Below are 56,304 nucleotides of genomic sequence, written 5' to 3' on the forward strand. Positions count from 1 at the left end.
ATGAATCGAGAAATAACTCAAAATATTCAATCTCAGATATTTTCTTTTTGTGAAATTCTACTCTATTTAGAATTGATTCTCTAGATCTTTTTTTTCTTTTAGCTTCTTTGAATAGATTCTGAGCCTCAATTATTTGCTTCTTTGTTGGAGATTTTAAAGTTAGAATATTATTAGCCTTCTTTTGCATGGCTATATATTCAGAGATGTTTTTAATTAGTAATCTCTGCGCTTCTAGTTTTCTTTTTTCATCATCTTTTGATTTTTGGAGATCATTTTTTAATTTTTCTCTAATAGAGTTTATTTGTCTATCTATAATTTTATTTGAATAATATATGCCAAGTCTAATACCAATTTGTGTATTCTCAACTGTTGAGTTGACTTTTCCCCAGACTACAAAATCAGTTGGACCATTGAAATTAATAGTGTAATTATTATTCTCAATATCTACTAACCACTTTTTCCATCTTTGATATATTGCTTCCCATGTTTTTAATTCAATACTTGTTACCGATTGATTTATTATTTTAATTGCTTCATCGTGATTATTGCTTGCAATTTGTAATGTTAGAGCTGGACTTATTCCTTGATAAGTATCTTTAAGGCAATTCTTGAATGTTGATGGAACCAGGCATATATTCTCTTTCCATTTTTGAAATGATTCAGAGAGGTTAGGAGGTAATCCTTTAAGAGGTGGAGGAGATTTGTAACTATCTCCAGTCCCCATTGGCCTTAGCCTTGAGTGATTTTTTTTTATTTTTTTCCCAAGAGTAACAACTTTGCTTGAGCTGTCTAAAAGTAAAATATTACTGTGTCTACCCATCAACTCGACTACAACTTCTTTCTCAATTTCTTTACCAGGTCTGCTAGAGAATTTAAACCTTACTATTCTTTCAAAACCAGTTTGTTCTATATTTACCAAAGCTAAATTAACTAATAAATGTTTTAGTTGTTTAGCTAATGTGCTTTTTTCACCATATCTTTTTGGAGGTGGTATTTGTACAATTCTTGGGGACTCAGCAAGCCAACTGATTTCAATCCATGTAAGTTTTTCAAGTGTTCTTAATCCTAATTGAAGCGTATTTGAATCAATTTGTTGTGCGTTCTCAAATCTACTTGGAACTATGTCTTGGTTAAGTTCAAAAACAACCGCTTTAAGGGTTGTTAAGTCCATTATTTGAATTGGAACTTTGTTCATTTATCATCCTTTTAACTTTATAAATAACGTAATCAACCTTCAGAAGGTAAATAGGATAGGATTTAATTATGTCATCTTTAGGAAATCTTACAGTTCTTACTGGCCCAAGTGGGGTGGGTAAAGGAACAATTGTTAGGAAAATCCTTGATAGCCATAGTGATGTATGGCTTTCTATTTCTGCCACTACTCGCAAACCAAGACAGGGAGAATTTGAGGGGGTGCATTATTTTTTCTTAGACAAGAAAAACTTTCAAGAAATAATTGATAGTGAAGGTTTTCTTGAGTGGGCTTCATTCTCTAATAATTTTTATGGAACTCCCAAAAAAATAGTTAAAGAAAAAATAGAAAAAGGAACAAATGTTCTTCTTGAAATTGAATTAGAAGGTGCTCGACAAATTCGAAAGTCTTTCCCTGAAGCATTGCAAATATTTTTAGCACCACCAAATTTATCTGAACTTGAAAAAAGAATTAGAGGGAGAGGAACTGAGACCGAAGAATCTATTAGAGATCGTTTGGCCATCGCAAAGAAGGAGCTTATTGCGAAAAAAGAGTTTGACGCTGTAATTATTAATGAAGATATAGAAAAAACCTTCAAGGAAATTGAAGGTTTAATGGGATTAAAAAATTAAATTTAATTAATAATTTATATTTTTAAAAGGACATCGGGTGGAAAAGTAGGTCTGGTACGAATCTATTAAATTCAACAATAATACTTGCTGTTATTGTGATCCAAATCGCTGCCACGACTGGGGCTGATCTAAACCATTTAGTACGAAATAATTGAAACATTAGTGAAAAAAATTAAGTGGTTTTAGGAATAAATAATTTATTTAGCCTCTTGGACCATTAAGAGTCACATTATTATCTTTTTCCCTGAGTTCTCCATTCTTCCCTTCTCTATTGGCTTGTAGAGGCCAAGCCGCTCCTCTTTTTAAACATTGCCAAGCCAAATCAGTATCAATTATGATTTCATATTCTGCAGCGTTCTTTTTGCCTCTAACAGCTCTTACATATTCCCTTCCAGACCAACCAATAATACCTGCAATATAGATAAACATTACTCCTGGAATTAGGAGATCTCCTTCGTGACCTCTGTTAATCCATGCACCCCAAGGTTCAATAGGAGGACCAATTATTAAATGAGGAAGCCCATCATCTCCACATAAGGCTTTGCTGTATCTTTCAAATCTTTTTATTGCCTGATCTGTGGAGGCTGTGCTCGCTCTCTCTTGGAAACGGGGATTATCAGCGCAAGATACCAAAGCAGAAGCAGTGAAATCTGTAGGGGCTCTATCAGCGTTTAGTGCTGGGCCTGGCCTTGCATTAGCAATTGGAGCTATTCCTAATAAAAGAAATGCTGAAAGTAAAATTGATAAAAGACGACTCATGAGTTCTGATTTTTATCTGTTTCCCTGTTTTAATGGGATTTCAATACTAAACTTAGTTGATGACTAGCTATAAATGTCAATAATTTTATCCCTCGAAACAAGTTGTGACGAGTCTGCAGCAGCTTTAGTTTCTGATGAAAAAGGAAAAATTGATTTGATAGGTCATGAAATAGCTTCGCAAATGCAAGAACATGCTAATTGGGGTGGAGTTGTTCCGGAAATTGCTTCAAGAAGACATTTGGAAAATCTTCCATTTTTAATTGAAAAAGTTTTTGCAAAATCAAAATTACAGATACAAGATATAGATGCAGTAGCAGCAACTGTTACTCCAGGATTAGCAGGTTCACTTTTGGTGGGATCAATTACGGCGAGAACTTTAGCAAATTTGCATCAAATTCCATTTTTGGGAATTCATCATTTGGAGGGACATCTATCATCAATATATTTGTCGAAAAATCATCCTAAACCTCCTTTCTTAGTCTTATTGGTCAGTGGAGGGCATACCGAATTGATAAAAGTAGATTTTCAACATAAGTATCAACGTCTTGGTAGAAGCCATGATGATGCAGCTGGAGAAGCTTTTGATAAGGTTGCAAGATTATTGGGACTTTCCTATCCGGGTGGTCCAGCAATACAAAAAATAGCTAAATCTGGAGATCCAAAAAAGTTCTTGTTCCCAAAAGGGAGAGTGTCTAACCCTGAAGGGGGTTTTTATCCATATGACTTTTCTTTTAGTGGGTTGAAAACGGCTGTATATAGACAGATAGAAAAAATCAATTCAGAAAATAAAAAATTACCAATAGAGGACATTGCTGCAAGTTTTGAAAACATAGTGGCGGAGGTCCTAGTAGAGAGGAGCCTTCGATGTGCTCTTGATCAAAGTCTAAATTCTCTTGTACTTGTAGGAGGAGTTGCGGCAAATCTCCGATTAAGGGAAATGATGCTTGCAAAAGCGTCTGAAAATTCTATTAATATTGCTCTTGCACCAATGGAATTTTGTACTGATAATGCTGCAATGATTGGTGCGGCAGCGTTGTTAAGGTTGTCATCTAATAATTATCAAAGTTCAATGGAACTAGGTGTCTCCGCTCGTTGGCCCTTAGAAAAATCTGATTTACTTTATGATTCTAATCCTCCTTTTTAATCAATATTTTTAAGCTTTTTAATTTTTTATTATGCCTGTAAACAATCGAAATGAAGCGAATAAATCAACTAGGCCGGCAAGCTCAAGTGAACTTAATTCATGGAAGAGAGGTTTCACTCCTCAAGCTGAGATATGGAACGGCAGAATGGCAATTGCAGGTTTAATTATTGTCTTAACTAGTCTTTTAGTATCAAATTTAATTTTTTCTGGCTAGTAAAAAGTATTGGTTTTATAATATTATTTAGATCTAATTTTTTGTTTGTCATTCTGCTTATTTAGTGAATGTAGGTCTTATCGTTGGATTTTGAAAAGAGAATTGTTAAGTGGTAAAAAGACGGTAATTTTTATTGGCTTGAATCCTTCAAAAGCTAATTCATCAATTAACGATAGGACTATGGTGAAGATAATTAATTTTTGTTCACGATGGAATTATAAAAATATCTATATAATAAATCTCTTTGGACTTATTTCTAAGGCTCCCATTTTACTATCAAAAAGCCATGATTCAATAGGGATAAATAATGATTTAATTACTTTGAAATCATTAGAATTTTGGCGAAAAGATAGTAATTGCGATTTGTGGTTAGGGTGGGGTGATAAAGGACAATTAAAAGGACGTGATCGTAAAGTTCTAAAATTAATTAAAAATTTTTCGAATTTAAAGCCAAATGAAAATAATTCTCTTCAACGTGTTTTATGTCTTGGCCTGACCAAAAAAGGGAACCCTCGTCACCCTCTCTATATGCCTAATCGATCTTTCTTAAGAAAATTTGATTTGTAATTTTTTATTGGTTTTGTAAGTTATTTTCTAAAGTAGAATGTATAAATTATATTTGGATTGAAAGGGTTGCTACTCTATAAGAATATGAAGGTAAAATCAGCTTATTAACTTATTTATTTTCTTAGGTAGATTTAATGATACTCGTTTATGTCTTCATTGCTAGTTATTTATGACTCCTGAGCGACTGGGCTTGCTCTGGGGTATCACAGTTTTTTCTGGAGCTGGAGCAAGGTTACTATCAGTGCTAACAGGACTTCCTGGGGTAGTTCTATTGTTGCTTTCTGGTTTATTGATTGGGAGATCAGGTCTTGGATTGGTTGAACCTTTAGATCTAGGTAAGGGGTTGGAGACAATAGTAGGGTTATTGGTAAGTCTTGTTTTATTTGATGGTGGTTTAAATCTTCGATTCCCTGGGGGAACAATCAAGTCAATAGTTCTAAGAATTTCTTCAATTAGATTAATTATCTCACTAGCAGCGGGCTTCTTTGCTGCTCATTGGTTTGCAGGACTTGGTTGGTCAGTAGCAGGTGTTTACAGCGCAATTGTTCTTGCTACTGGACCAACTGTTGTAACTCCATTAGTTCGACAAATTCGACTTGCATCACCATTAAGTGATGTTCTTGAAGCTGAAGGATTGATCCTAGAACCCATCGGAGCTGTGCTCGCACTTTTGCTGTTAGAACTTGTTGTAGGAGATTTGCATGGCTGGAGAGAGTTACTGCTTGGTTTACTTTCAAGGCTTGGGGGAGGAGTTTTAATTGGTTCAATAGCAGGCCTTTTGTTATCAGAAGGTTTGAAGCGCTTACGATCTGAACCTTATATAGGGATCAGATTGCAACTAACTCTTGGGGTTATTTTTTTACTATATGGGGTATGTGAATGGTTATTACCTGAATCAGGATTACCTGCATCTGTTGCCGCAGGATTTGTTGTTGGACAAAGACCATCTACGCAGGCGAATGAGCTTGATAAATTAATTAGAGAGCTCGCTCAGTTAGCTATAACCATGCTTTTCCCTCTACTAGCAGCAGATGTTTCATGGGGGGAATTAAGTCCTTTAGGGTGGGGAGGTATAACTTGTGTGCTTTTTTTGATGATCGTAGTGAGGCCAATAGCTGTATCGATAGCAACTTATGGATTACCTCTTGAAAATAAACAAAGATTGTTTCTTGGTTGGTTAGCTCCGCGCGGGATAGTAACAGCAGCAGTTGCCTCTTTATTTTCTATTAGATTAGAACAGGCAGGTGTTTTAGGGGCTGGAAAACTTCAAGGATTAGTTTTTTTAACAATATTAATGACAGTAGGCATACAAGGTTTAACAGCTCAACCTTTAGCAAAAATGTTGGGCTTGTTGGATGAAGATAAAGATCTAGATAAACCTACTAATTCGGGTTCTATCTTTACTGACTCTTGAAAGTAAAACCCAACTTTGAATTAAATCAGGTCCATTAAGAGTTCCGAAAAGCGCAGCTCTAAGACTTTTCATAACAATACCTTTTTTTACTTCGCAGGTTTTTGTCGCTTGATTTATTAAATCAAACGCTTCTTCTTTAGAAGAGAATACAGCCGTTGAATTTATCAATTTTTCAAGAATAAACTTTAAAATAACCACTGCTTGTTTTGTTTCCAACTGCTTTTTGCCATCATCACTTAATTCTGGCTCTTCAAAAAAAGGTTTAGCTTGATCAACTCCATCATTAATAAGAACCATGGATGGTCCTATTAAAGTTACAAGATGGATTCCCCATTCTTGACTTGGAAGTTGCCATCCATTTTCTTTAAATAAAGGATCTAAATTTTCCAATAGAGTTTCAGCCGACATTTCATGGATTACTTGAGAATTGAGCCAGTTCAATTTGTCCCAATCAAATTTTGCTGAAGCTTTATTAACCTTTTGGAAACTAAAGACATCTGCAATTTCTGAGATTTTGAATCTTTCATCAATCCCCTCTGGAGGAGACCAGCCAAGAAGAGTCATATAATTTGCCATCGCTTCTGCTGTATAACCCATTTTTTTGAATTCAGAAATTGAAGTAACCCCATCCCTTTTTGAAAGTTTTTTACCTTCAGAATTAAGAATTAGAGGTGTATGAGCAAAAACTGGAATATTCAGACCAAGAGCTTCGTAAAGAAGAATTTGCTTTGCTGTATTTGCAAGATGATCTTCTCCTCTTATTACATGAGAGATTTTCATTGCAGAATCATCTGCAACAACTACTAAGTTGTATAAGGGATCACCTATTGAATTTGCTGGTGCTCTTCTTGCAATGACCATATCCCCTCCTAAATCTTTACCACTCCAAGTCATTTCTCCTCTAATCAAGTCATTCCAAGAAATTAATTTTTGATCACTGATTTTGAATCTGATAACCGGTTCTCTTCCAACCTTTATAAATTCTGATTCTTGCTCTGGAGTTAGGTTTCTGTGCCTATTATCGTATTTTGGAGCTAAACCATTTCTCTTTTGAGTTTCTCTCATTTCATCTAATTCAGCTTCTGATGCATAACACTTATATGCAAATCCTTTATCGATAAGGCTTTTTATTAGTTTTTTATGTTCATTTACTCTTTTACTTTGAATTGTTGGGGATTCATCCCAGTGAATTCCTAGCCACTGCAGCCCATCATATATGTTTTTTATATACTCTTTTTTTGATCTTTCAAAATCAGTATCTTCAATTCTTAAGAGAAAAGTTCCACCTTGTTTTTTTGCAAAGAGCCAGTTAAATAAAGCAGTTCTCGCTGTTCCTAGATGAAGTGTTCCTGTTGGACTTGGTGCCAATCTTACCCTAACTGTCAAAGCTCTAATACGATTTAGATACGGGACCGACGGGATTCGAACCCGCAACTTCCGCCGTGACAGGGCGGTGCTCTAACCAGTTGAACTACGGTCCCAATTTTAGGCCTTCAAAAGGATTTTATCTTTCATTAGAAATCCTTTGCCTTTGCCCAATGAGTATCATCCTAAAAATGCCTTCTAGTCAACTAAGAATTAATATTGTTGACTTAAGAAAACTATCTTTATAAGGTTTTTTTCAATCTAATTCTCTAAGAAGAGAGATGCTCATGAAATAAAACAAAATAAGTAGATGACTTTTAAGGACGAAAACCAGCAGGCTCTATGAGCCTAACTTGATTTCCACGAGCTGTGAACTCGCGTCCTTGGTCGCTTTGCACTACTACACGGCCACCTGATTTCACACGAATAACTCGAGCTCTGACCCAGCCTAATGCGGCTGACTCAAGAACTTTTACGACATCGCCAGGTTGAAGATCCAACTCCATTCTTTAAAAAAGTAACTGCAGAAAGGGTTTTCGAACGCGCCGTGGAGGACTTGAACCCCCGACATCAGGTTTTGGAGACCTGCGTTCTACCAACTGAACTAACGGCGCATTTTATATACCCTTTAAGTCATTGTTGACCAATGACTTTTGATTGAGGAGGCCGAAACCTCAGCGGTCGAAGCGCTGCTTTACGCGTGTGGCTTTGCCCACTCGCTCACGCAGATAGAAAAGCTTCGCTCTTCTTACTTTACCTCGGCGTTCAACCTTAATGGATGCAACTTGTGGACTGTGAACCAGAAAGATTCTTTCAACTCCTATTCCTTGAAAAATTCTTCTTACTGTAATTGTCTGATGAATTCCTCCATGTCTCTTTGCTATTACAACACCCTCATAGGGTTGAACCCTCTCCTTATTACCCTCACTTATTCGGACACCAACACGAACTGTATCTCCCACGTAAATATCAGGGAGATCTTTACTTAGTTGTGCGTCTTCAAAAGTCTTTATTAATTCTGCAGGAGAGAACTTTTTAACTGGAATTTTCTTTCCTTTAGATTTTGTTTCAGAAGCAAGTTTTACCTCAGACACCTCTGAAGCATTTGATTCATCTTCAACTTTTACCTCCTCAGATGAGGGCTCTTTCGAATCAACGGACATCACCAATTGCTCTTAATTTGGCCGAGTCTTTATTGTAACCGCTGGTTTCTCAAATTAAAAATTTTTTATATTTCTGGATCTTGGCACCCCTGTTTGACCATGATTTTCTCATTTGGCTTTTATGCAGTCACTGATTGATCGTTTGAAAGAAAAATTAGCTTTCGCTAACTTTTTTTAATATAGAAATTTTATTAAAGAAAAGAATTTTTTTAATAAAACTGCCCCTCTTCATTTCATAGTTCAACTATTATTAATTTGTTAATGAAATGCAAATTTTGAGGTTTTTACTTTTTCTGAACAATGAAACTTTTTTCTGATCTTCTTTCTTCTGCAAACTCAAAAATCCCTATCAATAAAGGTCCAGTTATTAAACAAAGGAGAGGAGTGGAAATTAAGTCTTCCAGAGAGATAGAAATTATGCGTAAATCTAGTAAAATAGTTGCAACTGTATTGAGTGAGATTAGAGACTTAGTTAAACCTGGAATGTCTACTTTGGATCTAGATAATTATGCAGAAAAACGAATAAGAGATCATGATGCAACACCAAGTTTTAAAGGATATCATGGCTTCCCAGGTAGCATATGTTCAAGTATAAATAACGAGGTTGTTCATGGAATACCAAGTAAGACAAAAATTATTAATGATGGAGATTTACTCAAAGTAGATACGGGAGCTTTTTATAATGGTTATCACGGAGATAGTTGCATAACTATATGCGTAGGTAATACTTCAGATGAAGCAATTGAATTAAGTAAAGTAGCTAAAGAAGCTTTGATGCTTGGAATAAAACAAATTAAGCCAAAAAACCAACTTCTTGATATTGCAGGAGCGATAGAAGATTATGTTAAAGCTAACGGTTTTAGTATTGTCGAAGATTACACAGGACATGGAGTTGGAAGAAATCTTCATGAAGAACCTTCGGTATTTAATTTTAGAACTAATGATTTGCCAAATATTACTCTGAGAGAGGGTATGACAATTGCAGTTGAACCAATAATTAATTTTGGTTCAAAGCATTGCAAAACACTTCGTGATGGATGGACTGTAATTACAAAAGATGGTAATCTATCTGCTCAATGGGAGCATACTGTCTTAGTTACTGAAAATGGATTCGAGATCCTTACTGATAGAGGAGATTGATTTTTCTTTGAGGGTTAATTTGAGTAAATTCTTTTAATAAATCTTGAATATAATATTCTAATTGATTCAGTTAATGGCATTAATAAATAAGTAAAGGGATTAGGAGTTACTATGATTAAGTAAGCATCATTTTCTGCTTTTTGTACTATCTTTTCTGCTACGAATTCAGGACTTAGAATTCCTTGTGGATTTAGTTTAGATTTAAAAGGACCTAAGATTAGTTTTTTGATAATAAGAGAATTTCTTTTTTCTATTAACAAATTAATTTTTTTTAAACTTACAAGTTCACCTATCAGACGTTTTGTTATTTCATAGACTGGACTAAAAGCTATTTGAAACTCTGCCTCAGATGTATTTACCCATACTTCTTTTGGACTGTGCTTTTTTGCTTTATTAGATAGGGATATATTCTCAAAAACTTCTATTAATCTCCAATGACTAAGTGAATTTATTTCTATGGTTTTATTTATATTATTTGAATCAATCATTTGTTTTGGGTTAAATCCATGATTAAGTATCAAAATATCAACATTAGCAAGGGTGTTTAAAAGGAGTCCTTCTTTCCCACAGGACCAAAGAATCCAGTCATTTGGATTGCTTCCTGAAGAGTCACTATTATTTTTTCTTTCATGAGTTAAGCCAACTACATAAGCCCCTTTCTTTCTCAGTACTTCAATAAGTGACTTTCCAAGAGTTCCATTTGCACCAGTTATGGCAATTCTTAAACCTTTAAACCTTGAGTCAACTGACAAGTTTTTGTTCATTGAGTTGAATCCATTGTATTTCTTACAAATAGTTTGAAGTTACTTGAGAATATTTGTCTAATGAGAATTTTATACAGATTTAGTGTTGAGAACTTTTACAAAAAGCCTAAACTTATAAAGATATTAATTTCACATAGATCTTTAATTAATGAGCAAGACCTTTCTAATTGGATCATGTGAACCATTTAGCGGTAAGTCAGCGTTAGTTCTTGGCATGGCAAGAAATTTAATTGCTTCGAATCATTTGGTTAGATTTGGTAAACCATTAGCCACAAGCCTTGAATTAAATATCTCTGAAAGAGGAGACATTGAAAATATGATTGATGACGATGTCAGGTTTGTTGGAGAAACATTAAAATTATCAGATGAGAACTTAATACCTTCGCTTCAATTTTTGTCTGCCTCTACCGCTAGAAAGAGGATTCAAGATAACATCTTAGATCCTGGGATTAAATTTAACGATTTTAAGTTATCTCTTAATTCTTCTGGTGAGGCTATAAATATTCTCGAAGCAGCAGGTAGCTTGCACGAGGGACTCTTGTATGGATTAAGTCTTAGTCAACTTGCTAAAGGTTTAAATGCTAAAGTTTTACTAGCTCATTTTTGGCAAGATAGTAGAAGTGTTGAAGCTTTGTTGGAGGCTAAAAATCAATTAGGAGATCATCTAGGTGGTGTTGTCCTAAATGCTGTTAACCCTGATCAAATCAAAGATATAAAAGAAAATATAGTTCCATCACTTAAGTCACTAGGTTTAGATGTTTTTGGAGTAATGCCTAGGTCCCCTTTGTTGAGGAGTGTCACTGTTGAAGAATTGGTGAGACGTTTAAATGCTCGAGTTATTTGCTGCTCTGACAGGCTTGAGCTGATGGTCGAGACTTTGAGTATTGGCGCGATGAGTGTGAATTCTGCAATGGAATTTTTTCGAAGAAGACGTAATATGGCAGTAGTGACCGGAGCTGATCGAACAGATATCCAATTGGCGGCTTTGGAAGCCTCTACTCAATGCTTGATACTGACAGGTGCTGGCGAACCACTACCACAATTAATTAATAGATCAGAAGAATTAGATGTCCCATTGTTAAAAGTTGATAGGGATACACTCTCAACAGTTGAAGTTATTGAGCAAGCTTTTGGGCATGTTCGTCTTCATGAGACAGTTAAAGCTACTTATGCTTTTCGATTAGTACAAGAACATTGTGATCTTGATCGAATCTTTAAAACTTTAGGAATTTCTTCTTGAGTTCATTAATAGTGGCTACCTTTAAATTATCTGAATTAAGATGTCCTTGAGTCGATCACTCGATCTTCCTGCATTGGGACGAGTTGATACTCTCGCTCAGGAATTGGCCTTGTTGAAAAATGAGGGGAAGAGAAGAATTGCTTTTTTAGGGAGCAGGCATGTACCTGTTGTATCTATTCATATAGTCGAATTAATTGCTAGATCTTTGGCTCAAGAGGGACATTCGATAATTACTTCAGGTTCTCAGGGCGTAAATGCTGCAGTAATTAGAGCGGTTCTAGATGTTAATCCCTCTCTCTTAACTGTTTTGTTGCCTCAGTCACTAGATAGGCAAACCCCAGAGGTTAAGGATCTTCTTGGTAGCGTTTTACATTTAATAGAGAAAGAAGATAACAATGATTTACCTCTGCCAATGGCAAGTAGTCTCTGTAATCAAGAAATTATTAACAGATGTGATCAACTGATTTGTTTCGCATTTCATGATAGTGAAACATTATTGAGTAGTTGTCATAGTGCTGAAGATATGGGAAAAGTTGTGAGCCTGATGTTTTTTGATTAATTTTCAATCAAAGATAATTTTCTTCCTCTAGATTTTCTTAAACTTACGAAATATCTCATAATTATATTTATAAGCAATTTGGCTTTTTTTTTATAAGATAGTGGAAACAAAGAGAATTTTTTATGCCCTCTTCTTATTCTTTTGATGTGGTTTCAGAATTTGATCAGCAGGAATTAGTAAATGCTATTGATCAATTGAGGAGAGAAGTGGATCAAAGGTATGATCTGAAAGACTCAAAGACAAAAATAGATATTAAAGAAGATGAATTATCTATTGTCTCTCTAAGTGATATGACAATCGAATCTGTAAAAGATATTTTATTACAGAAAGCTACTAAAAGAAATCTATCACTAAAGATATTTGATTTTCAAAAAATTGAAACTATAGGAGGAAATATGGTAATGCAAATTGTTAAATTAAAGAAAGGATTGCCTCAAGAAATTTCAAAGAAATTAAGTAAGTTAGTTCGAGATAATTTAAAGAAGGTAACAGTATCAATTCAAGGCGATAGCTTGAGAATTACTGGTAAAAATAAAGATGATTTGCAATCTGCAATTAATCTAATTAAGAAGAATGAAGATGATTTGGAAATAGCTCTACAATTTCAAAATTATAGATAATAAATTAATAATAAAAACTTTAACACCAAGATTTTTTGTTATGGAGCAATTAATAGAAAGACTTGCAAAAAAAGCAGTTGTATTTTCGGGAAAGTCAAAAAAAGAATTAGAAAGATCATGTTGGATGATTGTTCATGAGCATAAGCATGGGGTGATGCCAACAGAATACGATATTAGGGATATTGATGAAGAACTGTATTTGGAGGTTTTAAAAACAGCTAGAGATTTGGCTTAAGCAAAGAAGAGAGATTCTTTTTATTTATTGAAAATGACAATCTGGCGTTTTAAAAATAAATTTATTATTTTTTCTATCTAACAATTTTCGCAATACTTGCTAAATCAACATAAAATCATATTTAGATAAACTTTTTTATGACAACTCCATTTCGTAATGTGACTCCGAATGGACCAGGTGGCACAACAACTCTTCTACTTGTCCTTTCTTTTACCGGTTTTTTACTTCTTACTCAAGCATTTTTCGTTGTTCCTGCTGGACAAGTTTCAGTTGTCACAACATTAGGAAAAGTAAGTGGTGGATCACGTAAACCTGGTTTGAATTTCAAAGTACCTTTTGTTCAAAATACTTATCCTTTTAATGTTCAAACTCAAGTTAGACCTGAGAAATTTGATTCCTTAACTAAAGATTTGCAAGTCATTTCTGCCACGGCTACTGTTAAATATGCTTTAAAGCCTAACGAGGCTGGAAGAGTCTTTAAAACTATCTCCTATAACGATAGAGAGATATATAACAGGATTATTCAACCATCATTACTTAAAGCGCTTAAGTCAGTTTTTTCCAAGTACGAGTTAGTAACAATAGCTAGTTCATGGAGCGATATTTCTGAGTTGGTTGAGCAAACAGTTGCTGATGAACTTAATAAGTTTGATTACGTTGATGTTCAATCACTCGATTTGACTGGCTTGACTATCGCTGATGAATATCGAGCCGCTATCGAACAAAAACAGATTGCTGAGCAGCAATTATTGAGAGCTCAAACTGAAGTTAAAATTGCAGAGCAAGAAGCTCTTAGATACGACACATTAAATAAAAGTCTTGATGATCAAGTTCTTTTTAAATTGTTTTTAGATAAATGGAATGGTGAGACACAAGTTGTTCCATCATTGCCAGGAAATAGTTCAGGAAATGTTCCTGTAATTGTTAGAGGAAAAAATTAATTAGCCTTAAAATTGACTTAAAAAAATCCAATTTATTCATTTAAATTGGATTTTTTTATGAGATTTCAGAGAAACTTTCCTGAAAAGCTTTTATTGTCGCATCAATATCATCTTCAGAATGTGCAAGGGATGTAAAACCCGCTTCGAATGCACTTGGCGCTAAATAAATCCCTTTTTGAAGCATGAGTCTATGCAATTTACTAAACCGATTTGTATCAGCAGATTTAGCTTCTTCAAAGTTTCTAACTGGTCCTTCACAGAGATAAAAACCAAACATTGCGCTAATGCTTTGACCACAAATTGCAATATTTGACTCTTTAGCAGCTTTAATGACTCCATCGACAAGCTTTTTTGTGAGAGCTTCTAACTTTTCATAGGTACCTTCTTGATTAAGTAGTTCAAGAGTTTTAATGCCGGCTGTCATGGCAAGAGGATTACCGCTTAATGTACCCGCTTGATACATAGGACCAGAAGGCGAAACCATTGACATGATTTCTTTGCGACCGCCATAGGCCCCGACTGGAAGTCCTCCACCAATTACCTTCCCCATAGTGGTTAAATCAGGAGTTACTCCAAAGCGCTCTTGGGCTCCTCCATAGCTGATTCGAAAACCAGTCATTACTTCATCAAACACTAAAAGAGCTCCGTTCTCCTTTGTTACCTCTCTCAACCCTTCTAAGAATCCTGGTTCAGGGGTGATGAAGCCTGCATTCCCAACGACAGGTTCAAGGATGACTCCAGAAATAGCATCTGGGTTTTCAGCAAAAAGCTCTTTTACAGCTTCAAGATCGTTATAAGGAGCAGTAAGCGTATTTGCGGTTGTACTTCTTGGAACACCTGGTGAGTCTGGTAGACCAAGTGTTGCTACTCCAGAGCCTGCTTTCACTAAGAACATATCTGCATGGCCGTGATAGCAACCCTCGAACTTGATAACTTTATCCCTGCCAGTAAAGGCTCTCATTAAACGAAGGACAGCCATACAAGCTTCTGTGCCGCTATTAACAAAGCGAACCATTTCAACGCTTGGTACGGCATCTATGACCATTTCAGCAAGCTTGTTCTCGAGCAAACAAGGTGCTCCAAAGCTAGTACCTTTTTCAAGTGTTTCTTGAAGAGCGGAAATCACCTCTGGATGTGCATGACCACAAATTGCAGGTCCCCAGCTGCCTACGTAGTCGATGTATCTGTTTCCATCAACATCCCAAGCATAGGGACCCTTAACTCGATCAAAAACGATTGGATCCCCTTCAACAGATTTGAAAGCTCTTACAGGTGAACTGACTCCACCAGGCATTAAATTTTTGGCAGAGCCAAAAATTTCTTCAGATCTTTTTGTGTTCAACGCGTCTGTCACGGCACCTCAGAAAATGAGCTCATAAACACAGTCAGCCATAATGGCCTAAAAGTGACTGATTCGTCTAAATTTTTGAATCTGTTCAGCATCTGGTTATTTTTTTTTAATCTTTAATTGGTCAATCTTGATAAATGAGTTTAATCCTAAAAACAAGTGGCAGATTGACTTTCTTGGAGACGATGCCCCTTGAAGTCAATGTTTTTTTGCTAATTGTAAATATTTGATTTGTTAATTCTGTGATGATTTGAAAATAGAAAAAAAACAAATTTTTTAAAAGAAAAATTCATTTTCAGCATCCGATGGAGGCCAGCTAATATCGACAACAACAGGCGCGTGATCACTGGGTTTCTCTCTGGATCTTGGCTCTTTATCGATCCAACAACTATTGGCGCAACTAAGGATATCTTCTGTTAAGTAAATATGATCTATTCGCCAACCCTTGTCTCTTTCCCAGGCTGAATGGCGATAATCCCACCAAGACCAATTTTTATCACCTGGCTCGAAAATTCTAAAAACATCTTCTAATTGATCTCCTAAAGCATCTCTAAGTAATTTTCTTTCTTTTGAAGAAGCCATAATTGATTCTTTGTAATTACTAGGTGTGTGAATATCTCTATCTTCAGGGGCAATATTAAAATCTCCCAATAAACATATAGGTGAGTAATTTGAATTCATTTTATTTAGATACGATTTTAGACACTCCATCCATTTCTCTTTATAAATAAACTTTTCTGAATTTATAGATGATCCATTTGGAACATAAACATTAATGATTCTAATATTATTAATTTCAGCACTTATAACCCTTTTCTGCTGACTTAATTTCGATAAATCTTCATAGTTCGATATTACTTGCTCAAATCCAATCTTTACATCATTGATTGGGAATTTACTTATTATTGCTACTCCATTATAAGATTTTTGCCCAGAGATTGAAACTTCATATCCAATCTCTGAAAAAACTTTTACTGGAAAATATTGATCCTCTGTTTTTGTCTCTTGTAAGCAAAGTATGTCAACATCGTTAGTGATGATCCATTCTTTGACATGATCTATTCTTGAACGAATAGAATTGACATTCCATGTTGCAATCTTCAAGTCTCTAAAAATTTCGCTTAAGTTATTATTATGTAAAATTAGACGAAAGTTTTGTTTTGATACCAACCCCACGTTTTATTACTGGTCAATTCTTGTTGGCTTTCGCTTTCTTAACCCCAATTTTTATTACGACTGGGCGAATTGTTTCTTTTTCGAGAATAATAAAAATTGCAGACCTGCAAGATTATTCAACAGATAAGAAAAGAGACATATACAGCACTTTTGATTCAGAGGATAAAAAAGATCAAGGGTTACCTATAGATCCATTTGAATTGATGAATCGTCTAAAGCAAGCTGGAGCTATGAATAATGCTACAACTCCATCCGATGCACTTGATGAGGCTCTCAATGCCTTTGAACAGTCAGATTATGAAAATGTCCCAATTAAATAAAATCTTCATAGTGTTTGTAAGATTTTGGTAAATTTAAGGTTGGGCAACTTTTGGCCCATTTATTAAATAGATGCAAAACCATCCGATCCCTTCGGTTACTGATCCAATGCAATACAGAGCAATTGGAATAGTTAGAGGTATTTATAAACCTCAAGATGATGAAAACTTTACGCGAGGAAATCTAATTGATTCAAAAGGTAATGAAATCGATTCAGTTATTTTAGGAAGAGTTATAACTTTGATTCGTAATCACGTTTCTCTAGAAAAACCTCACCTGTGGGTTGTTTACCCAAGATGCAGGAATAATCAAAATCTTCATTTGCAAATCACAGGTATATGGGAGCCCAGTACTTTGAAGAAAGATATTGTTGAGCAAGATGGATTTAATGAAAGTTCAAGTTTCAAAGTTGATTCTGATGATGTATTGGAAGGTGATGATTATTTCTCAATAAGAGGAGAATTGATTTTTACTAAACCAGAAGAGAAAGAGGTAGTTATAAAAATCCGTCAAAAACCAAGAAATCAACAAAAAAAAGCTATACCTTTTAAAGTTAGTCTTAAAGGTGAAATACCTATTGATAATCTAAAAAGTTTTATTAGTCTGGATGTTCGACGAGTGGATCATCAACTATTAGTTGAAAATTTTCAAATAATTGGTCCTATTCCTAAACAACCAAATAATAATAAAAGTAAGAAAAACCTAAAAAGATAAGATAATATTCTAATTCTAAAAAATTTATACTAATGTATTTTCTGCGTAACTTTATTAATAAATTAACTCATAAATGAAATCCATCTTTATTGATTGTAGTCTTGGAATATCTGGAGATATGCTGGCATCAGCATTATTTGACTTAGGTGTTCCACAATCTATTTTTCTTAGTAACTTAGTAAACCTAAATATAGATAAAAACTATAATCTAAACTTTGAGGAGAGAGATAGTGAAGGAATAAAAGGGGTTTTATGTACCAAAACGAAAAAACAATTTAAAGAATTACCTAGAAGTCTTGATGATATAAAAAAATTGATTTTGGATTCAATGTTGAATGATTATGTGAAAAAGAAATCTATTGATGTATTCGAAATTCTTGCTGAATCAGAAGCAATTGTTCATGGTAATACAACCTCAAATGTTCATTTTCATGAACTAGGTTCAATTGATTCGATAATTGATATTGTTAATGTATGCTCAGCTATTGATTTTTTAAAGCCAGAAAAGATTTATTTTTCAAATCCACCTGCAGGGATGGGAGTTGTTTCTACCTCTCATGGCCTTTTACCAGTTCCTGTCCCAACAGTTTTAGAGATAGCTAAGCAAAATGAAATTCCATTAATTTCGTTTGAAGATAACTATAGTGGCGAGTTAACAACACCCACTGGTATTGCATTGATAGCAACTTTTATAGATAAAAGTTATAAACCTGAAAATATAAATATTAAAAGAATTGGTATCGGCTTAGGTAGTAAAAATATTTCTCGACCTAATTTCCTGCGAGCCTTGCTAATAGATAAGAATCCTAATGATATAAAACATAATGATAATCTTGCGTATGAGTCTATTATTTCCCAGGAAGCGTGGATCGATGACTCTACACCAGAAGATATTGCACTTTTAATCGAAAGATTAAGATCCGCTGGAGCTATTGATGTTATTTGTCATTCGGTTGATATGAAGAAAAATAGAAAAGGTATATGTATAAAAGCTATCTTAAAACCTCAGAATGTAAGTTTATTAAGAGAAGTTTGGTTTAATTACAGTACAACACTTGGATTAAGAGAAAATGAGATTAATCGTTGGATACTTCCGAGACGAATAGGAAAGCAGAAAACTAAATTTGGGATGGTTAATTTTAAACAAGCAATCAGACCAAATGGTAAAATCTCAATAAAGATTGAACATAAAGACTTGACTCGAATTAGTCTGGAAACTGGTATTTCTATAGAAGAGATTCGTCAGAGAGTATTTAATGAATTATTAGAATCTTACAATTTAGATGATTATTTACTTTGATGCTTAATTTTAAAAGTAAAAAAATCCCTTTAATTTTTAGTATTTTTTCTAAAATTAATATTAAACTGTTGATAACGTTAATTTGTTTTGTTTTCCTTGGCATATCAATATACGGAAATTTTGAGGCTTTATCTAGTCAGCAAATTACTTGGAATGAAGTCTTATGGATATTAGCTGGGATTCTTATTAGTTTTTTAAGCATAATTATCAATGCATTTGCCTGGAAGCTGTTAATTAATAGTCTTGGTTGTAATAGTAATAAATTGAATATAATCAAAATATTTTTAAATACAAATATCTATAAATATTTACCAGGTGGAATATGGCATTTTGTATCCAGGTATAATAAATTGCGCTTAAAATTTTCAACTGAAAAATCAGTAGAGTCGATTTTATTAGAACCACTATTGATGCTTGTAGCTGCATTAATTTTTGTGCCTTTTGGAAGTTTTGACATATTTATTTGTACTGTTTGCTGGTCTTCAACGTTGGTTTTTTTATCTGGATTTAGAAAATTTATAATCACAAAGTTGAAGTTGATTAAGGCTAATATTTTTACTAATAATAATATAGTTAAAGTAAAAGAGTTACCTCAAAATAATGACTTAACCAATACAAAAATATTTTATCCATATAAACCATTAATTGTAGAGAGTATATTCATTTTGTTTCGCTATCTAGGCTTTTTATGTTGTATAAAAGCATTTACTATGGGATCACCAATTTCTCAGGGGGAGTTAATCTCTTCTTTCTCCTTAGCGTGGATGATTGGTCTTGTTGTACCTGCTGCTCCTGGCGGAATAGGTGTTTTTGAATCTGTAATCCTCTTTTGTCTTGGCTCTCAGTTTCCAGAGGGAAATTTATTGGCTTCATTACTTTTCTATCGCCTTGTTTCAACTATCTCTGATATATTTGCAGCTTTTGTTTACCCGGTTAAAGGATTATTTAAAGTTTAAATTCTGAGTTATTTGCTTCTATTATTTAAGTTTGGTATTAAGACAATTGAGGCTATTAGTCCTAGGCAAATTATTATCAATGAAGGTAATATAGACTCTGCGAACCTTTCATCTCCTGCGTACTGGAATATTCGTACTGAAAGTGTATCAAAATTAAATGGTCTTAATATAAAAGTTAATGGTAATTCTTTTATTGTGTCAACAAAGACAAGAAGTGAACCAACAAGTATAGGACCTTTAAGAAGTGGTAAATGTATTTTAAAAAGTACTTTTGGCCAGCTTTTACCAAGACTTACAGCAGAATTATCAATACTTGGTTTTATCCTTTCGAAGCCAGCATCAAGTCCACCTTTAGATACAGCTATGAATCGAATGGTGTAGCCCCATATAAGTAAACTCAAAACATTGATTTGCCAGAAACTTCCTTTGAATGAAATAAGAGCAATGGCTAAAACAGATCCAGGTATTGCATAACCAATACTAGATAAAAAGGTAAATGTATTTAATAATTTATTATTTTGCCATCTCTTTGAAGCTGATAATATTAAGGCTATAAATACCGTTATTAAGGAAACAAGTATAGCCAAACTAAAGCTTCTAATAGTTAATCCAATTAGATCAGTATTGAAGCCTTGATTTATTTGTTCAATATTTATTATTGCCCATGTAATTGGTATGCCTAAGGTGAAGATGGGAGGTGCCAAAGCTATTACTTTGGCAAGCAGTAGATATATACCTTTTAACTTCCATTTTGGTGAATCTCCAACACTGATTCCATCCGACCATCGTTTACTTCTTTCTCTTGATTGTCGTTCAATAGCAACTAATAGAAAAACTAAAATCAGGGCAAATAAAGCAAGAGTAATTGCACCTGAAGGCTCACCTTCTTCTACCCAGCTTTCCATAATTCCAGCTGAAATACTTGGAATATTTAAAAGTTGAACAGCGCCCAACTCATTTATGATTTCCATAGCCATTAAAGCTAATCCAGCAGTAATTGAAGGTATTGCAATCGGTAGAGATATTCTGAAAAAACTTTTCCAAGGTCCTACCCCAAGAGTTCTACATGCTTCTATTTGTTTTCTGCCAGCTTTTTCAAAATTTTCTGAACTTAGAAGAAATACATATGGGTAGGTCGTAAAAGCCATCACTATCACACCCCAAAACAAACCGGTAATTCTTATGACGTGAATACTGCCTAGGTCAATAAGTGTGGCTGCTAATAAATAAGCTGGTGTTGCAAAAGGAATTAGTTGACAAATTTTAAGGATTTTTATACCTCTAAAATGGCAATTAGCTAATATCCAACCGTTTGTGATTCCTAGAAATCCTCCTAGAGTCAGTGAAAAAAATAATAATAATAGTGTTCCTCCTATTTGATTTACATTATCTTTTGTTAGATAAAAAGTACCATTTTTAATACCGTACAGCCCCTCTCCAATAAGACTAAATAAAGGCCATAAGATAAAAAATGTTATTAAGATAACTAGGACTTTTAATATAAAGCGACTATTATTTAATTCGATTAGATTAGAAAGAAAAAAATTATTTCCTTTTCTTTTTTTATTTTTTTGGAGTGAATTTAACATTTATTAGTTGATGATTATAAGTGAATCTTTTTTGATTATTCATCAATACATGCACTTAGTTGTGAAAGTATTTCCTCTTTATCTAATTCTTTGCCAATTAAGACAAGCTGATTTTTTCTTTTTTCTCCCCATTCACTATCTTCAATAGACATTCTTTTGCCTGCCAGATGAAATACATGTCTTCTTTCGCTTTCACTAAACCATAGAATTCCCTTTGCTCTAAATACATTACTTTTTAATTGATTATCCAAGAAAAATTGGAATTTTCTAAGGGAGAATGGTTTTTTATTTTGAAAAGATATTGAAAGAAAATCTTCAATTTTATTATTTTCTTCTTTGGAGTGCTCATGTTCATGTTCATGCCCATGCCCATGCTCTGAGTTGCACTGAGCTATTAAATCTGTCTCAAACAGACCCACACTTAGTAATAGATTTAATGGAATATTACCTTTAATACTTTTTAAAATCCTAACATCATTTTTTATTTCTTTTAGCTTTTTGATAGTGTCTACTAAATCTTTATCAGGTACTAAATCGCATTTATTTAGAAGTAAAATATCACTATAGATTATCTGAGATCTGCCAATTGAACTTTCTAAGGCAACGTTATTAAAATTTTCAGCATCTATTAAAGTTATAATAGAGTCCAGTCTTGTCTTATCTCTTAATTCACTGCCTAGTAATGTCATTGCAACTGGGAGTGGATCAGCTAATCCTGTGGTCTCAATAATAATGTAATCTAGTTGCTTATTAACATAAATTAATTTTTCTATTGCTTCAACTAACTCTCCATTTATAGAGCAACAAATACATCCATTGCTAAGTTCTATCATTTCTTCATCAGTTTTAATTATTAACTCATTATCAATTCCTATTTCTCCGAATTCATTTACTAATACAGCTGTCTTGATACCTTTTTGATTGGCAAGTATATGATTTAATAAAGTAGTTTTTCCGGAACCTAAAAATCCTGAAATAATGGTAATGGGTATATTTTTTTTTGAAACTATATTTTCTTTTGCTTTGGATTCAATCTTTTTCATTTAAAACCTTAAGAATAATAATAAATTAGATACTTATTAATGTATCAATAGACTCAGCAAGTTTTGTATCATTAATTGTAATTCCTCCTTTATCATGAGTTGTTAATTCGATTATAACTTTGTTATATGTATTTTGCCAATTTGGATGATGATCCATTTTTTCAGCTAAAAGAGCGACCTTACTCATAAAGCCAAAAGCATCAATGAAATTATCAAATTTAAATTCTTTCTTTATCGTTTTTTTATCTATTATCCAAGAAGGGTTTTTTTCTATAAAAGAATCTAGTTGATTTTGCCCTATTAAGGAAACCATGAGTTTTTGATATTTAATATTAATTTAAATCAAAATTACCAATTGCATGCAATTGTAATGATCTTGATTTATTTGATGCTCTATGTTCCCAAATATAGATGGCTTGCCATAAGCCTATCTCTAATTTACCATCGACAACACTGAAGCTTAAATTATTTGAAGTAAGCATTGTTCTTATATGAGCAGGCATATCGTCTAAACCTTCTTCTGAATGAAGATATTCTATTTTTTTACGACTTCTGTCAATTGGATAAACTCCTTCCTCTGGGACAATAGCTTTCATGTATGTTGATAGATCTTTAAGAACATTAATATCAGCATTTTCATTTATAATTAAACTACAGCTTGTATGCTTTAGAAAAATAAGAAGTATTCCTTTTTTAAGCTTCTTATATTTTATCCAATCATTAATGTCTTTTGTTATATCAGTAAACCCTTGCCCCTTCGTCTCGAAATCTAAAGTTGATAGAATCTGTTCCATTTCTAATAAAATGTTTAGTCTGATTGTATTAAATACTAACAGCTTTGTTCCTTTCTTATTAATAAAAAGTATTTTGAATCTGATCTTATAAAAAAGACATAATATTTTTGATTTTTAAATCATGAACAATTTAATTAAGAACTTATGATTTAAATTATTTTAAATTGATCAAATACTTATCTCTTTTCATCAATTTGATATTAGGATTATAAAAATATCATATGGAATACTTTGTCAAAGTCTGCTTGGCAGCTTTTGGGTGATTACCTAAAAGATACGCAGTTGTTGGGATCTATACAAAGCACTCTCTACTGGGATCAAAATACATCGATGCCCATTGCTGGTTCAACTTGGCGAGGAGAGCAATTAAGTCTTTTAGCCAAGCAACTTCATGCAAGACAAAGTTCGGAACAGTTCGAAATTTTAATAAAAGAAGCTAAATCTGAACTTCAAAATTTAAAAGAAAAAGATTATTTTGAATCACAACTCATGACAGATAGGTTTAGAAATATTGAGTTGCTTGAGCAAGATTTCAATAGACAGAAAAGTTTGGATCCTCAATTGGTTGTTGAGCTTGCGACAGCAAAATCTGAAGGTTATATGTGTTGGCAGGAAGCCAGGAAAAATAATGATTTCAAAAGCTTTTCTCCAGCTCTTAAGAAATTAATCTCATTACGAACAGAACAATCCAATCAGCTCTGTGAAAAAAGAAGTTGCTGGGAGACACTTGCCCAGCCTTTTGAACCGAACTTAACCATTAATCGTGTTAGCGAACTATTTGAACCTTTAAAAAAAAGATTGCCAGAATTAATTCAGAAAGCAGAGACAATAACCAAGAAAAAGGGTAAAAAATGGGATTTAGCAATTAGCGATCAAGAAAAACTCTGTCAAATACTTTTAAATGATTGGTCTAGGGATCCTTCTAATACAGCTATAGCTAAGTCGCCCCATCCATTTTCTATAACTTTAGGCCCGGATGATTACCGAATTACGACTCGAATAGTTAAAGGTCAGCCACTTTCTTGCTTATTAGCTACTGCTCATGAGTGGGGGCATTCTCTTTATGAACAAGGCTTGCCTTCTGAAAGTCACCAATGGTTTGCATGGCCGTTAGGTCAAGCAACCTCTATGGCTGTTCATGAGAGTCAATCTCTATTTTGGGAAAACAGAGTTGCCAGGAGCCTTTCATTTGCAAAGTCTTTTTGGCATCATTTTGAGAATGCAGGTGCTCCAATTCACTCTGGTGATGATTTATGGATCAATCTAAATCCATTTACTCCAGGATTGAATCGAGTAGAGGCCGATGAGCTCAGTTATGGCTTGCACATAATGATTAGAACTGACTTGGAAATTGATCTTCTTGAGAGAGGACTTTCTGTAGAAGATCTGCCCAATGAATGGAATAAAAGGTATTTAAACCTTCTGGGTGTTTTGCCGGAAAATGATACTGAAGGATGCTTGCAAGATGTGCACTGGAGTGAGGGGATGTTCGGTTATTTTCCTTCTTATTTGCTTGGTCATCTTATTAGCGCTCAGTTAACAACAACTCTTGAAGAAGATTTAGGGAAAATTGAAAATATTATAGAATCTAAGGAAATCAGTAAAATATTGGGTTGGCTTCGCAAAAATGTTCATCATTATGGAAGAAGTTTAGATTCCGAGCAACTTGTTAAGAAGGTCTCTGGAACAAAATTATCACCAACTTATTTTCTTGAATACTTAGATAATAAACTTGAAAAGCTTTCTACAATCTCTAATTAAAATAGACATATATTGCCAAAAAAACTAAGTTGAGCATATCTCTTGTTGAAATTTTTCTAAATTATCTGCCATAACTCCATTTGCATTTACTGTGTTGATTTACCATGTAAGAACATAAAAAAATACCATGGCTAACCTTGACCAAGCACCTAGCAGAACAATGCCTAATCTGCTTCATATATTACCTGCGTTTGCCAATGAATCTGAACTTAGAGTCAATACAATCGTTGAGTTAAATTCAAATACTATAAATAAATACGAACTTATTACTGAAACAGGGCATCTAAAGCTTGATCGGGTTGGATATTCTTCTCTGTCCTATCCTTTCGCTTATGGGTGTCTTCCACGTACATGGGATGAAGACGGGGACCCATTAGATATCGAAATTATAAATGTTACAGAGCCTTTGGTCCCCGGTTCAATTGTTGAGGCAAGGATTATAGGAATAATGACTTTTGATGATGGAGGTGAAGTTGACGACAAAGTTATTGGCGTAATAGCTGATGACAAGAGGATGGATCATATACAAAGCTTTGAACAATTGGGTAAGCATTGGATTAATGAAACAACTTATTATTGGGAGCATTACAAGGATCTTAAAAAACCAGGAACTTGCACAGTAAATGGTTTCTTTGGTGTTGAAAAAGCAGTTCAGATTATTAAATCCTGTGAGGAGCGTTACTTATCTGAAATAGATCCTAATTTAATTAATTAACTTTAATGAATGATTTAGGCCCTTGCAGACTTGAATATCTCTTCTAATATTTCTCCTGCTCCACGGCCTTTTAATTCATTAGCTAAGTCTATTCCTATTTCTTCTGCTAGGCTTACCGATCCTTTTTTTATATCTTTAATTAATCTTTTACCATCTAAACTTGCGACCATTCCTTCAAGAATTAATTCATCGTTGTTAATTTCCGTTCTAACGCCTATTGGAACTTGACATCCTCCCTCAAGCTCTCTGAGGAAAGACCTTTCTGCTAAACATCTTTTAGATGTTGATTCGTGTTCAAGTGTTTTTAAAATATCTAATACCTCTCGTTGACCACTTACACATTCAATACCAAGAGCTCCCTGTCCCACAGCATGGAGTGAAATATCAGTTGGAATTAACTGATGTATCCGATTAGCAAAACCAAGTCTTTGCAATCCAGCAGCAGCCAAGATAAGACAGTCATATTCTCCTGAGTCAAGCTTTTCTAATCGTGTAATAACATTTCCCCTTACATCTTTGAAAACAAGATGTGGATAATGGTATCGCAATTGAGCAAGCCTTCTTAAGGAACTAGTCCCAACTACAGAACCTTCTGGCAGAGTCTCTAGTTTGTGAATTTTATTTTTCTCATTAACTACTAACGCGTCTGAAGGATCTTCCCTTTCTGTGATGCAGCCAAGAATTAATCCATCTGGAAGGTTAGTGGGTAAATCCTTAAGTGAGTGGACTGCAATTTCGGCATGACCAAGAAGCATTTGAGCTTCAAGCTCTTTAGTGAAAAGACCTTTATCTCCTATTTTTGCTAAAGCTACATCAAGTATTTTGTCACCCTGCGTAGCCATTGCTTCTATGGTGATAGCAAGATCAGGGTGTGCTTTTTGCAGTTCATCTCGTACCCAGTTCGTCTGAACCATGGCCAGCTGGCTTCGGCGAGAGGCGATGCGCAGTTGGTCTAGTGTCATTAGCAAATATTTTCTATTTCTTTACCTTAAGCAGTCAACCTTACCAAATTAAAATTCTTGGAAAATAATTTAATAAGGTTGATGTGAAATGAAATCTGTAATCTAAACAATTATTTGTATTTGCTTGAAAAGTAAAGGTTATCGTTTAATTGTTTTAATTTAACTTGATATATTCTTTAAGAACCCCGTTCCTGTTTGGATGACGGAGTTTTCTGAGAGCCTTAGCCTCTATTTGTCTAATCCTCTCTCTCGTTACATCAAAAATTTGTCCAATTTCTTCAAGGGTTTTCATTCTTCCATCATCTAAGCCATAACGAAGTCTTAAAACATCCCTCTCTCTGGGACTTAATGTAGCAAGAACACCCTCCAAATCTTCTCTTAATAGGGTTTTTGCCACATCTTGTTCAGGATTTTCTATGTCTGCTTCAATAAAGTCACCTAGTCTAGAATCTTCTTCTTTCCCAATAGGGGTCTCAAGAGAGATGGGGAGTTGAGCGCTTTTGGCGATGAATCTGAGTTTCTCAATCGTCATTTCCATACTTTCAGCAATTTCTTCCTCGGTTGGTTTCCTTCCAAATTCTTGACTTAAAACTTTAGTGGTTTTCTTGATTCGTGAAATTGTTTCATATAAATGCACAGGCAAACGAATTGTTCTGCTTTGATCTGCAATTGCTCTGGTAATAGCCTGTCTGATCCACCAGGTAGCGTAAGTTGAGAATTTATATCCTTTTTCATGATCAAATTTTTCAGCTGCACGAATGAGACCAAGACTTCCTTCTTGGATTAGATCTTGAAAAGATAGGCCTCTATTCATATATTTTTTGGCAATTGAAACTACTAACCGAAGATTCGATTGCACCATTTTTTCTTTTGCTCGCCTACCAAGCATCAATCGCCTGCGAAAGCGTGCTAATGGCATTTCTGCAAGAACTGCCCATTCTTTCACTGATGGGAAATGGCCATTCTCACTTTCAAATTGCGCAGCTTCTTCCTCTAATTGAAGAAGATCAGCTATCTTTCTGGCTAATTCAATTTCTTCATCTGGCCTAAGAAGCCTTATACGCCCAATTTCTTGGAGATAAACCCTAATCGAGTCTTCTGTGTAAACACCCTTTGGTCCTATTTTTATACTTGCTAAAGCTTTAGCAGCGGCTTCTTGAGCGCTCGATAGCACTGAGGCATTATCGTCTTCATCAAGATCGATATCTGTTTCAGTTACTTTATCTGCTTCAGCAATTAATTTATCCGCCTCTAGATCTAAATCAATTTTTAGATCATTTGAAGATTCTTGATGAAGAGTTTGGGTTTCTTTGGTCACGTTTAAATTGGCGGCTGTTTTTTTAATTTTTTTGGAATTATTCCTAGTTTCCTGATTAAGAGAAATATTTTTAGATGCCTTTTTTTCCTTTAACATGATTTCCCCAATGGTTTTGTGGTCTGTTGTAGAACTCAGGTCGTTACCCGAAAAAATGGTCGGAATCTCCTAGAGATAATGTTTCAGGAAAAACTATTTAATTTGTAAAAATTCAACAGAAACACTCTAATTTGAGATAGTCCTTAATCGTGATAAATCTTGCGAAAAATCACATGACATCAATATGGACTTGAAATTATGAAGGATGTTTTGTTGAAGAATGGAAATGTGTAAGCAAAGAAGTCAGGGGATTTCTCAGACCGGCCTATCTAAGAATTGGATTTTTCCTATTCTTGAAAAAGCTTCTAGTCTTCCCTCTGGGTGGAATTTTGCAAGTTCCACAACAGATGTAAATCTGTTCACAATCTAATGGTAGAAAAAATTTCTAAAGTCGGCAAGTATTAAAAAAGATATGAACCTTTTTATATTTGATATTTGGTTACATGTGGGTCGTGAAGGACGATGTTTTTCTTATCAAGATGGAAAAAATTTAGATATTGATTTGGGCGATGTTGTGACAGTGCGCCTGAAAGGGCAACTCATGCAAGGGTTGGTCGTTAACAAGATGAAAAAAAATATAACTAGTGCACACCAAAATTTAAATAATTTTTCGCTTAATAATGTAGAAACATTGGTTCAAAAAGCGGCTATCAAAAAAGAATGGAGAGAGTGGCTAGAAGAAATTGCGCTGGATTTATATGTAAGTGATTTTCAGATGCTTAAGACTGCGTTACCGCCTGGTTGGTTAGGAAGGTCGAAACTATCGAATAGACCTAAAAAACTCTGGTGGGTAAAATTGTCTAGTAATAATTATGAGGAAAAGATATCTTCTCGACAGATTGAGTTAAAGAAAAATCTTCTATCAAATGGAGGAGGAAAATGGCAAAAGGATTTGGAGTCCGAAGGATTTTCTTCTGTATTGATTAGAAACTTTGTCTCAACTGGTTGCGGAGAAAGAGAGAAACGTCTTTTCTTTTTTAACTCTTTTGATGATGAAGAATCTAATGATAAAAAGATTTTCAAGATCGAGAAACCTCAACCTTTAACGTTAGAGCAGAAAGTAGCAAAAGGAAAATATGAGTCTCTTTCAAGTGGATCAGCTCTATTGCTTTGGGGGATTACTGGGTCTGGTAAAACGGAGGTATACCTGCAAATTGCAGCGCATGAATTATCTGAAAGTAGACATTGTCTTATCCTTACACCCGAAATTGGGTTAGTACCACAATTAGTTGATCGCTTTAGAAAAAGATTTGGATTAAATGTTTTTGAATATCATAGTAATTGTTCTAATAAAGAGAAAATTGATACATGGAAGAGATCATTAGATACTAGAAAACCTAGTATTTTCATTGGTACTCGATCAGCTATTTTTCTACCATTATCCAACTTAGGATTGATAGTTCTTGATGAAGAACACGATAGCTCTTATAAACAGGAATCCCCTATGCCTTGCTATCATGCAAGAGATTTAGCAATTCATAGAGCAAAAAAAACAGGTGCTAAAGTAATACTTGGAACAGCAACTCCATCTTTAAATGTTTGGAAAAATATAAAACCCAAAGGAAATATAGTTGTTTCGAAATTAACCCAAAGGATTTCGAATCGTAAATTACCAATGGTTAGTGTTGTAGATATGCGAGAAGAGTTAGCTATTGGAAATCGAAGCTTAATTAGTAGATATCTAAAAAAACAACTTTTGAGTATAAAAGAGAGTGGTAATCAAGCTATCATTTTAGTTCCTAGACGTGGATATAGTAGTTTTTTAAGTTGTCGTAGTTGTGGAGAGGTCGTTCAATGTCCACATTGTGATGTTGCCCTAACTGTACATCGCTCCAAAGAGGGTAATCAATGGTTGCGTTGCCATTGGTGTGACTTTCGTTCGAAAATTAGTGATAAATGTGGAGAATGTGGTTCAAATGCTTTTAAACCGTTTGGAACTGGAACACAAAGAGTGATGGATCATTTAGAAAGAGAACTAGAGGGTATAAGTTTATTAAGGTTTGATCGAGATACAACTAGAGGCCGTGATGGCCATAGATTGTTACTAGAAAGATTTGCTGATGGTGACGCCGATATTTTAGTAGGTACTCAGATGCTCTCTAAGGGTATGGATTTACCAAAAGTAACTCTTGCCGTCGTTTTAGCAGCAGATGGTTTATTGCATCGTCCTGATTTAATGGCTACTGAAGAAACGCTTCAACTATTTATGCAATTAGCTGGTCGCGCAGGGCGAGGTGAGCAACCTGGAAAGGTTGTAGTGCAAACTTATTGTCCTGATCATCCAGTAATCCTTCATTTGATTGATGGGAGTTACGAAGAGTTTCTAAAAAAAGAAGAAAAGACCAGAAAAGAAGCATTAATGGTTCCTTATAGTCGAGCTTGCTTATTAAGATTCTCAGGAGAATCTTCAGAGTTGACATCTAAAGGAGCATTTCATGTCTCATCAAAGATAAGGAATGCTTGCAGTGCAAAAGGTTGGAAATTGGTCGGTCCAGCACCTTCATTAGTTGAGAAGGTTGCAGGTAAAAGTCGTTGGCAACTTCTTGTTTACGGACCTGAATCAAGTCAAATTCCAATTCCTTATGGACCTGAATTATGGAAAGGCTTACCAAAAGGAGTAAGTCTTTCTATTGATCCTGACCCACTGCAATTATGAGTAGATGTATTCTCGTTATGGTGGTAATTCAGGAAAACCGAAGCCCATTTGGAGACGCAATCTTTGGAGGGATAAGCTCAGCAAAGTCAGAGCAAATATCAGGATAATCCCAACTGAAATTTGGTTCCATTCCCAATTTGATATTTCCAGTTGATTAACCTTTCCAATTTCAAGAGGAAAGAAAGTTAAACCTTTTTTTAAAGTAGGTTCTAGAGGTTTGGTTTTTAAATTATTTTTATTGCCAATGTTATTAATGACTATGTTTAGTTTTAATCCAGGAATTTTTGGTATTTCTCTCAAATCAAAATAAATCTCATAATTTTGACTTGTACCAATTATCCAGTTTTTGTTATTTGTAATTATTTCAGGTTTGTTTATTTTGAATCCGCTAGCCTTTGATGCTGCTGAAGCTATTTGTTGTAGTAATTTATTTGCATCTTCAAAACGAATAGTTGGTGATTCAAAATGCTGCTTATCCTCCTGATTTTGAAGTCTTAAGATACTATGTTCTTTAATAAGATTGTTTTCAAATTCCATCTGCCATGGAATTGATTTACCAGAATTACTATCTATGTCAAGTGAAATCTTTAGTCGATCTGGACCTGTAACACTCAAGTTTGTTGATATATCAACGCAACCACTCAAAAGGAAGGTTAATAATAAAATAATTAATAATGTTATTATTGAAAATCCAAAGTCTAGACTTTTTGTGGGACCAGTTGGTGGATGATTAATTCTCTTCTTCTTTTTTTTCGTTGTTGCAAATGGTGATTTTAGAGATGTCTCCATCTCTAACTTCGGGATTTCCACAGACCAGTTTGACGGCCTTGGTAAATGTGGAGCTTCAAGTATTGATAGGAGCTGTTTAGCTTGTTGACGGATGCTCTCCTTTTTATTGTGGATTAATGTTTGACAAATATTGATTGCTTTTTGTTCATCACATTTCCCCATGTAGGCAGTAACAATAAGTAGTCTAAGTTGTCCTCCCATTTCAGTCTCTGCTGGAAAATCTAGAAGTAAAGGATCAATTGTTTTTATGCAAAATTTATAGTCACCTTTTTCAAGGGCCGCCTCAGCAGCTTTTATAGCTGAAGCTACATTCGACATTTAACCTCTACCCATAAGCATTGTTCCAATACCTGCATCAGTGAAAACTTCTAGAAGTAGTGCGTGAGGAGTTCTTCCGTCAATTATATGGGCAGCATTCACACCCTGGGCAAGCGAACGAATACAACATTCAACTTTTGGTTTCATACCTGCTTTAACTATCTCTTTATCAATTAATTCTCTAGCTTCCGATAGACGTATCTTTTCTATTAAGGAAGAAGGATCATTTTCATTCCTTAAAATACCAGGGGTATCTGTTAGAAGTATTAATTTTTCGGCACCTAGTGCTGCCGCAAGCTCCCCAGCAACAGTATCAGCATTGATATTGTGTGATCTGCCATCAGAAGAGTTGGCTATGCTGGAAATGACTGGGACGTAACCTTCTTCGAGGAGAGGGCTTAGAATCTTTATATTTACTTTTGCAACTTCTCCAACAAGACCATGACTTCCACCTCCAAGCGTTCTTGCCTCAATAAGTCCGCCATCTATTCCACATAGTCCAACGGCCAAACTTCCGTGATTGTTTATTCCACTTACAATCTGTTTATTTACTCTTCCAGCAAGAACCATTTCTACGACATCCATGGTCTCGGTATCAGTAATACGTAGCCCATCAAGGAAAACTGGCTTTATTCCTAATTTTTCTAACCATTGGTTTATTTCTGGGCCCCCACCATGAACGACTACTATTTGTACGCCAACAGATGAAAGAAGAGCTAAATCTCTAAATACTGCATTCTGAAGTATTTTATCTACCATAGCTGAACCACCATATTTGATTACAATTCTTTTATTTGCAAAACGCTGAATATAAGGAAGAGCCTCACTTAAGACTGAAACTCTTATTGAATCTTTGTCCTTAAAGGGTTTATTGGAATTTTTACTGTGGGAAAATTGTTGGTTCTCTTTATTCATTTTCTTGTGGTTTTTCTTCTTGTTTTTGCGGTAGTAGGATTAAATCTATTGCACCGGGTGTGGGACAAAATAATTCAGCGCACAAACCTTTAGCAAAGAATCTTCCTAAACGTTGTTTTTGAGCATTCCATCTTTCTAAAGACACAGCAGCCATTTCAAATCTCATTCGTATTCCATAATTACCCTCTTTAACCAACTCTTCTACTTCTATAAGTTGGGGAGGATTGTCTATGTCCCAAAGCTTTAATACTCTTAGAGATGATTCAAGTTGGCAAGATTGACCATAGCGCCATCTAGTGACATCTTTAACTAGTTTTCCTAGCTCCTCAGGAGCTTTATCTCTCTCTGAGGCAAACTTAGTTGCTGGAACTACTCTTAGGGCAGGCGGAACTTCTGTCGTTTTCAGGGATATACCTATTAGAAAAATTGGTACTCCATAGAAGAAAGTTGGAACACTGAGGTTTGTTGCATCAGTGAAATAGGCTGTTAGGCCTATTAGAGAAAGGGATGCTCCTCCGATAGTGATTAGGCTTGCAGGTGAAAGAAGTTTATTCATGAATGTAATTTTGGCTAAAATCGTGGGCAGATGGGTTTTTCAGGAGACAGTCTCATGGCCTCACACCAAAAACAATTTTCTGAGTTAACTGAACTTGTTGAAAAATTAAACAAAGATAGAGCTTGGATTCTTGAACAATTAGATAAAGGTAGCTGGCCTGAATTTAGACCTGATCTGGCGGCTTTGGAGAGAGAATTAGGTCAGCTTTTAACAAGGGCTACAGAGTACATTGAAGAAATTGGTTGATTTTTCAGAATGGAATGTCATCTGTATCAGGAACCAATGGTGAGCTGTCCCATTTAACACCCTCGTTATTTAAAGAATTTGCGGAATCACTTTTTATATTTGACTGAGCTTGAGAAGGTATTGATGAAACAGCTGTTTTAGAGGGAAACGGGTGGATTCGAGAAAGAGTAAATTCAGCTTGTTTCTCTTTAGTTCCATCTTGGCGAGGAACAGTATTCATTCTTAAGCGACCTTCTATTACTAATTTAGAATTGATTTGAACCGTGTTTTGAAGTTCTTCTGCTAATTTCCCCCAACCAACTACCTTAATTGCGCAGGGGGGGGCATCAGCACGGAGGCTGTCGAATTCAACTTCTAATTCAGCTAGCGGAGTTTTATTGTCTTGGGTAAAACGAACTGTTGGGGCTTTCTTTACCAAAACCTCAAGCATGCAATGGTTCATTTTTTTATTTTTTTAGTTATTGTGGTTTATATTGATGGATAAAAGGAAAAAATGCCAGCCACATCTTTGGTTGTTAACAGGAACAGGTGAAGGTCATATCTTCGCTGAATCTTTACTGAAAGAAGGGTGGAAAATTACTGTTAGTGTTGTTTCGTATAGAGCCTCGATTCCATATGAAAAATTAAATTTAGAGAAAATATTAATTGGTGCTTTAATTACTGAGGAAGATATCCGAGGAGTCATATTAAACGCAAGAATTCATCAAAATGGATTTCATTGTGTTGTTGATTTGACTCATCCATTTGCCACGAAAATTACGCAGTCAATCTCAAAAGTTTGTAAGGAACTAGATCAACAGTTCATAAGGTATGAAAGAGCTATCGATAATATTTCAAATGCATTTTTAATAGAAAAATTTAGTGATTTAAGAAATTATGATCTAAAGAATAAATCTATTTTGCTTGCTGTAGGAGTAAGGCATCTTCAGGAAGCCTTACTCTTCACAAGAAATTCAGGGGCAAATGTTTATGCAAGAGTTTTAGCTAATCCAGAAAGTGTAAAAAAAACACTGTCTTCATCAATTCAAAAAGCAAATTTTGCGGTATTAAACCCTTCAGCCTCTAGTAATGGAAAAATTGAAAAAGCACTTGTTAGGAAATGGAATATTGCTGGTGTGATTTGTAGGCAGTCAGGAGGAAGTAATGAAATCTTATGGCACCAAATTTGTTTAAGTATGAGAATTAATCTTTGGATGTTGGAAAGACCTTCTGGATGTAAAAATATTAATTCAGTAGATAGCTATGAAAATTTAATTAAAAAATTAAAATCTATTAGTATGGAATAAAAAGTATTTAAGATCATGACTTTATCTGGTTTAAATCAAGAAATTTATTTGGTTATAACTACTGAAGTCGACAAAAAAAATGCATCCAATCTAGCTAATTTACTCTTGAGGGAGAAATTAATATCTTGTGTAACCTTTAAGAATATCGAATCATATTTTTGGTGGGAAGGAAATATAAATCAATCGAAGGAAGTACAATTAATGATTAAGTGTAAGAAGGAAAATGTAAATAACGTTTGTAATAAGATTGCTGAATGTCATAGTTACGAAATACCAGAAATAATTTATTTTCGCGTTTCAACTAATAAAAATTACCTTCAATGGATGAATTCTATTTGAGCTCTCACTATTTGGGCTCTAAATGTGAATTGATCAAATTTACAAGGTCAGTATTGGATCGAGATCCTAATTGTGTAACTATCTGTCCCGCACAAATAGATCCAATCTTTGCAGATAATTCTGGCTTTAGACCATCTGCAAGCCCTTTTAAAAAACCACCAGCATAAAGATCTCCTGCTCCTGTGGTATCAATAGCCTTTCCCTGAATGAAAGGATCTACATTAATTTTTTTGCCATTTGAAATTAGAATTGAACCCTTTTCACCAATTGTAATTGCTGCAAGCTCACATTTTGGTTTCAATTTCTCCAGTGCTGTGTTTAGAGAAGAGGTTTTATACAAAGTTGTTATTTCATCTTCATTGGCAAATAATATATCTATATGATCTTCAACTAGCTTTATAAAACTTTCGCGGTGTCTATTTACGCAAAACGAATCAGAAAGGGATAATGCAACTTTTCGACCTGCATTTTTAGCTATTTCTGCAGCTTTAATGAATGCATTTTTAGCTGCTGGGTTGTCCCATAGGTATCCCTCTAAATAAAGTATTTTTGCCTCCCTGACTGCTGATAGCTCGATATCCTTAGCTTCTAAAAGAACTGAAGCGCCCAGATAAGTGCACATAGTTCTCTGAGCATCTGGAGTGACAAAAATTAGACATCTGGCAGTTGATGGCCCATAGGATGATGGTGGAGTATTGAAAATAGTCCCGGTTGTTGATATCTCGTCTGTAAAGATTTCACCTAAGTTGTCATTCCTGACTCTTCCTATAAAAGCTGCCTTCCCTCCTAGCTGGGCTACACATGCTAATGAATTGGCAACAGAACCTCCTGATCTCTGGATTCTGTTGGTAGTCATTTCATAAAGTTCATTAGCTTTATTTTCATCAATCAAGGTCATTGAACCTTTGTTGAGAGAAAGTCTGTCTAGAAGAGAATCATCTGTTTTTGTTAATACGTCTACAATAGCGTTGCCAATGCCTATTATGTCTAGAGAAGGGTCGTTTGTATTTTTAATCATGAGGTTAATTTAAAAATCATAAAGTATAATTTGTTCGTTTTTAAGAATTCAAAAGAGCTCTTTTTGGACCATGAATAGGATCCTCAACAACAATTGTTTGATCTCTATTGGCTCCTAAGGAAACAATTGCGATAGGAACTTCCATAAGTTCAGCAAGAAATCTCAAGTAACTCATTGCAGAAGGGGGGAGATCTTCTAATCGTCTGCAATTTTCTGTGGAGCATTTCCAGCCAGGTAGTTTTTTAAAAATTGGTGAGCATTTTTCAAAATCTTCTACGCTACTCGGAAAATAATCAATTCTTTTACCATTCAATTCATAGGCGACACATACTTGAATTTCATCAAGTTCATCTAAAACATCCAATTTAGTAATAGCAAGGCAATCAAGTCCATTGACCTCAACTGCGTATTTTCCAATTACCCCATCAAACCAGCCACATCTTCTTCTTCGTCCAGTAGTTGTCCCAAATTCACCTCCTCTATCACAAAGTTGATCATTAATACTTCCTTGTAATTCAGTAGGGAAGGGCCCCTCACCCACTCTAGTTGTATAGGCTTTGGCTACCCCTATAACTCTATCTATAAGGGTAGGCCCCACTCCTGCTCCAATACAGGCACCTCCAGATACCGGGTTGGATGAAGTTACATAGGGGTAGGTTCCATGATCAAGATCTAAAAGAGTTCCTTGAGCCCCTTCAAACAAAATATTTTTTTTCTTTCTAGCTGCTTGATGAATAGTTCTATTACAATCTACGATATGTTTTTCTAGCTGTTTTCCATAATTAAGATATTCATCAATTATCTCATCAAGAATTAAGGGCTCAATTCCATAAATTTTTTGTAGCAATCCATTTTTCTCTGCTAAGGCTACCTTTAATCTCTCTTGAAGTTTTTCCCTACACAATAGATCAATAATTCTTATACCATTTCTTTGAGATTTATCAGCATATGTTGGACCAATTCCTCTGCCAGTAGTACCTATTTTTTGAAGACCTCTTTTTTGTTCCATTGCCATATCAAGAAGCCGATGATAAGGCATCGTTACATGAGCAGTTGAGGCTAGTTTTAATCCTGAGATATCAATATCATTATCATTAAGCATTTTTATTTCTTTGATCATAACTTTTGGATCAACAACCGTTCCTGACCCAATAAGACAAATGGTATCTGGATATAAAATCCCAGAGGGTATTAAGTGCAATTTGAGAACTTTGTCCTCTACAACAATTGTATGTCCAGCATTAACACCGCCTTGGTAGCGAACAACTACATCTGCGGAGCGACTGAGCAAATCGGTGATTTTGCCTTTACCTTCATCACCCCACTGTGCGCCTATGACTACAACGTTTGCCAAGGGATAAAATTCGGCTCGAAACCGCTCTACTTAAGAAGAAATAAGAATTGCAGACAGCCATACCCTGAGTCAAAGGAATGAATTAAAGATTATCTTTAATTATCTCTAACTGCTAATTTCTCTGCTTTAGATAGCTCTTTATTTAATCTCTCTTTGAGATTTTCGGGAACTGGTCTGTTTGCGAAAGTTTTGTAATGACCTGATAAGGCATTCAAAGCAGTTTGCATTGTTGTAAAGGTCGTGGAGGTATTTACTTGAGATCGGTTTCTATATCTTGAAATGTAATCACTAATAAGGAAAACAGCTTCTTTTTCTGCTTCTGAAAGCCCTTTATCTTCTTTTGGTAAGGTTATGGTTTCTTTAAGAGTTTCAGAGACCGAAATAGTGTCTTTGGCAAAATCTCCTGTCATAAATGTTTTAGCTGCGTTCACTTCAGAAGTGAATTGAAAGAATACTAGGCAGAAGCCAAGGCATATCGCCAAAGCTGCCCTCACCATCCTGGTGGAGAGGTGATGAAAGGCAGAGATCATTTTTTTTTAGCAGTTAAAGAGACTCTAGAGTCCTTTGGGCTCAAATTAAGTTTTTTCGAGATTAAATTCTTTAGAAAGTTTCTTGAAAACTGATGTTACATCTAATGATTCTGTGATTTTTGTTTTTCTATTATGTAATTCAACTAGTCCTGCATTGGCTTCTCTGCCTACGACTATTCTCCATGGGACTCCAATTAGGTCTGCATCTTTAAACTTTATTCCAGCTCTTTCATCTCTATCGTCAAGCAGAGCATCAACTCGGATTTCTGATAACTTTTTATAGATTCTTTCAGCTAGATTTTTTTGGTCATCATTTTTCATATTGGCAATAATAATTATCACTTCAAAGGGGGCTATTGATGCTGGCCAAATAATACCTGCATCATCGTGATTTTGTTCTACTGCTGCTTGAGCTAATCTGGAAATACCAATTCCATAACATCCCATAAGGAATGGTTCTTCAATACCTTTGTCGTTGGTAAAAGTAGCATTTAGTGATTTGGAATATTTATTACCTAACTGGAAAATATGCCCTATTTCAATTCCTCTACATTCTTGAAGCTTTTGATTTTTATCATGAATACATCTATCACCTGCTTTAGCCTTTCTGATATCACATATGAACTGTTCAGTATTAATTAAATCCCAATTATAGAATATTTTATGCTCGTCTTTAATATTATTTCCGCATATAAAACTTTTAATATCTTTTACGGAAAGATCAGCAAGTCTTATGAAATTTTTCTCCCATACTTTTGAATTTAATAGTAAATCATCACTTAAGTCAGGACCTATAAATCCAAAAGGAAGATTAGTGATACCCTGTTTTTTTAAATCTTCATTAGAAATGGTTCTAATGTCTAATATATTTTGGTTTAATTTATGAGATAATTCATTTGAAAGCTTAACTTCATTTACTTCTTGATCGCCTCTAATACTAACAAGGACTGGATGTTTTTTATTATTGTTAGCAGTAGCTATGTAAGCTATAACTTTTATGATTTGACTAGGATGAAAATCGTTGTATTTACATAATTCACCTATGGTTTGTTGATTGGGCGTCTTGATTATGGATGGATTGTTAATATCTAATAACTTTCCATCAGCAATAATTGAAACTGCCTTTTCTTGATTGGCTCCATATTTACCATCAGAACTTATTAAAATTAAATCTTCACCAGCCTCGGCTGTAACCATGAATTCTTGAGATGCAGCTCCTCCAATCGCTCCACTATCAGCATCAACACAAACAAAATCTAGCCCACATTTTGTAAAAATATTTGTATAGGCATTTTTCATTTCTAAATAAGTTGATTCAAGATCATTCTCATTTGCATGAAAAGAGTAAGCATCTTTCATAATGAATTCTCTGCTTCTCATCAATCCAAATCTTGGTCTAATTTCATCTCTAAATTTTGTTTGGACTTGGAATATATTTATTGGTAATTGTTTATATGAGTGAATGGTTTGAGAAATTATTTGAGTAATTACTTCTTCATGAGTTGGGCCTAGGCCAAGCTCTTTCCCTTGCCTATCTTTTAAGCTAAACATAATTCCTTCCCCCTTTGTATAAGATTTCCATCTTCCACTTTTCTCCCATATCTCTGAAGGTTGAAGTTGAGGGAGAAGAGTTTGAAGGCATCCTTTATTTGTCAATTCTTCTTCAACAATTGAGGTTATCTTTCTTAAAACTCTCCAAAGTAATGGCATGTAAGCATAAATTCCTCCACTTAACCTTCTGATAAAACCCCCTCTTAGAAGCAATTGATGAGAAATTATATCGGCTTCCGCAGGGACGTCTCTAAGAGTGATTAGCATTAGGCGAGAGACGCGCATAGGCCTAAAATGAGAATCTTTCTGAGACTAGTCCTTTGAGTGTTGGGGAGAAGAAGATCTTCCTTGATTGTGCGGGAATCATGTTGTTTTTATAAAGTGTTCAAATGTACCTGGTGATAATTTGATTGATCTGCTAGTTTCGCTCACATATTTAATTTAGACAGATTCTTTAGCAATGTTTAGCGGGTCAGTAAATTCATCTATTAATGAAAGATCAGAAGAATCTACAGACAAAGTACTCAATGCAGTAGCTAACTCAAGTGATTCGTTATTAACTATTGATGAAGTTCAAAAAACCCTTAACAGATCTAGAGCTTCTGTATACAGATACACAAATACTGATACTAGGAATCTCAACCCTCCATTTAATCCAAAAAAACTAAATACTGAATTTAGAAGTGATCAAAAAGATCAGTTACTTTTTCATCCCAATGAAGTTGCCCGATTCGCAAAAGATATTCTAAGAATAAAGGAAGTAACTGTTGAAATATTTAATTCTCCTTCATCAGAGACTCAAAATACTCTCAATGCAATACTTGAGGAATTAAGAATTATTAGAATTCATCTAGAGGGAAAATCTGATGCAAATCACTCCATATCTACTCGTATAAAAGATGCAGACAGGAATGCTGCTTAGTTATTCTTGAAATGAGTTAATATCTTTAATTATTTATTGAATTTTATTCTTTAATTGATTTGCTCACGTTCTACTAACGGTCTGTTTTTTCCAAACCTTGCATGGATTTAGAACCTCACTTAATTAAAAATCAATCTGTTGAGTTTGATCCTCCCTTTTTAAAAAAAGAAAGTGATCAACAAGTTTCTGATGATGAGGATCCTTACAGTTTCAACAGTACCTCAACTTCTTTAATTGGATTAGCAATAGTATTTGTGATGTTAGGAATACCTTTGCTAGCTGTAATATCTGAAAGACCTGAAACAAAAAAAAGTATTTTACCGACCTCCATAAATCAAAATGGATCTGAGTCATCTCCCTCCCTCACCATCACCTGGACTAGTAAATCTAGTTGTTGAGATTCCTGCTGGAAGTAGAAATAAATATGAATATTTCAGCTCTGCAGGAATTATGGCTCTTGATAGAGTTTTGCATTCTTCAGTGAGATATCCATTTGATTATGGATTTATTCCAAATACTTTGGCTGAGGATGGAGCGCCACTTGATGCAATGGTTGTAATGGAAGAACCTACTTTTGCAGGTTGTTTGATAAAGGCACGACCCATTGGAGTTCTTGATATGCATGATTCAGGTGCTTATGACGGCAAACTTTTATGTGTACCTATTGCTGATCCAAGGCAAAGAGAAATTAATACTATTAAGCAAATAGCTCAGAATCAATTGGAGGATGTTGCTGAATTCTTTAGAACTTATAAAAGCTTGGAGGGAAGAGTAATTGAAATTGATGGATGGAGAGATTACGATGCAGTTGATGACCTATTGAAAAGTTGTATTGAGGCACATCGATCTCATGGTGATGAAAACAAACTGATTTGAATTTTTTGGATAAACTTATTTCTCTTATGCTTTAAAAAATTGAAATTATTTAGTTACTCCTCATGTGCAACCTGTCGCAAAGCTATTAAGTGGCTCACAAATAATGAAATTGTATTTGAATTAATTGATATTTTAGATAGTCCTCCATCTAAAGAAATGCTTATCTCATCAAGTGAGCTATACGGTGATAGAAAATATCTTTTAAATACTAGTGGTGTCATCTATCGTTCTATTGGTTCAGAAGTTATTAAAAAAATGAGTGATAATGAATTTTTTGAGAAGCTTTTTAAAGAACCTAGGTTAATAAAAAGGCCTTTTTTACATAAGTCTAATAAATGCTTTTTAGTTGGATTTAAGGAAGATAAGTGGGCTGAAAAATTATTGTGAAATTTTCATGAGGAGTAACATTGACATAAAAAAAGTAGTCTTTACAAATAAAGTAAACTACATACTTAAGAAAAACTAGTGCAGCAAAATCAATCAAACTCGACTAAAAAAACAAAAAAACGTTGGTGGAAATCTTTTTTTGATACATGGGGACCTGTTTCTGTAACTATCCTTATATATATTGGTATTCGTCATTTTATAGCAGAAGCTAGATATATCCCTTCTGGCTCGATGTTACCAGGATTGAAAGTAAATGATCGACTAATTATTGAAAAACTATCTTTTCGCAAAAGAGCTCCTTATCGTGGAGAAATAGTAGTCTTCAATTCACCATATTCCTTCGATAAGAAATTGAGGGCTAATAGGCAAAACAAATTACCTTCTAAATTCAAATGTTCTCTAATAACTTTCCCATTAATTTCATGGATACCCACTTTTGGAGATCGTGCTTGCGACGCTTATATCAAACGTGTAATAGCGGTAGGAGGTGACAGTCTTTTTATTAATGAAAAGGGAGCAGTTGTATTAAATGATAGATCGGTCGATGAACCATATGTTGAATACTTTTGTTCAAGTAAAAAAGAATTTAATTTATGTAGTACCACCCGTGTAACAATCCCTAAAGGGCATGTATTCGTCTTAGGTGATAATCGATCTAATAGTTGGGATAGTCGTTTTTGGCCGGCTGGAGGTTTCTTGCCAGAGAAAGAAATCATTGGTAAAGCTACCTGGCGGTTTTGGCCTATTAGTCGTTTTGGTAAGCCTGATTAAGAAGTCCACAATCTATGACTTTCCCATATATTTTCTTGTGTTTTATAGGTTGATTAGTTGCGGTGGTTAAATGCTTTTTATCATCTGATTGAACCCATTCTTTTTCGGGATCAAATAACAACCATCGATTACTCCCAAGAGTTAATTTTTCCTCAGTTTGGTTTAGGATTTGAGATGGACCAAAACTAATTTTTTCCCATAATTTTTCTACTTTCCATCCTGACTTCCTAACTAGTTGATCCCAAAGCAAAGGTAAAACTAGATTATAACCACTAATACCTTTTTTCCTTTTGTTTGCGGGTTGCTTAGTCTCTGAATCATCTGTCGGAGTTGAGTTTACAGATATTGCCGTTAAAACATTATCTTCTAAACCTTTTATAAGCGCGTCTCTATCTTTTTCTGATCCTAATGAGGGTGTTACGCTCCATCCAATGTCAAATGGAGAAAGATTTGAGCTATCACATACTATATGCCACCACATTACAGTTGCCATTGGCTTGGAGTATGAATCCTTCAAAGTTGAAACACCTTGAGAAGTTGAGATATTCATTAACTTTAGATTAATCTGCGGGTACTGCTTATGTAGCTCAAGTAATTGAATAAGAGGAAGAATTTCGCTTTCAATAGGATCTGGAGGCCAACCTGCTCTTAAGGTTTCTACACTTTGTCTGGACATTCCTCCTTCTTGTAGTGATTGATCTCTTGGTGCAAATAGTACAGGTGATTGCTTCATCTCTCCAAGTAAAAAACCTTGTCTAAGAATTTCTATAGGAGGTATACAATCGTCTTCACTTAACCCTATAGCTCCATTTTGTAGTAGATCAGCATGTTTTGAAAGTGCAGTACCTTTACCACCCAGACTAAAAGCTCCCCATAAATGTAATAAAACCTCGCTTTTGATAGTTTTTAAAGAAATAATTGAATCAATCTGATCTCGCCATAAATGACTTCTTGGTAAAATTCCCAATTGACCATATCCAGCTAATGTTGCTTTTTTAATAAGTGAATAAATATTCTCCTCCTTACCACTAAAAGGAGACTCTAAAAATGAATGTGGATCAACTAGGCAAGGTGCTAAAAGCATTTTTTTAGCCCTTTGAGGCTTGAGTTCTAGAAGTTCTGCATTTTGAACAGCTTCTTTCCCAAAAGCTTTTATTACACCATTTTTAATTAAAACAGATTCCTTTTTTAAACTTGATCCAGACCCTTCAAGAATTTGAATCTCTTCAAAAAAATAACTGCCAGTCATGTATTTAAAGAGCTCCAGCAGCAGTTGAGTCGATAACACCTCCCAAATGAGAAGTGATATTTAGGCAGGTGATTTGATCTGGTTGATCTTCTTTCTCTGAAAGATCAATAACTGTAATCCCACCATTACCTTGTTTTATCTTCCAGATTTCAGAGGGAGTCAAGCCGAGTAGATGACAAAGAATGGTTTTGTTGACTGCATCATGAGCGACAACTAAAGCTGTTTCATTATCTTTAAGATCTTTACAAATTTCTTTCCAACCAGTAAGGGACCTGGTTGAAACTTCGTTAATATTTTCTCCATCAGGCATTTGAACTTTCTCAGGGAAGGTCTTCCATGTTTGAAGAAGATCTGACCAGTTGGACATAATCTCATGCTCAAGCTTCCCTTCCCATTCGCCGTGATTAATTTCTTTGAGGTTATCTTTGAGAGAGATCTCTATTTGAGGGTGTTCTTTTAGAATTATCTGAGCGGTTTCTCTTGGTCTTAAGAGAGAACTACTAAAAGCTTTTTGTATGGGAATATCTTTTAAAAATTTGCTTGCTGCATTAGCTTGAGCCTTACCATTTTCATTTAATGGGATATCAATTTGTCCTTGAAACCTACGCTGTTTATTCCAATCTGTTTCACCATGCCTAACTAAAATAATCCTTTTTTTACTGCCTTTTTTTGGAAGCCTTGGTTGTATATGGGCGATATTATTTAGACATTGAATTTGAACTTGTCTATCATTCCAATCATTAAAGTCAATATTACAAATTGAGATTGAGGTGTTATCTAATTTTATTCTTCTGAACCCTTTTGTGGGTTCATTAATTAATTTCAGTATCAAGCATCTAAGAATTGCATTATGGGCAACAATCAAAATAGTTTTATTAGAATCAGAATAAGTTTTAAATAATGATTTTAAAAAACTTTCTGCTTGGGAAAATAGTTCTTTAATTGGTTGGAATTCACTACCATCATCTCTATTGATGGATAGCTCTTTTGGCTCTTTTTCCCAAATAGAAAGCTTTGCTGGGTAGAGTTTCTTTAGTTCATCTTTTGTTAAACCACTCCAGGGACCTAGATCAACCTCTAGGAGATCATCCGTATAAGTTACTTGAAGCTTTTTTTGATGTTGTTTAATGATGATTTTTGCAGTTTCAGAAGCTCTTTGCAAAGGGGAGCTATAAATTGCATCTATTGGAATAGAAGATATTATTTTTCCAGCAGCTTCTGCTTGTAATTGTCCTTCTTTAGTTAGTGTTGAGAGGTCGGTTCTTCCTTGAATTCGACCTTCTTTGTTGAAACTACTCAATCCATGACGGATAAAGATTAGACGCAATGTCATTAAATAAAGTGTCTTCTAGATAATTATGGTATTCGCCACTAGGGCAATCTAATGTTCTTTTAGCAAAGATAGAAGTCTTTCTCCATGTCAGTTTTTACTAGTTGATTTTTATGAGAAAAGCCAATAGTGGTTGGAAATGGGCTGCAGCTCTATTTTCATTGCTCTTAACTGTTTTAATTTGGCGACAAGGTTTGCAAGAAAGCTTTGCGCGACCCTCAGTTGCACCAAAGATTTCATTGATGCAAACTGAGATGGCAGTGTCAGCCTCTTCATCTTTACCAGAGTCATTAAAGAATATATTTTTAGGTTCAGAGCCTCAAGAAAAACTTTATAAGGCCCTAAAAAATATTTCTGCTGAACAAATTGATGATAGACAGAGGCTTCTACTAGCAGTTCTTGAGGAGTCTGAGAGTGAAAAGCAAATAATTTTAAACGAAAATTTTAAAGATATAAACCTAGAAATGGCTAGAAAATATATTTTAGATAGTAAAAAAGTTAAAGAGTCGAGAGAATTTCCTGATTCTTATGAGATGAAGTTAGACCCTTTACTTTATCAACTTACATGCTCAAGTTTGGGATTCAGTGAGGAAAAATGTGTTAATAAAAGATTTAATCTAAATACTGCTATAAGACTTTTATCTTCACAATTATTACCATTTTTAGCTTCTTTTATAGGAAGTATACTTTTGATAAGATATATGTTAATTTTTTTAAGAAAAAAAAATACTCATTGGCCTGAAATTATTGCACCTCCGTTATCGATCATAGATATGATCCTTTTGATTTCTGGTGGTTTTGTTGTTATTGGTGAAGTTGTTTTTCCAGCTCTTATCATACCAGTAACTGATTTATTATTTAATAATTTAGACTTACCATTAAGAGGTTCTTTAAGAGTCTTTATTGGTTACTGCTCAATGACTATAGGTCCTTTATTAATTATTCGATATCAATTAATGGGCCTTGTCTCTCCCAAAAATCAGGAAGGTTGGTTGCAATGGAAAATTAAACCTATCAAAGATGGGATTTTGAAATCAATTAGTGGATGGTTAATGATTATGCCCTTGGTTTTGCTTGTTGGGTGGATAATGAATGAGATTGTTGGTGATCAAGGCGGAAGCAATCCTTTGTTGGAGCTTGTATTAAATAGCGATGAATTTATTCCATTACTTTTTCTTTTGATTACGACTGTTGTTTTGGCTCCAGTTTTTGAGGAGTTGGTTTTTCGAGGTGTTCTTTTGCCTGTATTGGTTTCTAAAATAGGCAGAGTTGGTGGAGTTATATTAAGCGCTTTAATTTTTGCTTTGGCTCACTTAAGTGTGGGAGAATTACCGCCTTTATTTGTTTTAGGAATTGGTCTAGGTTTAATGAGATTGAGTTCTGGAAGGTTATTCCCTTGTGCTCTTATGCATTCTTTATGGAATGGGGTAACTTTTGCTAGTTTGCTATTAGTAGCCTGACATCAAATAAAGAAAATCTCAGTATTACAACTCTTGCAGTTGCGAGATAAGGTGTTTGACTTAAATTACTTTCGAATTACGAATTGGTTAGTCATACTCAATACAAAAAGAAGGCAGGACAATTTCAAAAAAAGAAGTTGCCAATTAATATTTCAAATACCTTGTTCCCTTCTAAACATGTTCAGAGAAAATTTCCTATTCAAGCTGCTTTTCATGTTGTCCTAGATGGAGCATTAGTAGGCGTTCTCATTTCAGTGGTGATAATGACATCTATTGCTCTGCACTCTCAATATTTATGGACAAGATCTTTTACTAAACTTGAGACAATCAGAGACTTGAATCGAAGAATAATGGAGTCTACCTCAATTCTTGAAGGTTACTTATTGAAAAACCAAAAATTGTCTAAGTATTTGGTTCCTACGAAGGCGGAAGATCTCATATACGTAGATAGTCCACCAAGCTTTAAAAATAATGGGTTTTTAGTTGATAAGACATTAACAAGAAAATTATTAGAGAGAATTTCTTCTTTTCCCATTAAGTCAGGTTATTAATAATATTTATGAGTACTTTTAGTCCGAGAAAGAAGAAAAAGGGAGTAAAGGTGAAACCACTTGCTCCTTTATCTGAGAATAGATTTAGAATTGTTTTCTTTATCTTATGCCTTGGACTTGGAGGCCTTTTTTTTAGAGTAGCTTGGCTTCAAGTTTTTCAGTCTGATCAATTAAAAGCTAGAGCACGTGCAGTCCAAACAGAAAAGAAGAGCCCTCTTGGAACTCGGAGATCAATTTTAGATAGGAACGGAAAGTTAATAGCAATTGACGAAGAACGTTTTAAGCTTTGGGCCCATCCAAGATATTTTAATTTTCCTGGCGATTCATTTGGAACAATACGCAAGCCGGTAGAAGTAGCAAAACTACTTTCTACTCCACTTTCTAAAAGCGTTAATGAAATTCTAAAGGAATTGGGTAACTTTTCTTCTGGTATAAAGTTGGCAGAAGGATTAACTCAAGAAAAAGCTAATGAAATTAGAAAACTTGGAATTAGCGGTATAGATTTAGAGGCATATCCTCAAAGGCTTTACCCTCATGGAGCACTGTTTGCAAATGTAGTTGGTTTTTTGGATCTAGATAGAAGACCTCAAGCTGGTCTGGAATTAAGTTTAGATAGAAAGCTTAGAAGGTTAGAGAAGACAAGCATACTAAGAAAAAGTGCAGATGGAACACCTTTGCCAATTGGTCTTAAGCGAGGTGTCTTTGATGAAGATCAGTTGAATTTACAATTAACTTTAGATGTAAGACTCCAAGAAGTAGCCGTAAAAGAAATAACCAAGCAAGTTAAGTCGTGGAATGCAAAAAAAGGTGTGGTAATAGTTATGAATATTGAAACTGGAGAACTGTTAGCGTTAGCTTCTGCTCCAAGTTATGATCCTAACAAATATTGGGAATATTCACCTTCTCTTTTTAAAGAGTGGTCAGTTCAAGAATTATTTGAACCTGGATCTACCTTTAAACCAATTAATTTGGCACTCGCTTTAGAAGAAGGGGTTATAAGTCCAAATGAGAAAATAAATGACGATGGTTTGGTTACAGTGGGAGGCTGGCCATTATCTAATTGGGATCGTAGCCCTAATGGGATATTGAATTTCGCAGAGGTATTGCAAGTTTCAAGTAATGTGGGGATGGTAAAGATAATGAGAAAATTAAATCCAACTCGTTATTGGGAAAGATTAAAGCAATTAGGTATAGATGAGATTCCAGAGACAGATCTTCCTGGTGCTGTCGCAGGACAAATAAAATCAAAGCAGATATTTATCAATCAACCCATTGAACCGGCAGTTGCCTCTTTTGGACAAGGTTTTTCTATTACCCCCCTAAAGCTAGCCCAATTACATGCATTGATAGCCAATGGAGGAAAGCTTGTTAATCCACACATTACAAAAGGTTTGCAAGGTGATTATCAATCAGTTTTAAAAACTCTTCCAGAATCTAAGCAAGTGCTAAATCCTGAAGTTACAAAAACAGTCCTTGGATGGATGGAAACTGTTGTTGAGAAAGGAAGTGGTATGGAAGCAAATGTAAAAGGTTACCGAATAGGAGGGAAGACAGGGACCGCACAAAAATCACAGGACGGTAGAAATTATGATTCGAAAATTTGTAGTTTTGTAGCAAGTCTTCCTGTTGAAGATCCTCGTTTTGTTGTTTTAGTGGTTGTTGATGAACCTCAGAAACCCTTTGCTTTTGGATCAACCGTTGCAGTACCTGTGGCTAAAAAAATTATTGAGACATTACTTGTAATTGAACAAATACCTCCAAGCATTAGTAGAAACGAGAATTTGACGATAAAAAGCTAAGAGATAGCTAAATTTTCCTGAAAGGACCCACCAAAGGGTGAAATCCATAAAAAATTTAGCTAGTCTAACTTTCATGAAAGACGTTTTTGATTATGGAATCTCTTCTTGAAAAGTTATCTTCAATGACTGTGGTGGTTGCTGATACTGGAGATCTAGAAGCGATTAAAAAATTTCATCCTAGGGATGCTACTACAAATCCCTCTTTGATTTTAGCGGCCGCACAGATACCTGCTTATCAAAACTTGATTGATAAAGCCCTTTCTAACTCCAGAGAAATGCTGGGTAATGAAGCCTCAACTAGTGATGTAGTTAAAGAAGCAATGGATGAGCTATGTGTTGTTTTTGGAAAAGAAATTCTGAAATTGATTCCTGGTCGGGTTTCAACCGAAGTTGATGCAAGACTTAGTTTCGATACTCAGGCCACCATCTCTAAGGCTAGAAAGATAATTGCCAAATATAACGAAGCAGGTATTTCCAACGATCGTGTATTAATCAAAATAGCTTCTACGTGGGAAGGTATAAAGGCTGCTGAAGTTTTAGAGAAAGAGAATATTCATTGCAATCTAACTTTATTGTTCAATTTTTATCAAGCTGTTGCATGTGCAGATGCTGGAGTTACACTTATCTCTCCTTTCGTTGGAAGAATTCTAGATTGGTACAAAGCTGCTACAGGAAGAGACTCTTATCCTGGCGTTGAAGATCCAGGCGTCGTTTCAGTTACTAAAATTTTCAACTATTTCAAGTCAAATGGTTATAAAACAGAAGTTATGGGTGCAAGTTTCAGAAATATTGAGGAAATAACTGAACTTGCTGGCTGTGATTTGTTGACGATTTCTCCTAAATTACTTCAGCAACTTAAAGAAACTCATTCGGATTTGCCAATTAAGCTAAATGCACAAAAACCTTTATACGTTGAAGAAACGATTCATTTAGATCAAACATCTTTTGAACTTATGATGGCTGGCGATAAAATGGCTACGGAAAAGCTTGATGAAGGAATCAAGGGTTTTAGTAAAGCTATTGATGAATTAGAAAATCAATTAAATGAAAGAATTGAATTGATAGAAGAGGGAATTGCTCTTACTTTATAAGTTTTAATTTTGTAAAAGTAATCTTTTAATTACTCTTTTTGCAATATCTTCATAACTCATCTCGCCAGAGAGAATTTGACTAATTCTTTTTGGCGCGGTTTGTCTTTTTACTCCTAATTGATATCCAACTTTAGGAAAACGATAAAAAACCTGAGAAATTCTTTTACCCCAAGCCATCGAATTCCCCCAATTGGTTTTCATTACATTCGTATATCCATCTAGTGAATTGATTTTTCCATCTAACCAATAGACAAGATATTTTGCAGCCTCAAATCCACTCATCAAAGCAGGTCTTAATCCTTCCGCTAAAAAAGGGTCACTTAGTGAAGCCGCGTCTCCAACAAGAAGAATACCTTCACCGTTTAATTTACTGTGCCCATTCCAAATCCTTAACTTTGATTCTTGACCAATTACTTCAGAAGGATCAAAGCCTAAATCTGGAAGAAATGATTTAATTATTTCTTCGAAAGGACTTGAATCATTGTTAGATAGAAAAGTTCCAATTCCAATATTGACTTCATTTTTTAAAGGGAATGCCCAAGCGAATCCATTCTTTACAAGGCCAAATTCGAATCTAGCGGTTTCATCCCTTAAATTTCCTTTTCTATTAATTCTTCCTGAGAAAGTCGAGGCAAATTTTTGTTTTTTTGGACCTAAGTTTAAAAATTTAGGCCATGGTGATTGAGATCCATCAGCAATAACAATTGCTTTTGCCTCTATTTGTCTTCCATCAAGAGCAGTTATTTTCCAAATACTAGAACTTCTTTTTATGTTTACTACATCAAAAGAAGTTAAAATATTACATCCTGAATTTAATGCTTGGTCTAACAAGAACAAGTCAAGATTTTCTCGTTTTACTATCCAAAAAGGAGAAGAACCTGAAAGTTCAGCAACTACTTTATCCGTATTGCACCAACTAAATTCTACATTTGTTATTACTTCATCAACTATTGATATAAGTTTAAAAGGGAACAAGTTCTGCACTGCAGAAGACATTCCACCTCCGCAGTTTCTATAAGTAGTGGAATTATTTTTCTCAAGAATATACACATTTTTACCTTTATTAGCCAGATGAAATGCTGCTGTAGTCCCTGATGCGCCACCGCCAATAATGGCAGCATCTAGAATTGTCAAACCTTTAGGATTTCAGCTTCTTTTTCTGCAAGTTTATTTTCAATATCATTGATAAAATTATCTGTCTCTTTTTGAATTGTTTCTTGTTCGTCTCTGCTTTGATCCTCTGAGAGATCACCATCCTTCTCAGATTTTTTGACTTTTTCTATTGCATCACGTCGAATATTTCTTAGGGCAACTTTTCCTTCTTCTGCATATTTAGATGCCAGTTTACAAAATTCTTTCCTACGTTCTTCAGTTAAAGGTGGAACATTTATACGAATTATTTTTCCATCATTATTTGGAGTAAAACCTAGATCACTAGTAGCAATAGCCTTTTCAATAGTTGCAAGTGAACCTAGGTCGAAGGGTTGAATAGCTATTGTTTGAGAGTCTGGAGTTGAGATGGTTGCAAGTGACTTTAGTGGAGTTTCGGCTCCGTAGTATTCGACAGATATTCTGTCTAACAAAGATGTATTAGCCCGACCAGTTCTAATTGTATTAAAATTTCTTTGAGCTGCTTCTACAGATTTGCTCATTGTGATTTTTAATTCTTGATTTGGCATTTTGAGTAAAGTTATGTAGAAAGTGATTATTGAAAAAGTTGCAAATTTTTTGTTTTAAGTTGAATTAGATATTCTTGAGCCAATTGGCTCTCCAGAAATAGCCTTGGAGATATTACCAGGTTGAAAAATATTAAAAACAATTATTGGTATTTTATTATCTTTGCAAAGAGCAATTGCAGTACTATCCATTACTCCAATTTCGTTAGTTAATACATCTTGAAAAGTGAGATTTTCATATTTGACAGCGTCAGAAAACTTTTTTGGATCTCGATCATAGACGCCGTCAACCTTCGTGGCTTTGAAGACAACCTCAGCGTTTATTTCTGCGGCTCTTAGCGCAGCAGTTGTATCAGTTGTAAAGAAAGGGTTCCCACATCCGCCTCCGAATACAACTACTCTTCCCTTCTCAAGATGTCTAATAGCTCTTCTTCTGATATATGGTTCAGCGATTTGTTGCATCTCAATAGCAGATTGGACTCTAGTAGGAACTCCTGCTCTCTCTAAGCCATCTTGCAATGTAATTGCATTCATAACAGTAGCTAGCATCCCTACGTAGTCAGCAGTGGCCCTATCCATTCCTGCCGCTGACCCTTTTAATCCTCTAAAGATGTTTCCGCCTCCAACTACAATTGCTATTTGTGTTCCATTTTCAACTACTTTTGAAACATCTTTTGCAATAGATTGAACTATCTCAGGATCAATACCGTAAGGTTTCTCTCCCATAAGAGCTTCCCCACTGAGTTTTATAAGTGCTCTAGAGTATGCCATTAAAAATCTATATCCAATTGACAGTAGCAAGTCTTGAGAGAACGTCTGTATATCTGTATTGGATTCCTCGCGATGGAAATATTTTTAATAATAGGTTTTAATATTCAATTCCTTTTTGTGCCTTTATTCCTTGCTCTCTGAAAGGATGATGGATTAATTTCATTTCAGTTACTAGATCCGCTGAATCGATTAATTTTTCTGATGCTCCTCTCCCAGTTAATACTACATGTGTAAGTTTTGGCCTTAAATTTATAGCTTTTATAACTTCATCTTCTTCTATATATCCAAGTTTTATTGCAACAATGATCTCATCTAAGATTATAAGTTTATAATTTGGATCTATAAGATAAGAGAGTGCTTTTTCCCAACTTGATTTAACTAAATTTATATCTTTATTTCTATCTTGAGTCTCCCAAGTGAACCCCTCTCCATATGCATAAAACTTTAATTTATCCCCAAAAAATTTTAATGCTAATGACTCACCAGGCTCCCATCCACCTTTTATAAATTGTATTATTGCAACTTTATGGTTATGTCCAATTGTTCTTATTGCCATGCCAAGAGCTGCTGTCGTTTTACCTTTTCCTTGTCCAGTATTAATTATTATAAGACCTTTTTCTTTATTTCTTTCTTTTAATCTTTGTTTTTGTACGTCTTTCCTTTTTTCCATTCTTTTTCGATATTTTTCTTCTGAAATACCTGCTATTAGATTACCGCCCATTCCTATTTCTTCGGCACTCTTGTCAAGTTTGTTTAGGTTAAGATCTTTATTGTTTTTTTGATCCATGTATTGATCTTAAAAATAAATTAGTTAATGAAAATAATAATAATTGATTGATATAAAATAGCTATAAATATTAATTGTTCGTTTTATTAAAATTAGTTTTTGAGAGAGCACTGTCAACAGCAAGTTGCTGATCTCTTCTGGTTATCCAATGATGATAGGTTTTTGTATGTATAGAAACTGAGTGCCCCATCATTTTTGCTGCCACCGTATTTGGTAGACCTATTAAAATTGTTCTTATTGCCCATGCATGGCGCAAGTCATATGGAGTAAAGGATATTTTATATCTCCTAAATTGTTCAGATACTCTTCTTCCAATATGTTGAAGAGTTGTATTTTTTAAATCTGTTTTAATATTAGGGAGTAAATCTGAAGTATCATTTATATCATTTAGCTGAAACAATTCAATCCATTCTGGATGAAATGGCCAAACTTGGTGCTCTCCTGTTTTGGTTTTAGGGAAAACTCTAAGTACTTTATCCCCGTCTTTTTTTAAACAAGATAAATCACAAAAAAATACTTCATGATTTCTAAGCCCATAGGTTGCCATCAATCCAAAAACAAACCTCCATTTTTGATTTGGGATTAAATGAAAGTTGTTTATAATTTCTTCATCACTTGGTAACTTTCTAAAATTAGATTCGTGTATTCCATAACCATTTTGAAGTCGCTTCCAGTTCTGAGGTAGCTCTAAATTAAGATGTCTCGCGAATGCACTTAAAGCAATGCCGCATTGTTGCCTGCTGCGTGAATTCTCTTCATAACTTAAAAGGATCTTAAGTAGAAGCTTCTCATCTAGTTTAAGGCTAGACTTATTGCTAATTCCAATTAATCTATTCATATACGGTTTATAAGCAGAATGCCAAGTGCTGAGCATACTTGCAGATGATTTGCTCCTGGATGTGTCAGAAAAAAAGTTTAATTTAAAGCTTTCTACTTCATTTTCTATATTTGAATTGTTACTTCTAGTTGATGAAATAGCTTTTTCTTTAATCCAATGAGACCAATTAAATTGATTTTTCTCGAGTTGAAAATTTATTAATTCAATAGCTTTTTTAGCTTCTTCTAAACCTTTTATGTCATTTGGAAGTTTAAGACTTAATCTTTGAACTTTAGAAAGACTTGGTGATTTTTTATCAGGCAAAGGACCACGAATGTTTAGAACTTTACCTCTTTTTTCAATTCTCAGATTGATACCCTTTGATTCAAGCTCTCTATTAGTATCTTTTAACTTTTGATTCTCGTCCATCATCCTGTAAATTTAGCTAGCTTTACCTTGAAAAAGGGTTTTATAACCTTTTATAAGGAGTTTTTTCAAAAATGGCTCGGGTTGGTGTCCTCTTATTAAACCTCGGAGGTCCTGAGAGGATTAAGGATGTTGGACCATTTTTATACAATCTTTTTTCAGATCCGGAAATAATTCGTTTACCAGTTCCCGCTTTTCAAAAACCTTTGGCTTGGCTTATAAGCTTATTAAGAAGTAGTAAATCACAAGAGGCTTACAGGTCAATTGGCGGCGGATCACCTCTTCGACGTATTACTGAGCAGCAGGCAAGAGAGCTACAAAGTTATCTTAGAAATTTAGGAATTGACGCTACAACATATGTAGCGATGAGGTATTGGCATCCATTTACTGAGTCAGCTGTGGCGGATATAAAGGCTGATGGTGTTAGCGAAGTTGTTGTTTTGCCTCTCTATCCCCATTTTTCTATAAGTACCAGTGGATCTAGTTTTAGAGAATTGAAAAGGTTAAGAGATGATGACTATGAGTTTCAAAAATTATCAATTCGCTGTATTCGCAGTTGGTTTGATCATCCCGCATATTTATCTTCAATGGCTGAATTAATAAAGAAACAAATTCTTGATTGTGACTCGCCTGAAGATGCCCACGTTTTTTTTACTGCACACGGTGTCCCCAAAAGCTACGTAGAAGAGGCTGGCGATCCTTATCAAGATCAAATACAAAATTGTTCACTTTTGATTATTGACCAGTTAGAAAGTTCACTTGGATTCACCAATTCATTTTCTCTTGCCTATCAAAGCAGAGTTGGGCCAGAGGAATGGCTAAAACCATACACTGAAGAAATATTAGAAGAGCTAGGGAAATCGGGAGTTAAAGAACTTGTTGTTGTTCCAATTAGTTTTGTAAGTGAACACATAGAAACACTTCAAGAGATTGATATTGAGTACAAAGAAATTGCTACTAAAAATGGAATTATTAATTTTAAAAGGGTTCCCGCGCTTGATATCTATCCGTTGTTTATTGAAGGGCTCGCTGACCTGGTTTCCTCTTGCCTCAATGGAAAGGGGATTAGTTTGGAGGAAGCGTCAAAGTTGCCTGAGAGGGTAAAACTTTATCCTCAAGAAAAATGGCAATGGGGATGGAATAACAGTTCTGAAGTTTGGAATGGAAGAGTTGCAATGATTGTTTTTCTTTGTTTCTTATTGGAATTCATAATTGGTGATGGACCTTTACACCAAATAGGATTGTTATAAATAATTAAACAAAACATATAAATTAATCAACTAATTTCTTGTTTTAAGAATAAGAGAATTTAATTAAATCTTTGCTTAATTTGGATTAATTGAAATTAAGCATACTAAGATTTATTGTTAGTTTAGATTTTTTGTTGCCGTGACCCTGACCTCTGCGCCTAATGAAATAGGAGATTCAGGAACACAATCTCAAAATGAGATGTCAGGAGCTGATGCTCTTATGGATTCCCTCCGTAGGCATGGAGTTGATACTATTTTTGGTTATCCAGGCGGTGCAATTCTCCCAATATATGATGCAGTTTTTAGAGCAGAACAGGAAGGTTGGCTAAGACATATTCTTGTCCGACATGAGCAGGGAGGGACCCATGCTGCCGACGGTTTCGCTAGAGCGACGGGAAGAGTAGGTGTGTGTTTTGGTACTTCAGGTCCTGGAGCCACAAATTTAGTTACAGGTATAGCTACGGCTCAAATGGATTCTGTCCCCCTTGTCGTGATAACGGGACAAGTCCCAAGACCTGCAATAGGAACAGATGCTTTTCAAGAA

General features: G+C 34.7%; 62 protein-coding genes and 2 tRNA genes (2 of these 64 running past the window's edge). 32 read left to right on the plus strand and 32 right to left on the minus strand.

The window, feature by feature from the left end:
• Positions 1-1,195 carry the 5' portion of an Rqc2 family fibronectin-binding protein gene (locus AC6EJB_RS10560; RefSeq protein WP_498491439.1) on the minus strand. 509 nt of this gene lie to the left of the window's left edge, so the window shows 1,195 of its 1,704 coding nt (coding positions 1-1,195); its start codon is at positions 1,193-1,195; its stop codon lies beyond the left edge, outside the window.
• A 68-nt stretch (positions 1,196-1,263) separates the two neighbouring features.
• Between AC6EJB_RS10560 and gmk the strand changes: the two genes are divergently transcribed.
• Positions 1,264-1,824 (plus strand): guanylate kinase, encoded by a 561-nt coding sequence (gene gmk / locus AC6EJB_RS10565; RefSeq protein ID WP_498491440.1) that lies wholly within the window; start codon positions 1,264-1,266, stop codon positions 1,822-1,824.
• A gap of 22 nt (positions 1,825-1,846) precedes the next feature.
• Here gmk and psaJ read toward each other — a convergent pair whose 3' ends face one another.
• Entirely contained in the window at positions 1,847-1,984 is a 138-nt protein-coding gene (gene psaJ / locus AC6EJB_RS10570; protein WP_269604761.1) for a photosystem I reaction center subunit IX, read from the minus strand.
• A 41-nt stretch (positions 1,985-2,025) separates the two neighbouring features.
• On the minus strand, positions 2,026-2,583 hold the full coding sequence (locus tag AC6EJB_RS10575; RefSeq protein ID WP_498491442.1) for a Photosystem I reaction center subunit III: 558 nt from the start codon (positions 2,581-2,583) through the stop codon (positions 2,026-2,028).
• Positions 2,584-2,656: 73 nt separating this feature from the next.
• Between AC6EJB_RS10575 and tsaD the strand changes: the two genes are divergently transcribed.
• The 4 genes from tsaD to AC6EJB_RS10595 all read left to right on the plus strand — a co-directional run bounded on the left by tsaD (position 2,657) and on the right by AC6EJB_RS10595 (position 5,922).
• The gene (gene tsaD, locus AC6EJB_RS10580; RefSeq protein WP_498491443.1) at positions 2,657-3,727 is read left to right on the plus strand and encodes a tRNA (adenosine(37)-N6)-threonylcarbamoyltransferase complex transferase subunit TsaD; all 1,071 of its coding nucleotides are present in this window, start codon (positions 2,657-2,659) and stop codon (positions 3,725-3,727) included.
• 31 nt (positions 3,728-3,758) lie between these two features.
• Positions 3,759-3,941 carry a high light inducible protein gene (locus tag AC6EJB_RS10585; RefSeq protein ID WP_498491444.1) on the plus strand — a complete coding sequence of 61 codons (183 nt, stop codon included), beginning with the start codon at positions 3,759-3,761 and terminating at the stop codon, positions 3,939-3,941.
• Between the two features lie 90 nt (positions 3,942-4,031).
• Positions 4,032-4,508: a DUF1643 domain-containing protein gene (locus AC6EJB_RS10590; RefSeq protein WP_498491446.1), complete on the plus strand. Its 477-nt coding sequence runs from the start codon at positions 4,032-4,034 to the stop codon at positions 4,506-4,508.
• Between the two features lie 169 nt (positions 4,509-4,677).
• Entirely contained in the window at positions 4,678-5,922 is a 1,245-nt protein-coding gene (locus AC6EJB_RS10595; protein ID WP_498491447.1) for a cation:proton antiporter, read from the plus strand.
• Here AC6EJB_RS10595 and gltX read toward each other — a convergent pair.
• The 5 genes from gltX to rplS all read right to left on the minus strand — a co-directional run bounded on the left by gltX (position 5,878) and on the right by rplS (position 8,450).
• Positions 5,878-7,308, minus strand: coding sequence for a glutamate--tRNA ligase (gene gltX, locus AC6EJB_RS10600; RefSeq protein WP_498491448.1), 1,431 nt, complete (start codon positions 7,306-7,308; stop codon positions 5,878-5,880). The two genes, AC6EJB_RS10595 and gltX, sit on opposite strands and share 45 nt — an antisense overlap.
• Positions 7,309-7,329: 21 nt before the next feature.
• Positions 7,330-7,403, minus strand: a tRNA-Asp gene (locus tag AC6EJB_RS10605).
• Positions 7,404-7,604: 201 nt separating this feature from the next.
• Entirely contained in the window at positions 7,605-7,793 is a 189-nt protein-coding gene (locus AC6EJB_RS10610; protein ID WP_006043540.1) for an SH3 domain-containing protein, read from the minus strand.
• Between the two features lie 35 nt (positions 7,794-7,828).
• Positions 7,829-7,901, minus strand: a tRNA-Trp gene (locus AC6EJB_RS10615).
• A 60-nt stretch (positions 7,902-7,961) separates the two neighbouring features.
• Positions 7,962-8,450, minus strand: a complete 489-nt coding sequence (rplS, locus tag AC6EJB_RS10620) for a 50S ribosomal protein L19 (RefSeq protein WP_498491449.1) — start codon at positions 8,448-8,450, stop codon at positions 7,962-7,964.
• Between the two features lie 300 nt (positions 8,451-8,750).
• Here rplS and map point away from each other — a divergent pair, with 300 nt between their 5' ends.
• Positions 8,751-9,590, plus strand: coding sequence for a type I methionyl aminopeptidase (gene map, locus AC6EJB_RS10625; RefSeq protein ID WP_498491451.1), 840 nt, complete (start codon positions 8,751-8,753; stop codon positions 9,588-9,590).
• A gap of 14 nt (positions 9,591-9,604) precedes the next feature.
• Here the strand turns inward: map and AC6EJB_RS10630 are convergent, their stop codons facing one another.
• Complete coding sequence (locus AC6EJB_RS10630; protein WP_498491453.1) at positions 9,605-10,354, minus strand: SDR family oxidoreductase; 750 nt, start codon at positions 10,352-10,354, stop codon at positions 9,605-9,607.
• A gap of 148 nt (positions 10,355-10,502) precedes the next feature.
• On the opposite strand from AC6EJB_RS10630, the gene AC6EJB_RS10635 reads away from it, so the two are divergent.
• The 5 genes from AC6EJB_RS10635 to AC6EJB_RS10655 all read left to right on the plus strand — a co-directional run bounded on the left by AC6EJB_RS10635 (position 10,503) and on the right by AC6EJB_RS10655 (position 13,949).
• Positions 10,503-11,594, plus strand: a complete 1,092-nt coding sequence (locus AC6EJB_RS10635) for a phosphotransacetylase family protein (protein WP_498491454.1) — start codon at positions 10,503-10,505, stop codon at positions 11,592-11,594.
• 40 nt (positions 11,595-11,634) lie between these two features.
• On the plus strand, positions 11,635-12,153 hold the full coding sequence (locus tag AC6EJB_RS10640) for a DNA recombination-mediator protein A (protein ID WP_498491456.1): 519 nt from the start codon (positions 11,635-11,637) through the stop codon (positions 12,151-12,153).
• Between the two features lie 122 nt (positions 12,154-12,275).
• A complete protein-coding gene (locus AC6EJB_RS10645; protein ID WP_498491458.1) occupies positions 12,276-12,773 on the plus strand; it encodes a YajQ family cyclic di-GMP-binding protein in 498 nt (165 codons plus the stop codon).
• Between the two features lie 40 nt (positions 12,774-12,813).
• Positions 12,814-13,008 (plus strand): DUF8662 family protein, encoded by a 195-nt coding sequence (locus tag AC6EJB_RS10650; protein WP_498491459.1) that lies wholly within the window; start codon positions 12,814-12,816, stop codon positions 13,006-13,008.
• 137 nt (positions 13,009-13,145) lie between these two features.
• Positions 13,146-13,949, plus strand: coding sequence for a prohibitin family protein (locus AC6EJB_RS10655; RefSeq protein WP_269609827.1), 804 nt, complete (start codon positions 13,146-13,148; stop codon positions 13,947-13,949).
• A gap of 55 nt (positions 13,950-14,004) precedes the next feature.
• On the opposite strand, the gene hemL is transcribed toward AC6EJB_RS10655, so the two are convergent.
• Positions 14,005-15,303 (minus strand): glutamate-1-semialdehyde 2,1-aminomutase, encoded by a 1,299-nt coding sequence (hemL, locus tag AC6EJB_RS10660; RefSeq protein ID WP_498491461.1) that lies wholly within the window; start codon positions 15,301-15,303, stop codon positions 14,005-14,007.
• Positions 15,304-15,573: 270 nt separating this feature from the next.
• The gene (gene xth, locus AC6EJB_RS10665; protein ID WP_498491463.1) at positions 15,574-16,401 is read right to left on the minus strand and encodes an exodeoxyribonuclease III; all 828 of its coding nucleotides are present in this window, start codon (positions 16,399-16,401) and stop codon (positions 15,574-15,576) included.
• 56 nt (positions 16,402-16,457) lie between these two features.
• Between xth and AC6EJB_RS10670 the strand changes: the two genes are divergently transcribed.
• The 4 genes from AC6EJB_RS10670 (at position 16,458) to AC6EJB_RS10685 (ending at position 19,761) form a co-directional block, all read left to right on the plus strand.
• The gene (locus AC6EJB_RS10670) at positions 16,458-16,793 is read left to right on the plus strand and encodes a hypothetical protein (RefSeq protein WP_498491465.1); all 336 of its coding nucleotides are present in this window, start codon (positions 16,458-16,460) and stop codon (positions 16,791-16,793) included.
• 70 nt (positions 16,794-16,863) lie between these two features.
• Positions 16,864-17,505, plus strand: coding sequence for a heterocyst master regulator PatR (gene patR / locus AC6EJB_RS10675; RefSeq protein WP_498491466.1), 642 nt, complete (start codon positions 16,864-16,866; stop codon positions 17,503-17,505).
• Between the two features lie 73 nt (positions 17,506-17,578).
• A complete protein-coding gene (gene larC / locus AC6EJB_RS10680; RefSeq protein ID WP_498491468.1) occupies positions 17,579-18,805 on the plus strand; it encodes a nickel pincer cofactor biosynthesis protein LarC in 1,227 nt (408 codons plus the stop codon).
• A gap of 68 nt (positions 18,806-18,873) precedes the next feature.
• Positions 18,874-19,761, plus strand: a complete 888-nt coding sequence (locus AC6EJB_RS10685; protein WP_498491469.1) for a lysylphosphatidylglycerol synthase domain-containing protein — start codon at positions 18,874-18,876, stop codon at positions 19,759-19,761.
• 8 nt (positions 19,762-19,769) lie between these two features.
• Here the strand turns inward: AC6EJB_RS10685 and AC6EJB_RS10690 are convergent, their stop codons facing one another.
• Genes AC6EJB_RS10690 through AC6EJB_RS10705 form a run of 4 tightly spaced genes read right to left on the minus strand, consistent with a single transcriptional unit; the run spans position 19,770 to position 23,187 of the window.
• Positions 19,770-21,350, minus strand: coding sequence for an ABC transporter permease (locus AC6EJB_RS10690; RefSeq protein WP_498491470.1), 1,581 nt, complete (start codon positions 21,348-21,350; stop codon positions 19,770-19,772).
• A gap of 35 nt (positions 21,351-21,385) precedes the next feature.
• The gene (locus AC6EJB_RS10695; protein ID WP_498491471.1) at positions 21,386-22,393 is read right to left on the minus strand and encodes a CobW family GTP-binding protein; all 1,008 of its coding nucleotides are present in this window, start codon (positions 22,391-22,393) and stop codon (positions 21,386-21,388) included.
• A 25-nt stretch (positions 22,394-22,418) separates the two neighbouring features.
• On the minus strand, positions 22,419-22,706 hold the full coding sequence (locus AC6EJB_RS10700; protein ID WP_498491472.1) for a 4a-hydroxytetrahydrobiopterin dehydratase: 288 nt from the start codon (positions 22,704-22,706) through the stop codon (positions 22,419-22,421).
• Between the two features lie 19 nt (positions 22,707-22,725).
• Positions 22,726-23,187: a secondary thiamine-phosphate synthase enzyme YjbQ gene (locus AC6EJB_RS10705; protein ID WP_498491474.1), complete on the minus strand. Its 462-nt coding sequence runs from the start codon at positions 23,185-23,187 to the stop codon at positions 22,726-22,728.
• 231 nt (positions 23,188-23,418) lie between these two features.
• Between AC6EJB_RS10705 and AC6EJB_RS10710 the strand changes: the two genes are divergently transcribed.
• Positions 23,419-24,948, plus strand: coding sequence for a carboxypeptidase M32 (locus AC6EJB_RS10710; protein WP_498491476.1), 1,530 nt, complete (start codon positions 23,419-23,421; stop codon positions 24,946-24,948).
• 127 nt (positions 24,949-25,075) lie between these two features.
• Positions 25,076-25,663, plus strand: coding sequence for an inorganic diphosphatase (locus AC6EJB_RS10715; protein ID WP_498491478.1), 588 nt, complete (start codon positions 25,076-25,078; stop codon positions 25,661-25,663).
• A 14-nt stretch (positions 25,664-25,677) separates the two neighbouring features.
• Here the strand turns inward: AC6EJB_RS10715 and hemC are convergent, their stop codons facing one another.
• Entirely contained in the window at positions 25,678-26,625 is a 948-nt protein-coding gene (gene hemC / locus AC6EJB_RS10720) for a hydroxymethylbilane synthase (RefSeq protein WP_498491479.1), read from the minus strand.
• Positions 26,626-26,779: 154 nt separating this feature from the next.
• Positions 26,780-28,039: an RNA polymerase sigma factor RpoD gene (rpoD, locus tag AC6EJB_RS10725; RefSeq protein ID WP_498491481.1), complete on the minus strand. Its 1,260-nt coding sequence runs from the start codon at positions 28,037-28,039 to the stop codon at positions 26,780-26,782.
• A 412-nt stretch (positions 28,040-28,451) separates the two neighbouring features.
• Between rpoD and priA the strand changes: the two genes are divergently transcribed.
• Positions 28,452-30,695 carry a replication restart helicase PriA gene (priA, locus tag AC6EJB_RS10730; RefSeq protein WP_498491482.1) on the plus strand — a complete coding sequence of 748 codons (2,244 nt, stop codon included), beginning with the start codon at positions 28,452-28,454 and terminating at the stop codon, positions 30,693-30,695.
• Positions 30,696-30,710: 15 nt separating this feature from the next.
• Here priA and AC6EJB_RS10735 read toward each other — a convergent pair whose 3' ends face one another.
• The 3 genes from AC6EJB_RS10735 to AC6EJB_RS10745 are packed head-to-tail and all read right to left on the minus strand — an operon-like array spanning position 30,711 to position 33,273.
• Positions 30,711-31,802 (minus strand): DUF3153 domain-containing protein, encoded by a 1,092-nt coding sequence (locus AC6EJB_RS10735; protein WP_498491483.1) that lies wholly within the window; start codon positions 31,800-31,802, stop codon positions 30,711-30,713.
• A complete protein-coding gene (gene argB, locus AC6EJB_RS10740; RefSeq protein ID WP_498491484.1) occupies positions 31,803-32,717 on the minus strand; it encodes an acetylglutamate kinase in 915 nt (304 codons plus the stop codon).
• A complete protein-coding gene (locus AC6EJB_RS10745; RefSeq protein WP_498491485.1) occupies positions 32,710-33,273 on the minus strand; it encodes a DUF2854 domain-containing protein in 564 nt (187 codons plus the stop codon). Before AC6EJB_RS10745 ends, argB begins: the two co-directional genes overlap by 8 nt.
• A 54-nt stretch (positions 33,274-33,327) precedes the next feature.
• Between AC6EJB_RS10745 and AC6EJB_RS10750 the strand changes: the two genes are divergently transcribed.
• Complete coding sequence (locus AC6EJB_RS10750) at positions 33,328-33,519, plus strand: DUF8666 family protein (RefSeq protein ID WP_498491486.1); 192 nt, start codon at positions 33,328-33,330, stop codon at positions 33,517-33,519.
• A gap of 4 nt (positions 33,520-33,523) precedes the next feature.
• Here AC6EJB_RS10750 and AC6EJB_RS10755 read toward each other — a convergent pair whose 3' ends face one another.
• Complete coding sequence (locus AC6EJB_RS10755; RefSeq protein WP_498491488.1) at positions 33,524-33,961, minus strand: single-stranded DNA-binding protein; 438 nt, start codon at positions 33,959-33,961, stop codon at positions 33,524-33,526.
• Between the two features lie 34 nt (positions 33,962-33,995).
• Between AC6EJB_RS10755 and AC6EJB_RS10760 the strand changes: the two genes are divergently transcribed.
• Together AC6EJB_RS10760 and cutA are read left to right on the plus strand one after the other, a co-directional pair.
• Positions 33,996-34,805: a precorrin-6A/cobalt-precorrin-6A reductase gene (locus AC6EJB_RS10760; protein WP_498491490.1), complete on the plus strand. Its 810-nt coding sequence runs from the start codon at positions 33,996-33,998 to the stop codon at positions 34,803-34,805.
• A 15-nt stretch (positions 34,806-34,820) separates the two neighbouring features.
• Complete coding sequence (gene cutA / locus AC6EJB_RS10765; RefSeq protein WP_498491492.1) at positions 34,821-35,144, plus strand: divalent-cation tolerance protein CutA; 324 nt, start codon at positions 34,821-34,823, stop codon at positions 35,142-35,144.
• 7 nt (positions 35,145-35,151) lie between these two features.
• On the opposite strand, the gene AC6EJB_RS10770 is transcribed toward cutA, so the two are convergent.
• The 4 genes from AC6EJB_RS10770 to AC6EJB_RS10785 form a co-directional block, all read right to left on the minus strand.
• A complete protein-coding gene (locus tag AC6EJB_RS10770; protein WP_498491494.1) occupies positions 35,152-36,162 on the minus strand; it encodes an adenosine kinase in 1,011 nt (336 codons plus the stop codon).
• Positions 36,163-36,202: 40 nt separating this feature from the next.
• Positions 36,203-37,516, minus strand: coding sequence for an adenylosuccinate synthase (locus AC6EJB_RS10775; RefSeq protein WP_498491495.1), 1,314 nt, complete (start codon positions 37,514-37,516; stop codon positions 36,203-36,205).
• Between the two features lie 95 nt (positions 37,517-37,611).
• Positions 37,612-38,046 carry a photosystem II protein Psb27 gene (gene psb27, locus AC6EJB_RS10780; RefSeq protein ID WP_498491496.1) on the minus strand — a complete coding sequence of 145 codons (435 nt, stop codon included), beginning with the start codon at positions 38,044-38,046 and terminating at the stop codon, positions 37,612-37,614.
• A gap of 45 nt (positions 38,047-38,091) precedes the next feature.
• Positions 38,092-39,882 carry a proline--tRNA ligase gene (locus AC6EJB_RS10785; RefSeq protein ID WP_498491497.1) on the minus strand — a complete coding sequence of 597 codons (1,791 nt, stop codon included), beginning with the start codon at positions 39,880-39,882 and terminating at the stop codon, positions 38,092-38,094.
• 175 nt (positions 39,883-40,057) lie between these two features.
• Here AC6EJB_RS10785 and AC6EJB_RS10790 point away from each other — a divergent pair, with 175 nt between their 5' ends.
• The 5 genes from AC6EJB_RS10790 to lepB all read left to right on the plus strand — a co-directional run bounded on the left by AC6EJB_RS10790 (position 40,058) and on the right by lepB (position 42,553).
• Positions 40,058-40,519: a DUF8631 domain-containing protein gene (locus AC6EJB_RS10790; protein WP_498491498.1), complete on the plus strand. Its 462-nt coding sequence runs from the start codon at positions 40,058-40,060 to the stop codon at positions 40,517-40,519.
• Positions 40,520-40,620: 101 nt separating this feature from the next.
• Positions 40,621-40,917 (plus strand): hypothetical protein, encoded by a 297-nt coding sequence (locus AC6EJB_RS10795; RefSeq protein ID WP_498491499.1) that lies wholly within the window; start codon positions 40,621-40,623, stop codon positions 40,915-40,917.
• Entirely contained in the window at positions 40,859-41,395 is a 537-nt protein-coding gene (locus AC6EJB_RS10800; RefSeq protein WP_498491500.1) for an inorganic diphosphatase, read from the plus strand. Before AC6EJB_RS10795 ends, AC6EJB_RS10800 begins: the two co-directional genes overlap by 59 nt.
• A 39-nt stretch (positions 41,396-41,434) precedes the next feature.
• Entirely contained in the window at positions 41,435-41,782 is a 348-nt protein-coding gene (locus AC6EJB_RS10805; RefSeq protein WP_498491501.1) for a Spx/MgsR family RNA polymerase-binding regulatory protein, read from the plus strand.
• Between the two features lie 78 nt (positions 41,783-41,860).
• Positions 41,861-42,553: a signal peptidase I gene (lepB, locus tag AC6EJB_RS10810; RefSeq protein ID WP_498491503.1), complete on the plus strand. Its 693-nt coding sequence runs from the start codon at positions 41,861-41,863 to the stop codon at positions 42,551-42,553.
• Here the strand turns inward: lepB and AC6EJB_RS10815 are convergent.
• Both AC6EJB_RS10815 and AC6EJB_RS10820 read right to left on the minus strand, forming a co-directional pair.
• The gene (locus AC6EJB_RS10815; RefSeq protein ID WP_498491504.1) at positions 42,528-43,802 is read right to left on the minus strand and encodes an amidohydrolase family protein; all 1,275 of its coding nucleotides are present in this window, start codon (positions 43,800-43,802) and stop codon (positions 42,528-42,530) included. The two genes, lepB and AC6EJB_RS10815, sit on opposite strands and share 26 nt — an antisense overlap.
• A 4-nt stretch (positions 43,803-43,806) precedes the next feature.
• On the minus strand, positions 43,807-45,135 hold the full coding sequence (locus AC6EJB_RS10820; protein ID WP_498491505.1) for a histidine phosphatase family protein: 1,329 nt from the start codon (positions 45,133-45,135) through the stop codon (positions 43,807-43,809).
• Between the two features lie 110 nt (positions 45,136-45,245).
• Between AC6EJB_RS10820 and AC6EJB_RS10825 the strand changes: the two genes are divergently transcribed.
• From AC6EJB_RS10825 to AC6EJB_RS10840, 4 genes are all read left to right on the plus strand, one after another.
• Positions 45,246-46,592 (plus strand): CPBP family intramembrane glutamic endopeptidase, encoded by a 1,347-nt coding sequence (locus AC6EJB_RS10825; RefSeq protein WP_498491507.1) that lies wholly within the window; start codon positions 45,246-45,248, stop codon positions 46,590-46,592.
• 83 nt (positions 46,593-46,675) lie between these two features.
• Complete coding sequence (locus tag AC6EJB_RS10830) at positions 46,676-47,143, plus strand: hypothetical protein (protein WP_498491508.1); 468 nt, start codon at positions 46,676-46,678, stop codon at positions 47,141-47,143.
• An 8-nt stretch (positions 47,144-47,151) separates the two neighbouring features.
• Positions 47,152-48,942 (plus strand): peptidoglycan D,D-transpeptidase FtsI family protein, encoded by a 1,791-nt coding sequence (locus AC6EJB_RS10835; protein ID WP_498491509.1) that lies wholly within the window; start codon positions 47,152-47,154, stop codon positions 48,940-48,942.
• 92 nt (positions 48,943-49,034) lie between these two features.
• A complete protein-coding gene (locus AC6EJB_RS10840) occupies positions 49,035-50,033 on the plus strand; it encodes a transaldolase (protein ID WP_498491511.1) in 999 nt (332 codons plus the stop codon).
• A gap of 3 nt (positions 50,034-50,036) precedes the next feature.
• Here AC6EJB_RS10840 and AC6EJB_RS10845 read toward each other — a convergent pair whose 3' ends face one another.
• The 5 genes from AC6EJB_RS10845 to AC6EJB_RS10865 all read right to left on the minus strand — a co-directional run bounded on the left by AC6EJB_RS10845 (position 50,037) and on the right by AC6EJB_RS10865 (position 54,513).
• A complete protein-coding gene (locus AC6EJB_RS10845) occupies positions 50,037-51,167 on the minus strand; it encodes an NAD(P)/FAD-dependent oxidoreductase (protein WP_498491512.1) in 1,131 nt (376 codons plus the stop codon).
• The gene (gene frr, locus AC6EJB_RS10850; protein WP_498491514.1) at positions 51,164-51,712 is read right to left on the minus strand and encodes a ribosome recycling factor; all 549 of its coding nucleotides are present in this window, start codon (positions 51,710-51,712) and stop codon (positions 51,164-51,166) included. Before frr ends, AC6EJB_RS10845 begins: the two co-directional genes overlap by 4 nt.
• A gap of 54 nt (positions 51,713-51,766) precedes the next feature.
• Entirely contained in the window at positions 51,767-52,480 is a 714-nt protein-coding gene (gene pyrH, locus AC6EJB_RS10855) for a UMP kinase (RefSeq protein ID WP_498491516.1), read from the minus strand.
• A gap of 97 nt (positions 52,481-52,577) precedes the next feature.
• Positions 52,578-53,267, minus strand: a complete 690-nt coding sequence (cobO, locus tag AC6EJB_RS10860; RefSeq protein ID WP_498491518.1) for a cob(I)yrinic acid a,c-diamide adenosyltransferase — start codon at positions 53,265-53,267, stop codon at positions 52,578-52,580.
• Positions 53,268-53,337: 70 nt separating this feature from the next.
• Positions 53,338-54,513: a site-specific integrase gene (locus AC6EJB_RS10865; protein ID WP_498493044.1), complete on the minus strand. Its 1,176-nt coding sequence runs from the start codon at positions 54,511-54,513 to the stop codon at positions 53,338-53,340.
• Positions 54,514-54,584: 71 nt separating this feature from the next.
• Here AC6EJB_RS10865 and hemH point away from each other — a divergent pair, with 71 nt between their 5' ends.
• Positions 54,585-55,760 (plus strand): ferrochelatase, encoded by a 1,176-nt coding sequence (hemH, locus tag AC6EJB_RS10870; RefSeq protein ID WP_498491520.1) that lies wholly within the window; start codon positions 54,585-54,587, stop codon positions 55,758-55,760.
• Positions 55,761-55,899: 139 nt separating this feature from the next.
• Positions 55,900-56,304: the 5' portion of a biosynthetic-type acetolactate synthase large subunit gene (gene ilvB / locus AC6EJB_RS10875; protein ID WP_498491522.1), read on the plus strand. Its footprint extends 1,359 nt past the window's final position; only the first 405 of its 1,764 coding nucleotides appear in the window; it begins with the start codon at positions 55,900-55,902; its stop codon lies off the right edge, out of view.

The organism is Prochlorococcus sp. G4PB17, from assembly GCF_059772445.1.

Bases quoted from the DNA above. Each gene is read 5' to 3' on its own strand.
- gmk (WP_498491440.1), top strand. From the start codon at position 1,264: ATGTCATCTTTAGGAAATCTTACAGTTCTTACTGGCCCAAGTGGGGTG.
- psaJ (WP_269604761.1), bottom strand. From the start codon at position 1,984: ATGTTTCAATTATTTCGTACTAAATGGTTTAGATCAGCCCCAGTCGTG.
- AC6EJB_RS10575 (WP_498491442.1), bottom strand. From the start codon at position 2,583: ATGAGTCGTCTTTTATCAATTTTACTTTCAGCATTTCTTTTATTAGGA.
- tsaD (WP_498491443.1), top strand. From the start codon at position 2,657: ATGTCAATAATTTTATCCCTCGAAACAAGTTGTGACGAGTCTGCAGCA.
- AC6EJB_RS10585 (WP_498491444.1), top strand. From the start codon at position 3,759: ATGCCTGTAAACAATCGAAATGAAGCGAATAAATCAACTAGGCCGGCA.
- AC6EJB_RS10595 (WP_498491447.1), top strand. From the start codon at position 4,678: ATGACTCCTGAGCGACTGGGCTTGCTCTGGGGTATCACAGTTTTTTCT.
- AC6EJB_RS10610 (WP_006043540.1), bottom strand. From the start codon at position 7,793: ATGGAGTTGGATCTTCAACCTGGCGATGTCGTAAAAGTTCTTGAGTCA.
- rplS (WP_498491449.1), bottom strand. From the start codon at position 8,450: ATGTCCGTTGATTCGAAAGAGCCCTCATCTGAGGAGGTAAAAGTTGAA.
- map (WP_498491451.1), top strand. From the start codon at position 8,751: ATGAAACTTTTTTCTGATCTTCTTTCTTCTGCAAACTCAAAAATCCCT.
- AC6EJB_RS10630 (WP_498491453.1), bottom strand. From the start codon at position 10,354: ATGAACAAAAACTTGTCAGTTGACTCAAGGTTTAAAGGTTTAAGAATT.
- AC6EJB_RS10635 (WP_498491454.1), top strand. From the start codon at position 10,503: ATGAGCAAGACCTTTCTAATTGGATCATGTGAACCATTTAGCGGTAAG.
- AC6EJB_RS10640 (WP_498491456.1), top strand. From the start codon at position 11,635: ATGTCCTTGAGTCGATCACTCGATCTTCCTGCATTGGGACGAGTTGAT.
- AC6EJB_RS10645 (WP_498491458.1), top strand. From the start codon at position 12,276: ATGCCCTCTTCTTATTCTTTTGATGTGGTTTCAGAATTTGATCAGCAG.
- AC6EJB_RS10650 (WP_498491459.1), top strand. From the start codon at position 12,814: ATGGAGCAATTAATAGAAAGACTTGCAAAAAAAGCAGTTGTATTTTCG.
- AC6EJB_RS10655 (WP_269609827.1), top strand. From the start codon at position 13,146: ATGACAACTCCATTTCGTAATGTGACTCCGAATGGACCAGGTGGCACA.
- patR (WP_498491466.1), top strand. From the start codon at position 16,864: ATGCAAAACCATCCGATCCCTTCGGTTACTGATCCAATGCAATACAGA.
- larC (WP_498491468.1), top strand. From the start codon at position 17,579: ATGAAATCCATCTTTATTGATTGTAGTCTTGGAATATCTGGAGATATG.
- AC6EJB_RS10690 (WP_498491470.1), bottom strand. From the start codon at position 21,350: ATGTTAAATTCACTCCAAAAAAATAAAAAAAGAAAAGGAAATAATTTT.
- AC6EJB_RS10695 (WP_498491471.1), bottom strand. From the start codon at position 22,393: ATGAAAAAGATTGAATCCAAAGCAAAAGAAAATATAGTTTCAAAAAAA.
- AC6EJB_RS10700 (WP_498491472.1), bottom strand. From the start codon at position 22,706: ATGGTTTCCTTAATAGGGCAAAATCAACTAGATTCTTTTATAGAAAAA.
- AC6EJB_RS10705 (WP_498491474.1), bottom strand. From the start codon at position 23,187: ATGGAACAGATTCTATCAACTTTAGATTTCGAGACGAAGGGGCAAGGG.
- AC6EJB_RS10715 (WP_498491478.1), top strand. From the start codon at position 25,076: ATGGCTAACCTTGACCAAGCACCTAGCAGAACAATGCCTAATCTGCTT.
- hemC (WP_498491479.1), bottom strand. From the start codon at position 26,625: ATGACACTAGACCAACTGCGCATCGCCTCTCGCCGAAGCCAGCTGGCC.
- rpoD (WP_498491481.1), bottom strand. From the start codon at position 28,039: ATGTTAAAGGAAAAAAAGGCATCTAAAAATATTTCTCTTAATCAGGAA.
- priA (WP_498491482.1), top strand. From the start codon at position 28,452: ATGAACCTTTTTATATTTGATATTTGGTTACATGTGGGTCGTGAAGGA.
- AC6EJB_RS10735 (WP_498491483.1), bottom strand. From the start codon at position 31,802: ATGTCGAATGTAGCTTCAGCTATAAAAGCTGCTGAGGCGGCCCTTGAA.
- argB (WP_498491484.1), bottom strand. From the start codon at position 32,717: ATGAATAAAGAGAACCAACAATTTTCCCACAGTAAAAATTCCAATAAA.
- AC6EJB_RS10745 (WP_498491485.1), bottom strand. From the start codon at position 33,273: ATGAATAAACTTCTTTCACCTGCAAGCCTAATCACTATCGGAGGAGCA.
- AC6EJB_RS10750 (WP_498491486.1), top strand. From the start codon at position 33,328: ATGGCCTCACACCAAAAACAATTTTCTGAGTTAACTGAACTTGTTGAA.
- AC6EJB_RS10755 (WP_498491488.1), bottom strand. From the start codon at position 33,961: ATGAACCATTGCATGCTTGAGGTTTTGGTAAAGAAAGCCCCAACAGTT.
- AC6EJB_RS10760 (WP_498491490.1), top strand. From the start codon at position 33,996: ATGGATAAAAGGAAAAAATGCCAGCCACATCTTTGGTTGTTAACAGGA.
- cutA (WP_498491492.1), top strand. From the start codon at position 34,821: ATGACTTTATCTGGTTTAAATCAAGAAATTTATTTGGTTATAACTACT.
- AC6EJB_RS10770 (WP_498491494.1), bottom strand. From the start codon at position 36,162: ATGATTAAAAATACAAACGACCCTTCTCTAGACATAATAGGCATTGGC.
- psb27 (WP_498491496.1), bottom strand. From the start codon at position 38,046: ATGATCTCTGCCTTTCATCACCTCTCCACCAGGATGGTGAGGGCAGCT.
- AC6EJB_RS10785 (WP_498491497.1), bottom strand. From the start codon at position 39,882: ATGCGCGTCTCTCGCCTAATGCTAATCACTCTTAGAGACGTCCCTGCG.
- AC6EJB_RS10790 (WP_498491498.1), top strand. From the start codon at position 40,058: ATGTTTAGCGGGTCAGTAAATTCATCTATTAATGAAAGATCAGAAGAA.
- AC6EJB_RS10795 (WP_498491499.1), top strand. From the start codon at position 40,621: ATGGATTTAGAACCTCACTTAATTAAAAATCAATCTGTTGAGTTTGAT.
- AC6EJB_RS10800 (WP_498491500.1), top strand. From the start codon at position 40,859: ATGGATCTGAGTCATCTCCCTCCCTCACCATCACCTGGACTAGTAAAT.
- AC6EJB_RS10815 (WP_498491504.1), bottom strand. From the start codon at position 43,802: ATGACTGGCAGTTATTTTTTTGAAGAGATTCAAATTCTTGAAGGGTCT.
- AC6EJB_RS10820 (WP_498491505.1), bottom strand. From the start codon at position 45,135: ATGACATTGCGTCTAATCTTTATCCGTCATGGATTGAGTAGTTTCAAC.
- AC6EJB_RS10825 (WP_498491507.1), top strand. From the start codon at position 45,246: ATGAGAAAAGCCAATAGTGGTTGGAAATGGGCTGCAGCTCTATTTTCA.
- AC6EJB_RS10835 (WP_498491509.1), top strand. From the start codon at position 47,152: ATGAGTACTTTTAGTCCGAGAAAGAAGAAAAAGGGAGTAAAGGTGAAA.
- AC6EJB_RS10840 (WP_498491511.1), top strand. From the start codon at position 49,035: ATGGAATCTCTTCTTGAAAAGTTATCTTCAATGACTGTGGTGGTTGCT.
- frr (WP_498491514.1), bottom strand. From the start codon at position 51,712: ATGCCAAATCAAGAATTAAAAATCACAATGAGCAAATCTGTAGAAGCA.
- pyrH (WP_498491516.1), bottom strand. From the start codon at position 52,480: ATGGCATACTCTAGAGCACTTATAAAACTCAGTGGGGAAGCTCTTATG.
- cobO (WP_498491518.1), bottom strand. From the start codon at position 53,267: ATGGATCAAAAAAACAATAAAGATCTTAACCTAAACAAACTTGACAAG.
- AC6EJB_RS10865 (WP_498493044.1), bottom strand. From the start codon at position 54,513: ATGGACGAGAATCAAAAGTTAAAAGATACTAATAGAGAGCTTGAATCA.
- hemH (WP_498491520.1), top strand. From the start codon at position 54,585: ATGGCTCGGGTTGGTGTCCTCTTATTAAACCTCGGAGGTCCTGAGAGG.